Source organism: Streptomyces altiplanensis, from assembly GCF_053591575.1.
This window is the reverse complement of record NZ_JBSFUB010000027.1, coordinates 1-57,671: the sequence shown is the minus strand read 5'-3', so window position 1 is coordinate 57,671 and position 57,671 is coordinate 1. Positions and strand designations below refer to the sequence as shown.

Sequence of the window (57,671 nt, the reverse complement as noted above, 5' to 3'; positions counted from 1 at the left end):
GCAGGCCGCGGTGGCGGTGGCGACGGTGAGGGCGGCTTTGGCAGGTCGTATGTACTGCATGGCGGGAATCCTTGCTCTTCGCAGGTCGGTGACCGCAGGGTGGTGCAAGTCCTTCAGCCGCTGCGGGGCGTGCTCCAGGGCGTTGGCGTAGGGCCGAGCACCGGAGACTTTCGGGTGGAACGACTTCATCGACGGCTGGGGCATGTCGTTGTCCGCCTCGGACCGGCCGGTCGAGACGATATCGTGGACCGATTCAAGGTCACCGTAGATCGCCTTGCGCCCCGGAAGTCCGGCGCGGGGTCCGCCGTCGGAGTTCCGCAAGGCCCTCGACGGCCTCCTCGCAGACCTGAAGCAGCCCGGGCAAAGGGCTCGCACCCCAAGCCCTCGGTGAGTTGACCGCGGGCCCGCGGATCCATTCCCCCAGAAGCAGGGCAACCCACCCTCGGGGTCGGGCTGAACAGTTGTCGGCTCCCGCGAACTCACGGACCTCACCGACCTCGCACTGGTTGGCAGTAGCAACAGCTCCGCTTCTGACCTCTCACAAACGGTCCTTCGCCGAGCAAGACCGACAACGAGCCGCCGGACCCCTGTCGATCTCGGCTCGACTCCCAGAACCCGTTCTCGCTCAAGAGCGGGGCGAGCCCTCCTCTGAGACTTGCATCGTGCGAAAGCCCGGGCTCGTGGCGGACCTTCACCAGCCTTCCCGGATACGCCGATCGGTCGGCCGCCGCCGACGTCGAACAGCAGGCATCTCCGAAGTGTGTCGTCCAGCCCGGCTCGCCCTGCCGCTCGCGCGGCGGGTGTGGTCGCCTCCGCCTACCGCACCCGCCCCTTCGCGGCGAGAGGTGCGTCTTTGTGCGTCACGCGGGGGAGCCGGGTGCAGAGGCTCGTGGTGCGTGGTCCCGCCCGGCGATGGCCTCGGCGACCTCCTGGATGGCGCCACGAAGAAGGTCACCGTAGGGATTCCGAGGAAGGTGGGGGGCGTGCGCTTTGGCCGCATTGATGTGCTCGGCGGCGGCTTCGAAGGAGCCGAGTCGGCGGTAGTTGTCGGCAAGGTTGAGGTGCAGGGAGGGGTAGAAGCCGGCGATGTGCAGGCCGGCGTGGTGCTCCTGGACGCGCTGTTGGGTCACGGCGTCGGCAGCGTCCAGAGCCCGGATGTCCCAGACGAGGGCCTGGGCGGGATCTTCGTAGAGATCTGCCAGGTAGTGAGCGAGGGAGCAGCGGTGCAGCGGGTCGCCGGTGACGCCGACCGCGGACCACAGGTCCAGGAGTCCGCGGCGGGCGGCAGCGATGTCACCGGCTCGGCCTTCGGTGACGGCTTGGCCGATGGCTTCCATGGTCGGGTCGGTGCCGGCGGGCGCGGTGGTCATGGAGTGTTCCTCGTCGTCCTTCTCAGGTTTCTCAGGCGGGGCGGCCGGACTTGACGGGCATGGCCAGGGTGGTGAGATCGCCTCGGTCGGCGGAGCGGATCGTGACGGGCTGGTCGTATCCCCTCAGGTCGAGCATCACGTCGGGGCCGATCGCGGTACTCACGGCGGGGTAGAGCGTGGTCAGTTCGAACCAGATCCGGAGGGTCCGCCCCGTCGCGGTGGCCGGGAGCGGGAGGCCGGGGTGTTCGTCGTCCGCTGACCGAACGTGTATGCGGTGGTCGGTGATGTGCAACGCGATGCGCTCGCCGGGGTGTTCTTCCAGGGCTCGCAGGAACAACTCCTTCGGGACCGTCACACGGGTGGTGACCTCGCCCAGTGACCCGAGCACCAGCCGACAGTCGGGGAATTCCTCGGACAGCAACCGGCAATACCGGTCCTCCCGGCCTGCCACGCGGAGCCAGATGCCGTGCGGCACGGCTTCGAGCCGCACCAGCGCGCTGCGGCGGATCTCGGCGACCGCGGCCCGCAGCTCGTCGCCATCGACCGTGCCGGCCCACGTCTGCCTCGGTGGTTCAGCCGGCACCAGTGTTCGGGTGGAGAGCCGGTACCGGTCAGTCGCGGTCAGGGTGACCGCCTCATGACTCGCCTCGATGCGCAGGCCGGCGAGCACCGGCATCCCCGGCTCACGTGCGGACGCGGTCAGGATCTGCTCGACCGCGTCCGCCAGCACAGGGCCCTTCAGTACCGCAATCGGAAGCCCCGGCCCGTCGCCGAGCACGGACTTGATGACAGCAGCCTTGTGCTGCGCCGCCGCTGCGTCGCCAACCACCTTCGCGACATGTTCGTCAAGCAGCCGGGCCCCCTCGTCAGCCCCGGCGTCAAGGACAGCCTGGACAGCAGCGAGGGGCATGGCAATCTCACGAAGCTGACGCAGCACGGTCGCCCGCGCCACCTGGTCGGCGCCGTAGTAGCGGTATCCCGAGACCGGGTCGACTTCGGCAGGGGGCAGCAGCCCGGAGTCGGCGTAGAACCGCAACGCGCTGGAGGTCAGACCACTGCGTTGGGCGAAGACCCCGATCGGCATCAGCTCAGAATTTGGCACCTCGCCATCATCGAGCTTCGACCAACTCGAAGGTCAACACCGACGAGCGGCGCCACCAGCCTCATGGCCCGCAACACCTGGACGAGTCATTCCGAACGCCGGCGGTGTGTCCGGGGAGGTCGCTTCAGCCGGCCCGTCAACGCTTCAGTCGGCACGCGAGCGAGAGGGTGTCGGCGTACACCTGAATGCGGCCAGTCAGGTACAGCCGTACGGCCCCTGCTGAAGGCAGTCGAGTGCAGGGGAGGGCCGGGGCCACCGGGTGTCTCAGAGGGCGGGACATGTCGGGCCGGCAAGGGCGCGTTACGCTTCAGCGCGTCGCAGAGAGGCAGGCGTGCGCCCGATGAAGTCCCGCGCGGTACGGGTGAGGTGGGCCTGGTCGGCGAAGCCTGCGGTGGCTGCGGCGAGGGCGGCGGTCGAATCCGGCAGGTCGGCGATCGCGGTGCGGAGCCGGCCCCACCGGCGCAGGCGGGCAAGCGCAATGCCCACGTCCTGCCGGACCAGGGCGCGCAGCCGTGGGGCCGACAGGCCGACCTCGTTGGCGATGGCGGTGATGGGCACATCCGGATCGCGCAACGTGCACAGGTCGACGGCGTGGGCGACTCTCGGATCGAGCCGGGCCGGGCACCCGGCGAGTGCCCGCAGCTCGGTGTATCCGGCGGCCAGGTCCACACCGGTGCCGGGGCCGTCGGAATCGGTGGTGCCGAGCGCGGCGAGCAGGCGGCGGACCTCGCCGGCATCGAGCCGTACCGGTGCTGGGCAGGAGGGCAGCAGCCAGGAGTCGACGAACAGGGCGATGTAGGGCGAGGTCGCCGTACAGCTGTGGGCCAGCTGGGGCGGAACGATCAGCCCGGGCGCCGTCTCCAGTGGCCGTCCCGACTGGAGGAGTTCGGCGTGACCGCCGATCGGCAGCACGGTCTTCCACGCGGGCAGCCGGTGTGGGGTGACACGGAACGGGCGGGATTCGGCGAACATCGTCGCCTCGGTGCCGGAGACGAAGACGATGCGGCGATCGTTTTGTTCAAGCGCCCAGGCGCGAGGTGAACGGATCATCGTGCCATGCACGCTATCGCTTCCATCGGGTTGGCGGTGTTCCTGGTCGGAACGGGGGTCATGCACTTCGTGGTTCCCGGCTACTTCCGCAGGCTGGTGCCCGCATGGCTGCGCCGGGAACAGCTCCTCGTGGCCGTCACGGGGGCGGCGGAGGCCGTATTGGGTGCGCTGGTGCTGGTTCCGCGCACCCGGTCGGCCGGCAGCTGGGCCGCCGCCGTCCTGATCACCTGCTACCTGGTGTCCCACGTGGACGCGCTGCGCCGCGCGCGCCCACACCGGCCCCGGCTTCTGGATCGGCCGGCCGGCGCGGTGGCTCGGCTGGTGGTGAACGTCCTGTACATCGCCTGGGCGGTCGCCGTGGCCGGATCGGCAGCCTGACACCGATGTGCGGTCCATTGTCCGAGGTGGCACCGAAGCCGCCCGTACTCCCAGAGGAAGTCATGCCATGAGCCATCGCCTCGTCGTCGTGGGTGCCGGTTACGCCGGTCTGCTTGCGGCCAAGCGCCTTGCCCGCAAGCTGCGCCGCAGCGATGTCACCATCACGCTGGTCAATGCCTCGGACCGGTTCGTGGAACGGGTCCGGCTCCATCAGCTTGCCGCCGGGCAACGATGGGCGGCGCCGTCGTTGCGTCAACAGCTCAGAGGCACACCGGTCCAGCTGGTCGTCGCACGTGTGACCGCGATCGACGCCACTGGCCGGACCGTGTGCACGGACGTCGCGCCCGGAGCGATCGGCTACGACACCCTGGTGTACGCGGTGGGCAGCCGGGGGCGGCTCGACGAGGTCCCCGGAGCGGTCGAGCACGCCTACACCGTCGCCGACCTTGAGCAGGCGACGCGGCTGCGGTACAGGACTGCCGAGATTGCGTCCGGAGGCACGGTGGCGGTGGTCGGCGGCGGGCTGACCGGCCTGGAAACCGCCTCGGAGCTGGCCGAGAGCTATCCCGAGCTGCGAGTCCGGCTGTACACCGGTACCGATGGCGTCGGGTCCGGGCTCGCGCCGCGAGCCCGGACCCACCTGCGGTGCGCTCTGGACCGGCTGGGCGTCTCGGTTCATCCGAAGAGTGTCGTCGCGACGGTGCGGGAGAACGGCTTGGACACCCGCGATGGCACGTCGTTCGACGCTGACGCCGTTGTGTGGACCACCGGGTTCCGTGCGCCGGAGCTGGCCCGCGCGGGAGGCTTCGCCACGGATGAGAGCGGCCGGATGCTCGTCGACGCCACCCTGCGCTCGGTCTCGCACCCTGAGGTGTACGCCGTCGGCGACGCAGCCGCAGCGGTGTCGGTGAGCGGGGCACCGAGCCGCATGTCCTGTCAGTCGGCCCTGCCCATGGGCCGGGGTGTGGCCGACGCCGTCTCGGCTCGGCTGACGGGCCGGGAACCAGGACCCGTTCGGATCGGGTACATGTTCACCAACATCAGCCTTGGCCGGCGTGACGGTGTGGTCCAGTTCACCCACGCCGACGACCGCCCGCGCAGGTTTGTCCTGACAGGACGCGCCGCGGCGGCTTTCAAGGAGACTGTCGTGCGAAGCACGATACGTTCCGGGCCACGCGGCGAGTCGGGCAGGGACGAGTCGGATTCCTGAGCCGGCCCGCCTACCGCAGACGATCGTGTGACCACACGAGGACCGCTCCCGAACGCGTACCAGCACCTGGGGACGTTCACCTGTACGCGACCGGGGAGCCGAGGCCGTACGCCGACAGAGAGAGCCGGCCTGCTGTGCTCTGGGCTTTCGCGCGGCGGACTGCCTCTCGCGACCTGTCGTAGCCGGCGGCCGGTCCCGGGTGGGGGACCGGCAGGTCATCAACAGCACGGTCTGCACCATCCGGACCGGGGTCTCCTGGCGTGACCTGCCGGAATGCCACGGCCCGTGGAAGACGGTCCGCCCCCGCTTCCGGCGTTACGCGCTCGACGGCGTGTTGTGTTCACCCGCGCCCTCCAGCAGGTCCAGGTCCGCGCCGACAGGACCGGAGACATCGACTGGCCGGTCCAGATCGATTCCACCGTCGTCCGAGCCCACCAGCACGCCGCGGCCACCAGCCGAAAGGGGGAAGCACCGGCGGGACGAACCGGACGACCACACCCTCGGCCGGTTCCGAGCGGGGTGCCCACCAAGGTGCATCCCGCGTGCGGACGGACGGCCTCAGTCGCCTTTCGTCCACGGCACTCGCGCAAGGCTGCCCGCGCCGCCGCCCCTGCCGGGGGGTGTGCGCAGCGCGATCATGGCGACGTCGTCGTCGTTGTCGTGGGGACGGACCTCGTCCAGCAGGGAGTCGCAGAAGGAGTCCAGGGGGCGGTGCGCGAGGGAGGCCGCGTGTCGGCGCAGCCGGTTCAGCCCATGGTCTATGGAGTGTTTCGGGGACTCGACCAGTCCGTCGGTGTAGAGCAGGAGCGTGGCCCGAGGTGGCAGGACAGTGACGGCGTCGGGGCGCGGTCTGGTCACTCCGGTCCCGAGCAGTATGCCGTGAGCTTCGTCGAGGTAGTGGGTCTGACCGTCGTGGGTGACGAGCAGGGGCGGCGGGTGGCCGGCGTTCGTCCAGCGCAGGCGCCACAGCGCGTCGTCACCGAGTGTGAGCCTGGCGAGGACCATGGTCGCCATGGGCACCTCGGCAATGTGCATCACGGCCTCGTCGAGCCGTGTGACGACGGCACTGGGGGCAGCCTCCGGATGGGACCAGGCGAAGGCGCGCAGCATGTTGCGGACCTGCGCCATACCGGCTGCGGCGTCGAGATCGTGCCCGACGACATCGCCGATGGCCAGGGCATGGGCATGGGCATGGGAGGGCAGAGCGAAGGCGTCGTACCAGTCACCCCCCACGGAGGAGGCGTCCGGAGCGGGTACGTACCGCGCGGTCATCTCGAGCTCGGGCAGGACGGGGAGCTGGGGCAGCAGGTGGCGTTGCATGGTCTCGGCGACTTTGCGCTGGCGCTGGTACAGGCGCGCGTTGTCCAGCGCCAGGCCTGCCCGGCGGGTGAGGTCCTCCAGCAGCGGCAGGTCGGCAGGGGTGAAGGCGTCATGACGCTGGGCGCGGCCCAGGGTCAGGGCGCCGAGTACGTCGCGCAGACCTCGGATGGGCGCGATAACAGCGGAGTGCATGCCCGTCTCGGTGAACAAGCGCTGCTGCTCGACCGCGATGCCCGAATCGGGCGGGCCCTGGTAGGTGGCGAGGTCGACGAGGGTGGAGGCGGCGCCGCGCAGAGCCCGCGACAGAGGCATCGGGGACTCTTCCGGTACGGGAGGCATCGGGCCTTGCAGGTCATCGCGCTCGACCCGAATGCCGTCTTTGTGCTGCATCACCAGGACACGCCGTACTTCGTCGCGTTCGGTGAGAAGGTCGAACACCGCCCAGTCCGCCAGCCGGGGCACGGTCAGGGCCGCCAGCCGGTGCAGTGCCTCGTCGACGTCCAGGGTGGACGTGAGCTGCGTGGTCGTTTCGGCCAGCAGGGCCAGGCGATCCAGTTCCGTCAGCGGTGCGGAGCACTCGTCCTCGCCCTGGTGCACGTCCTCCTGGTGCAGCTCGTACAACAGAACCAGCGCACCCGTCACGCCCAGATCGGAGGTGTAGGGCGTGACCAGCCAGGACAACTGGACGAGAGGGCCGTCCCCGCGGGCGAACCACTCGGCATCGCCGTGCCTGGTGTCCCTTGTGAGGAGTGCCTTCCTTATCGGGCAGCGGGAGCGCGGCATGGAGTGTCCGTGCTTGTCCCGGTGCAGCAGGTCGTGGAAGTCCTGACCGACGAGTTCCGCGGCACCTCTGCCCAGCAAGCTCTGGGCTGTGCTGTTGGCCGCGAGGATGAGGCCGTCGTCATCGACCACGATGGCGGACGCCGCCATGTTTTCCAGAGTTTTGTCCGACAGGGTGTCCGACAGCGCCGGGTGCCCGGGCATGGGGATATCTGCCGCGCCGGGATCGGCGGTGTCGTCCATGTCTCTCCTTCATCCGGACACGAAATAATTCGATTACCCCAGTCGGACCGTTACAAGCAGAAGGGCCCGCAGTCCCGGAAACGCCGCCAGGCCGACACTCCGCTGCAGCCAACCTGTTCAGCCGGAACAGCCCGTCGACTCACGCTCTTGCACAGCACGTAAACGATGCTCCGCAACGCAGCACGGTCATCCACGGGCAACCGCCCGGGGTACCCACGCCGCCGAGGCGGACGAGCAGGCAACAGCGGGGTCACATATTCCCACAGATCATCAGGTACAAGGTCAGCAGAACCGGTCAGAAGCCGAGAAGATGAGTAGGACGACTCATGTCCGGTCGACGCCTGTCCTCGACGATGAACTCAGCATCGTCGAGACCAGGAGCCCGTTCATGCTCAGCCGCATCGCCGACATCCTGGTGCCTGCCGTCGGCCGCCTGTCGGTGACCACCGACCCCGGCACCGAACTCGCGCCGGGCAGCATCATCGCCGCCAACCACACTTCCCTCGCCGACCCCGCCGTCGTGGTCGCCGCCCTCCACCGCCTGGGCGCCGAGCCGGTCGTCATGGCTGCGGCAGGACTATGGCGCGTCCCGCTGCTGGGACGCGCGCTCGCCCGCGAAGGACACATTCCCGTCTTCCGCGGAGACCGGCGCGCCGCGGCCGCGCTGGACGCCGCGGCAGAAGCCCTGGGGCAGGGGCGGCTGGTCCTCATCTACGCCGAAGGCGGTCTGCCCCGCCGCAAGGACGTCGCGGAAGCGGCCCCCGGGACCTTCCGCAGTGGCCTGGCCCGGCTCGCCGAGCGCACCGGCGCCCCCGTCGTACCCGTGGGCCAGGCCGGCGCCCGCCGGGTCACCTCGGGCAGCACCGCCAAGCAGCTCGCCGGCCTGGTCACAGCGCCTCTGCGCCGACCGGACCTTCACGTGCACGTGGGCGCGCCGCTTGAACTGACCGGCGGCCGCGCCGCCCAGACAGCGCGGGCCCGCACCGCGGTGACCACCGCGTGGCGGACAGCCGCCTCCCATCTGGGCGAGCCCGCCGCGCTCGCCGCGTAGGCCCCGCTCGCCCGCTGTCTCCGGCACCGGCACGGGATCGTCTGGCCCGCCTGCTCGCCAGACCAGTCACCCACGACGGAGAGCAACTGCTGCCGAACTCCCAGAGCTCCCAGAGCTCCCAGAGCGCCCGTGCGGCGTGTCGCCCCTGGCACTTGGTCGCGGTGACGGGGGATGCGGTTCACGGGGTCCGTCGGCGCGGAAGCGGAAGTCGTACTCCGCCATGGACTGTCCCGCGGAAGGCTGTCAGTCCTCGTGCACAGGATCACGGCATGTCTGATGCCTTCACCGCCTTGTGGACCCATGACACGTGCCGTGCCCCGCGCAAGGCGGGCCGTGTGGGCGGGCGGCCGCCCGGTCGCCTTCAGCGGCGTCCATTCCTCCCTGACCGCCTGGGCCCGGTGCCGCACCGGTCCTCGGTGCCGTGGACGACCGTGGGGACGCCGGAGGCGCCCTTGCGCGGGCCCGGTCGGCCGGGAGCCGGTCCTGCCGGGCAGGGGACGCTTCCTTGAGCCGTTCGACGGTCCGCCGCCTGCCCCGCTCCAGCCGTCACCTTCGGCGGGAGCGATCCGAGGGGGGACGCCCTCGCAGGCGGGTCCGACCGCAGGGCTCGACAACCCACCGCGCAGACAGGCCTGTTGCAGGTTTCGCCGGGCGCCGCTCCCCGGCCCGGCAGGCCGGTCGTCTATCGTGACAACCGGCAACTCCCGCCCCCATAGGAAGTGTTCGTCCTGGTGACAACGCACATGGCCGCCCTCCGTCCTCTGCCGGATCTGCTCCGGGAGCATGCCCGGCGTCTCGGTACCAAGACCGCCTTCCAGGACGGCCGTTCCCGTGTCACCTATGAGGAGCTGGAACTGCGGACAGGCCGGCTGGCGGGGCACCTCGTCAGCCTCGCTCTGCGGCACGGGGAGCGAGCGGCGATCCTCCTGGGCAGTCGTGTGGAGGCCGTCGAGAGCGTCCTCGCCGTGGTCAGGGCGGGTGCGGTCGGTGTGCTGATGGACCCGCGGAGCACCACCGCCGAGTTGGCACACCTGCTGGACGACAGCGAGGCCCGGGTCGTCTTCACCGACCGGTCCTCCCTGGGCCGGTTGCTGCCGTTGCTGCCGGAGCGCCCCCGGCTGAGCGTGGTGCTCGTCGAGGACCAGGACCAGGAGCAGGACCAGGATGCCGGGACGCGAGGCGGATCCCCTGCGGGGGCGAGCGGCGACCCGGCCGACGAAGCGGGCATGTTCCGTTACGCGACCCTGGCCGCCACCGAGCCGCCCGTGCCGGCTCCGGACGATCTCGGGCTCGACGAGGTGGCCTGGCTCCTCTACACCTCCGGGTCGACCGGCCTGCCCAAGGGGGTGCTGTCCACCCAGCGCAGCCGGCTGTCGTCGGTGGCGTCCGGTTTCGTCACCGTCCTCGGCCTGTCGGCGGACGACCGCCTGCTCTGGCCCCTCCCACTCCACCATGCCATGGGGCAGCTCCTGTGCGTCCTCGGAGTGACCGTGACCGGAGCGTCCGCCATGCTCCTGCCGCGGTTCTCCGTGGCGGACGTGCTGGGTGAATTACGCCGGACCGACGAGCCCTTCACGCTGCTGGCCGGTGTACCGGCGACGTACGGCAAACTCCTCGACGCCGTGGGGGCCGACGGGCTGGGGGCACCCGCGCTGCGTGGCTGCGTCAGCGGAGGCGCGGCCGCGTCTCCCGCTTTCCAGCGGGCCTTCGAAGAAGCCTGCCGGGTCCCGTTCCTCGATCATTACGGAAGCACCGAGGCGGGGCCCGTCACCATGACGGCACCGGGTACCGCCCGGGTGGCCGGCTCCTGCGGCCGTGTGCTGCCGGGCATGCGGGCGCGTATCGGTGACGGCAGCGGCACCGAAGCCTCGGACGAGGGCGAGTTGTGGGTCTCCGGGCCCGGCGTCATGACCGGGTACCACCAGCGGCCCGACGACACCACCGAGGTCCTGCGCGACGGGTGGTACCGCACCGGTGACCTGGCCCGGATCGGCACCGACGGTGAACTCACCCTCACGGGCCGGGTCAGCGAGCTGATCATCCGGGCCGGGGCGAACGTCCATCCCTCCGAGGTGGAGGCGGTGCTGCTGGCGCTGCCGGGAATCAGGGACGCCGCCGTGGCCGGCTTCCCGGACGGCGTACTCGGTGAGGTCCCGGTCGCCTACCTGGTCCCGGCGAACGCCGGTGTCCTCGACAGGAGGGACATTCTCGCCGCCTGCCGGAAACACCTCTCACCCTTCAAGGTGCCCGCCGCCCTCTACGAGGTGGACGGGATCCCGCGTACCGCTTCGGGCAAGATCAAGCGGTACGCGCTCGCCGACCTGCCCGCGCGCCCTCTGCCGACCGGGGCCCTCTCGCCGACGGAGGCGGAGACGGCGGACCTGACGGCTCTGGTGCGGGCCGAGGTCGCCGCCGTGCTCGGCTGCGCCGTGGACGAGGTGGAGCAGGGCACCGCCTTCCGTGACCTGGGGCTGGACTCGCTGACGTCGACGGTGCTGTGCAACCACCTGTCGGCGGCGACCGGTCTCCCGCTGTCGGAGGCCGCGCCCTTCGACTTCCCCACCACGGACGAGCTCGCCGCACACCTTCGGGCGCGGCTCACCGGCGGGACGGCGACTGCCACGCCCAGCCGTCCGGAAGGGACCGGTACGGACGAGGACCCCGTGGTCGTCGTGGGAATGGCGTGCCGCTTCCCCGGCGGCGTGGAGTCCCCCGAGGACCTGTGGCGGCTGGTCGACGACGGTGTCGACGCCATCACCCCCTTCCCCACCGACCGGGGGTGGGACGTGGACGGGCTGTACGACCCGGATCCCGGACGGGCCGGCCGCACCTACGTACGTGAGGGAGGCTTCCTGTCCGGTGTCGACCGCTTCGACCCGGCCTTCTTCGGGATCTCGCCCCGCGAGGCCCTGGCCATGGACCCGCAGCACCGGTTGCTGCTGGAAGTCGCCTGGGAGGCTTTCGAACACGCGGGGATCGATCCCGGTACGGTGCGCTCCACGCCCACCGGTGTGTACGCCGGACTCATGTACAGCGACTACGCCGGCCGTCTGGCCCGCACACCGGAACGTGTGGAGGGCTACCTCGGCATCGGCAACGCGGGCAGCGTCGCCTCCGGCCGTATCGCCTACACCCTGGGCCTGGAGGGGCCGGCGGTCACCGTGGACACGGCGTGCTCGTCGTCGCTGGTGGCCCTGCACCTGGCGGCTCAGGCCCTGCGCAGGGGCGAGTGCTCGCTGGCGCTCGCCGGAGGCGCCACAGTGATGTCGGCACCTCACTCCTTCGTCGAGTTCAGCAGGCAGCGCGCGCTGGCCCCCGACGGCCGCTGCAAGGCGTTCGGGGCGGCGGCGGACGGCACCGGGTGGGCCGAGGGTGCGGGAATGCTGCTGATGACACGGCTGTCGGAGGCCCGGCGGGCCGGCTACCCGGTCCTGGCCGTGGTGCGCGGTTCAGCGGTGAACCAGGACGGCGCGAGCAACGGCCTGACCGCGCCGCACGGACCGGCGCAGCAACGGGTGATCCACCAGGCTCTGGCCGACGCGCGGCTGGGACCCGCGGAGATCGACGCGGTGGAGGCACACGGCACGGGCACCCGGCTCGGCGACGTCATCGAGGCGGAGGCGTTCCTGGAGGCATACGGGCAGGCCGGAGCACGGGAACACCCACTGTGGCTGGGCTCGGTCAAGTCGAACATCGGGCATACGCAGGCGGCGGCGGGTATGGCCGCCGTGATGAAAATGGTCCAGGCGATGGCGCACGGCGTACTGCCGCGTACGCTCCACGCCGAGGAGCCGAACCCCGGCGTGGACTGGTCGTCGGGCGCGGTGTCGCTGCTGACCCGGCCGGTGCCCTGGCCCCGGACCGGGCGGCCCCGGCGGGCGGGTGTGTCGTCCTTCGGGATCAGCGGAACCAACGCGCATGTGGTGATCGAGCAGGCGCCCGTGGAGGAGCCGGGTGCCCCGGGCCGCCCGGAAAGCGGACCCCCGGTCGCCCAGGCGGCCGTGGCCCCGGTGGCGGCCGTGCCGTTCCCGGTGTCGGCGAGGAGCGCCTCGGGGCTGCGGGCGCAGGCCCGGCGACTGCGTGCCCACGTGAGCGAACGCCCCGGAACGGACCTGCTGGACCTCGGTTTCTCCCTGGCCACGACCCGCTCCCATTTCGAGCATCGCGCGGTGGTGGTGGCCGGTGACCGCGACGAACTGCTCGCCTCGCTCGAAGCGGTGGCGGAAGGCCGCTGCCGGCCGGGCCTGAGCACGAGCGGTCCCCGCCCGGCGGGCCCGGTCGTCTTCATGTTCACCGGGCAGGGCAGCCAGCGGGCCGGGATGGGCCGGGAGCTGTACGGGACCCACCCCGTCTACGCCCGTTCCTTCGACGAGATCTGCGCACTGCTGGACCCGCTTCTGCCGACGCCACTGCGGGACGTGGTGTTCGCCGCCGGGGGCGCCGAGGACGTCGAGGGAGCCGAGGGTTCGCGAGCGGGCGGGACCCTGCACACGACGCGCTTCGCGCAGCCCGCCCTCTTCGCTCTGGAGGTCTCGCTGTTCCGGCTGCTGGAGTCCTGGGGCGTACGCCCCGACATGGTGGCCGGGCACTCGGTCGGTGAACTGGCGGCGGCGCACGTCGCCGGCGTGCTGTCCCTCACGGACGCCTGCACCCTGGTCGCGGCACGGGGCCGACTGATGGACGCGCTGCCCGCCGGCGGGGCGATGGCCTCGGTACAGGCCGACGAGAGCGAGGTCACCGCGTATCTGGCAGGCGGAGCGGACCGGGTGCGGGGGGTGGACATCGCAGCCGTGAACGGTCGCTCCGTGGTCGTCTCCGGGGACGAACCCGCGGTGCTGGAGGTCGTCGCGCACTGGCGCGAACAGGGACGCGAGACCACCCGTCTGCGGGTGAGCCATGCGTTCCACTCGGCGCACATGGAACCCATGCTCGACGCCTTCGGCCTGGTCGCGCGGGGGATCACCTACTCCCCGCCGGAACTCCCCCTCGTCACCGCGGTGGCGGACCGGCCCGCCACCGCCGAGGAGATCTGCTCGCCCCGGTACTGGGTGGACCATGTGCGCCGGCCGGTCCGCTTCGCCGACACGGTGCGGTACCTGCGGGAGCAGGGGGCCACGCACTTCGTGGAACTCGGCCCGGACAGTGTGCTCACGGGCCTGGCACGTGACGGCTTCTCCGGCCGCCCGGCGGCCATGGCGAACACGGCGACGACCACGTCCGGTGGCCGTGCGGACGGCTCCGCGCCTCTGGCCGTCCCGACGCTGCGCGGCCCGCGGCCGGAGGCCGGGGCGCTGCTCGCCACGGTGGCCGCGCTCCACGCCCACGGCGTGGACGTGGACTGGCACGCGGTCTTCGCCGGGCGTGGCGCACGGCGTACGGCACTGCCCACCTACGCGTTCCAGCGTGAGCGGTACTGGCTGGAGGCCGACCCGCCGGCATCCGCGGCGGAGCCCGACGCCGCGTCGCACCCGTTCCTGCGAGCGGCGACGCCGACGGCGGACGACGACGGCCTGCTGCTGAGCGGCCGGCTGTCCCTGCGCGACCAGCCCTGGCTCGCCGACCACGCGGTGCTGGACACGGTGCTCCTGCCGGCGACGGCCTTCGTCGACATGGCGATCCACGCCGGGGACCGGGCGGGCGCCTCCGTACTGGAGGAACTGACGCTGACGGCACCGCTTGCGCTGTCCCCCGACGAGGTGGTCGAACTCCAGGTCAAGGTGGCGCGAGCGGACACGGACGGGCGCCGGGCCGTGGTGTTCCACGCACGGACGCACGCCCCCGGACACGACGACGGCCCCTGGAACCGCCATGCCTCCGGAGTCCTGGCCCCTGCGGACTCCGGCCCTCCGGAACCGCGGACTTCCGGGGACGCGCCGTCCCCGTGGCCACCGGCGGGCGCCGTCCCGCTACCGCTCGGCACCGAGGCGGGTATCGGCCTCTACGAGGAACTCGCGCACGGCGGGCTCCGTTACGGACCGGCCTTCCAGGGCCTGCGGGCGGCCTGGCGCCTGGGCGACGACCTCCTCGCCGAGGTCGGACTCCCGGAGGGGGAACACGGAAACGCCCGCCTGTTCACCCTGCATCCGGCCCTGCTGGACTCGGCACTGCACACCCTGACGCTGGATCAGGCCGCCCCGGGCGGCGACGACGGCAGCGGAACCGGGGCGCTGTTGTCGCTCCCGTTCGCCTGGAGCGGTGTACGGCTGTACGCGTCCGGCGCCCGCACCCTGCGGGTGCGGGTGTCCCGGACGGAGGGGAACAGGGCCCGGCTGGAGCTGACCGACGGGGCCGGAGCCCCCGTGGCCACGGTGCGCTCACTCGTCCTGCGGCCGCTCTCCCGCGAGCAGTTGAGCGGCGTACGCGCGCACAGCGACTGTCTGTTCCGCCCGGACTGGACGCGTCTGCCGGATTCCCCCGTCCCGACGTCGGCGAAGTCACCCCTGTACGGGCTCCTGGGAGAGCCCGGCCCGTGGCTGAACGACATGCTCCTGCAGGCGGGCATCCGGCCGACGGTCTACCCGGATCCGGCCTCGGCGGCCGCCGACGCACCGGCCGTCGTGATCGCCTGCCCTCCGCTCACCGGGGCGGACGGAACGGACCGCGCGCCGGCCGCACACCGTGCGGCCGGCTGGGCGCTGCGGCTCGTACAGGACTGGCTCGCCGAGGAACGGCTCGCCGGCTCACGTCTCGTCGTCCTCACCTCGGGCGCCGTGGCCACCGGAGCGGAGCCGGACAAAAGCATCCGCAACGACGATGCCGCCCTCGTCCACGCACCGGTGTGGGGGCTGCTCCGCTCGGCACAGACCGAGAACCCGGGCCGCTTCTCGCTGATCGACGTCGACGGCCGTCCCGCGTCCGCAGGGGCCTTGGCGCGGGCCCTGACGAGTCCCGAGCCGCAGACGGCCGTACGCCACGGTGTCGCGTACGTACCGAGACTGGTCCGCGCGTCCCACACGGCAACGGCGACGGCCAACGGGGCGACGCGCCGGCTGCGCCCGGACGGCACCGTCCTGGTCACCGGGGGCTCCGGTTCGCTGGGCATGGAGTTCGCCCGTCACCTCGTGGTCGCGCACGGGGTGCGCCACCTGCTGCTCGCGGGACGGCGCGGAGCCGATGCGCCCGGCACCGCCGAACTGTGCGCGGAACTCACCGGACTGGGCGCGGAGGTCACGGTGACGGCCTGCGACGTCGCCGACCGCACGGCACTCGCCGCCCTGCTCGCGAGCGTGCCGGAGGCACACCCGCTGACCGGCGTGGTGCACACCGCGGGGGTCCTGGACGACGGCGTGATCCCGGCACTCACACAGGAGCGGCTGGACCGCGTGCTGCGACCGAAGGTGGACGCGGCCCTGGCCCTGCACGAGCTGACCCGGGGCGGCGACCTGGCGGTGTTCGCCCTGTTCTCCTCGGTGGCCGGGGTGTTCGGCTCCGGTGGCCAGGGCAACTACGCGGCGGCGAACTCGTTCCTGGACGCGCTGGCACAGCACCGCAGGGCGCTCGGGCTGCCCGGCACTTCTCTCGCCTGGGGGCCGTGGCAGCAGAGCGGTGGGATGACGGCCGCGCTCCGGGACGCGGACCTGCGCCGGATGGCCCGTTCCGGTTTCGTCCCGCTGCGGACCGAGGAGGGCCTCTCGCTCTTCGACACCGCCGTCGAAGGACAGGACGCCGTCCTGGTCGCAGCTCGTCTCGACCCGGCGGCACCCGGGGCCCCCGGGGCGCCTGGGGTGCCGCTCTCCCGGGTGCCGGGCCGAGGGCCCGTACGGAGGGCCTCCGCATCGCTCACCGGGCCCGGCACCGACGGCGAGGACTCCCTGCGCCGACGGCTGGCCGCCACGCCCCCGGGTGAACGCGGTGCTCTGCTCCTCTCGCAGGTCCGAGCGGAGGCCGCCCTGGCACTCGGTCACGGCGCGGGGGATTCCGCGGTCGAGGCGGACCGCGCGCTGGCGGAGCTGGGCCTCGACTCACTGGCCGCAGTCGAGTTGCGCAACCGGCTCGCAGCGCTGACGGGACTCGCCTTGCCCGCCACGCTCCTGTTCGACTACCCGACGCCGCGTGGGGTCGCCGCCCACCTGGAGGAACGCTGGTCCCAAGAGGTCCCTGAAGCACCCGGGCCCATGGCCGTTCCCGGTGCCACCGGCCCCCGTGCGGCCGGTGGCACCCAGGGCGGGGCCTCCCCCCGGTGGCAGGACGGTGCCACGGAAAGGGCTCCGGCCGCGAAGGGCACGGACGGCGACTCCTTGTCCGCGCTCTTCCGTACGGCGTGCGCCCGTGGCAAGGCGTGGGACGGGATGGTCCTCCTGACGATCGCAGCACGTTTCCGTGAGGTGTTCGAGGGCGCCGAGGCCCTCGGCTCACCCCCTTCGGCCGTCACTCTCGCGACAGGGGGGCCCGGGCCCCGCCTGATCTGCTTCCCCGCCCTCAGCGCGCTGTCGGGGCCACACGAGTACGCCCGTTTCGGGCCGGCCCTCCAGGGCCGGCGTCCGGTTTCGGTACTGCCGAACCCGGGGTTCCTGCCGCAGGAACTGCTGCCCGCCACACTGGGCGCCTTCGTGGCGGCGCAGGCTGCCGCCGTGCGCGCGTGTGCGGGCGACGAGCCATTCGTCCTGCTGGGGCGCTCGGCCGGCGGATGGGTGGCACACGCGGTCGCCGAAGAGCTCGAGAGTACGGGCCTGATGCCGTCCGCCGTCGTCCTGATCGACACCTACCCGAGCGAGGACAGCGGCCTCGGCGACAGCGGCGGCGCCAGGCCCGCGCTCTCTGCGATGACCGCGGGCATGCTGGACAACTCCGCGCAGTTCGCCTCGGCCGAAACCGACCGGCTCACTGCGATGGCCGGCTACCTGGAGCTCTACGCCGGCTGGAAGCCGACGGAACTGACGGCCCCCACCCTCTTCGTCCGGGCCGGAGACCGCCTGCCCGGCATCGGGGCGGCCGAGCCATGGAGCCTGCCGCACTCCGAGATCACCGTGCCCGGTGACCACTTCACCGTTCTGGAGGATCATTCCCGCACGACCGCCCTCGCCGTCCACACGTGGCTCTCCGAACACCTCCGAGTGGACACGTCCGGAGGCGAGTCCCAGGACCACGGCCGGGAAGCCTGACGACAGCCGAGCTCCCGGCCGCCACCCGCCGACGGCGGTGGACCCACGCATGACCTCTGATCCACCCGTCGCACGGTCCCGGGGAAGGCCGGCCGGTTCCGCAGTCGCAGGAAGGGCGGCTCCCGCGGCGGCCGGCCGCCGAAGTTCGGCAGAACCGACTGCAAGGAGCGCCACGCGGCGGAGTGCGGGACCAATCGCCTCAAGCGCCACCGGGCTGTGGCTACACCGGGCTGTGGCTACACCGGGCTGTGGCTACACCGGGCTGTGGTTACGAGATATGACGAACTCGCCGTCCGATACGAGGAACCGTGCCGGTCACAGCCGTCGACGAGTGGCCGTGACCACTGGCACGGCACGCTCCACGCACACCAGTCGGCCCCGTTCCTCCCATGACTCGGCGAGGGTGAAGCCGAGCCGCCCGTACGGGGCGATGGCACCTGCCCGCCACTTCCGCCTGCCGTTCTCGGTGCGGCAGTGAGGCGGGTCCGGGCATCGACGTGAGTGTTCGGCGATGGTTGGCGATGGGGTTCGTGCGGGATGTCCCGTTATTCAATCGACTGGTGCTGAGGCATTACCCGCCCGGGCCTGGAGGCGGCTCAGGCGAGGAGCGAGGGCCGCGGCGCCCAGCCCCGCCACCACGACGACGGACAGGGCCACCTGGAAAGTGGTGACCCCCACCAGGCCTCCCACCAGTAACGGCGCCGCCAGGAAACCGAGGCGTGATACGAGGGACACCGTGGCGATCCCGGCGCCGGGGAGGACTCCGGGCAGCCGGCCGACCATGCTGAAGGCCACCGGGAACATCGGGCTCGCGCCGAGGCCCGCCAGCGCGAATCCGATGATCGTCGCGAGCGGCGAGGCCACGAGGAGACCGACCCCGAAGGCGAGCGCGACGAGCAGTCCTCCGCCCGTCACCACCGCTGACGGGCCGAGGCGTTCGACCAGCCGGTCACCGGCGAGGCGGCCTGCGGTCATGAAGACCGAGAAGGCCACGAAGGCCAGGCCGGCCGTTCCGGGGCCTGCCCCGAGGCCGGAGAGATACACGGCGCTCCAGGACTGCGGTACGTCTTCGATCTGGGCGGCGAACACGACGATCAGGCCCAGTAACAGGAGTGCGGGCGCGGGCCGTCGGATCCCGCCCCGGCGCTTCGTTCCCGTCACGGCAGCGCCCGGCCTCTCCTCGTCATCGATCAGCCGCTGTCGTACGACGAGCGCCGCCGCCCCCAGGACCGCACCGGTCGCGAGGAAGTGCACGGCCGGGGGCACGCGCAGGGCCGCAGTCGCCGTACCCACCAGTCCGCCCGCCACCGCCCCGACGCTCCATGAGGCGTGGAAGCCGTTGAGCAGTGGCCGCCCGGACCGCTGCTCCACCAGGACGCCCTGGGCGTTCATCGAGACGTCCATCGCGGCGTCGGCAGCTCCCAGAACGACCAGCGCGAGGCACAGGGCCCACCACGTGGGTGCCAGGGCGGGCAGTACGAGTCCGGCGCACAGGGCGGCGGTGGAGGCCAGGAGTACGCGTCGGCTTCCGATCCGGTCGACGAGGGTCCCGGCGGTCAGGGTGAAGAGGAGACCGCCCACTCCCAGGCCGGTCAACGCCACGCCCAGCATCGTGGCGTTGACCGCCAGGCCGTCCTGGACCGAGGGGATGCGGGGTGCCCAGTTGGCGAACAGCGCCCCGTTGGTGAAGAAGAGGGCGAGGACGGCGACGCGGGTACGGGTGAGGTCCGTCGTGGTTTTCGCCGGCAGGTTCACAGGAGCTCCCCCGGCAGGCCGGCAGGGGCGCCGCGTTCGCCGCCCGTCGCAGCGCGGACCTGCGCGTGCAAGCTCCGCGACGCTGCCGCGACGACGCTGGCGGAGCGTGAGGTGACCGGCTTGCCGGCGTAATCGGTGAGTGTCCCGCCGGCCTCCTGGACGATGAGCGCGCCTGCCGCGTAGTCCCACATCTCCCCGTCGACCTCGGCGAAGACGTCCGCGGATCCTTCCGCCACCTGGCAGAGCGCCGCCGCGCCGCATCCGGTGATCCTGATGTCCAGAACCGATCCCCACAGCCCGTCGAGGATGCGGCGGGCTGTGTCCTTCCACGGCGGAGGGGAGGCCGAGCAGATGGCCAGGGACTGGGTGAGGTGCGGTGCGGGCCGCACCTGGAGGCGGTGCCCGTCGCGGTGTGCGCCGCGGCCGCGGACCGCGGTGTACAGGGCGCCCGTGGTCGGGGCGTGGAACACCCCGGTCATCACCGTTCCACGGTAGGCGTAGGCGATACTGACGCCCCAGTCCGGGCGGCCGCGCAGATAGTTGTGGGTGCCGTCGAGCGGGTCGACGATCCACGTGTGGTCCGACTCGGGTCCGGTCGCCCCGGACTCCTCCGCGACGATCCGGTGCCCGGGCAGGGCTGTTCGGATCGTGTCGACGATGTACCGGTCCGCCTCGACGTCCGCCGCGCTGCTGCGTTGGCCGGGGCTCTTGGTGACGGGCCGGATTCCGCCGTCCGTGAAGAGGTGGAGCAGCCGGGCACCGGCCGTCCTGGCCAGGTCGACCGCGAGGGAGAGTGATACGTCCGCGCCGACGGGGCCGGGCCCGGCACGGCGTGGATGCCGTCGGGCGGCGGCGCGGGGCTCGTTCATGGCAGGCCTCCGGTGTCGAGGTCGTGGAAGAAGGCGCGCAGTACCTCGTGGTCCTCGTACCCCAGCGTCAGTCCCCACAGAGAGGTCCGGGGGTACAGCCGGACGGCTTGGCCTTCTGTGAGCCTGATCTGTCCGGCATCCACGTCCCTGCGGATCCAGAAGGTGTGCTCGAAGCCGTACGTCCGCTGTCGTGAGAACAGGTGCTTCACGTCGCCCGGGGCCACGGACAGCTGCATCTCCTCCTGCAGTTCGCGGATGACGCAGTCCTTCGGTCCCTCGCCGGGCTCGAGGTGTCCGCCGGGGATGCACCAGGTGCCGGGGAAGGCGATGAGCGGGTCGTTGTCGCGCAGTTGCAGGAGCACTTCTTCGGCAGGGGTCAGGATGATGATCTGCGCCCCGATGGTGCCGTGCGACCACTGCTGCCCCTCCATCGGATCAGGCCTCCGTCTTCCGCAGGGCGTCGAGGACGTCCTCGACATCGCGGTCGTTCATGGTGGGGAAGAGCGGGAGCGAGAGGATCCGCCGGGAGAGGGAGGTGGCCACGGGGAGGTCCCGGTACGCGTACGGGAGGGAGTCCCGGTAGAACGGCTGGAGGTGCATGCCGCGGAAGTGGACGCCGGTGCCGATGCCTTCGGAGCGGAGGTGGTCCAGCAGCCGGTCCCGTTCGGTTTCGGGGGTGCCTTCCGCCAGGGCGACGATGAACAGGTGCCGTGCGTGCCGGTCGTCGGGCCGTGCCGTCTCCAGTGGTGTGAGGCGTTCGAAGCCGGACAGACCCGCCGAGTAGAGCGCGCAGAGGTGTTGGCGGCGGTCGATGTAGGCGTCGAGTTTGGGCAGTTGGTGCAGTCCGAGGGATGCCTGGACGTCCGTCATGTTGTATTTGAAGCCCGGCATGTGTAATTGCCAGTGCGGTGAGCCCGTGGCGCTGTTCCTCTTCCACGCGTCGCTGGAGATGCCGTGGAGGGTCAGCATCCGTGCGGTACGGGCGAGGTCGTCGTCGTCCAGTACGAGCATGCCTCCCTCGGCGGTCGTCATGTTCTTCGTCGGGTAGAAGCTGAATGCGGTCGGGTTGCCGCGCGAGCCGATGCGGGTGCCCCGGTGGGTGGCGCCGATCGCATGGGCGGCGTCCTCGACGACGGCCAGGCCGTGCCGGGCCGCGATGCTCTCGATGGCCTCCATGTCGCAGGCCTGCCCCGCCATGTGCACTGGCATGACCGCCTTGGTGCGTGGAGTTATGGCCCCCTCGATCAGTGCCGCGTCGATGTTCAGGGTTCCGGGTTCGACGTCGACGAACACCGGGCGTGCGCCCAGGTGCCAGATCACGTTGGCTGTGGAGGGCCAGGAGATCGGGGTGGTGATGACCTCGTCTCCCGTGGTGACGCCGATCGCGGCGAGGGCGACGTGGAGGGCGCCGGTGCAGCTGTTGGTGGCGATGGCGTGCCGGCTTCCGACGTACTCGGCCACCATCGACTCGAACCTGGCTGTTTTCGGGCCGGTGGTGAGCCAGCCCGACCGCAGGGTGTCGAGCACCTCCGCTTCCTCCTGGGGGCCGATGTCGGCCTTCGCCAGCGGCAGGAAGTCGCGACGGACCGGTTCGCCCCCGTACGCGGCCGGCCTCTTGGCCTGTTCCAGCAGTGTCCGCACGGTGCTGGCGCTCTCGACTTCCTCAGGGGTGAGCCGGCCGGCGACAGCCGAGTCCCGGACCTCGCGTATGCCGTCCGCCGGTTTGCGGTGCGGGGCGATCCCGGCGTCGCGCCCGAGTGCCGAGGGGTCGGCCGCGTAGTCGCGCGCGTCGAGGCCTTTCGCGGTCGTGGCCAGGTCCGCTTCGGGGACGGCGGCCACGACCTCCTCGGCGACGTCGCGAACCGACGCGTTGACGCTGACGAGGTTGTAGACGGCCGATGCCGTCGGCAATCGCTCGGCGTCCGTCACCAGGCGGACGTACGCGTCCGCCGCGTCCGCGACGTGCAGGAGCGGCCGGCGCTGGTGTCCGTCCCCGTCGACGCCGACCTTCTTGTGCAGCACGGCGGAGGCGGTCATGGCATTGACCATCAGGTCGTACCGCATGCGGGGCGAGACGCCGAAGAGTGTGCCCATGCGCAGCGACACCGTGGTGAAGCCGGGGCCGGACTCGGCAGCCACGGCCCGTTCGGCTGCGACCTTCGAGCGTGCGTAGGCGGTGAGGGGGCGGACCTCGGCGTCCTCCCGGAGTGACGCTTCGTCGCTGGCGCCGTAGACGCTGCAGGACGAGGCGAGGAGGAATGCCCTGGCTCCGGCCGCCTTCGCGATCCGGGCGAAGTGGACCGTGGCGTCCACGTTGATGGACTCGGTCCACGACTCGTCGATGTCGCCCGCCGGGTCGTTGCTCAGCGCCGCGAGGCAGATCGCCGTGTCGATTCCCCGCGCCACGTCGGGCGACAGGTTCCGCACGTCCTGCACCACCACTCGCAGACGGGGGTGGTCTTCACTCCCCTCCAGGGTCTGCCTGCCGAAGTAGAAGGTGTCCACGGCGGTGACGCAGTGCCCTGCCGCGAGCAGTTTCGGTACGAGTACGGAGCCGAGGTAGCCGCCGGCTCCGGTCACCACCACACGTCGGCGAAGGCGGTGCGCGGGTGCTGTCGTCATGTCTGGGGCCGAGCCCCACGATGCGGCCATGGAGTGCTCCTGACGGTCGAGGTGCCGGTGCCGGTGCCGGTGCCGGACGCGCGGGGCCTCGACGGTCCGCGCGTCCGGCACTGCGGACGGGCCATGAGGGGGTGCCCGCGCGGGCGGCCGAGTCGGTGATGAGTTCACACAGGTGCGGGTCGGGAACCGCGTCCTCGGGAGGGTTCGGCACGGTGTCCTGCACCCTGACGGCGCCCACGAAGGCTCGGGCCTGCTCGTGGAACGCGGTGTCGTTCTCGAAGGGGTGGGGGCGCGGGGCGCCCTGCCGGGGGAAGCGCGGCAGATGCCCGGGGCCGTCATCGCCCGGCATCATGTCGAGGCTCCCCGCCGAGCCGGGGATGCGTACACTCCAGGCCGGAAGGGCGGCGGGTTCGACGTAGCCGGCCGTCGCGGCGTCCGCGGCGAGGCAACCGCCCACCCGTACGTGCAGGCCGTTCTCCAGGGCCCACCGCACCACGTCGTCCTGGACCCGGTGGGGTGCCTCTACGCGTACGGCGTCAGGAGCGGTCGCCCTCAGCTCCTGGCAGCGGTCGGAACCGGACCCGGCATCGAATCGCGCGGCGAACACCTTCGCGCGCTCCGGGCGGCGCGAAGCGACGCCGCAGATCTCGGCCCCCTCGTCACCGGCGAGGGCCTGCGTACGGACGGCGGCCATCCGTCCGGCGCCCACGGCAGCCACCCGCATACTCACCCTCCCGCCAGGGGCGAAGCCGGCCACCGTGCCCCTGGTCGGCCGCATCGGCTCGCAGCCGCCGAGGCGGCCGCCCGGGCGCGGGTCCGCCGGGCCGTCACGTCGACGGCCCGTCACCGGCCAGTCGTTTGTAGAGATCGCGGGATCTGTCGTAGTTGAGGCTCTGGTCGAAGTCCCGGACGACCGCGGCGCGCGCGGCCGCGGAGATGCGCGCCGCCAGCCTCGGTTCCGCGAGGAGCCCGATGACACGCTCCGCCGCCGCGGCGGCGTCTCCAGGGGCGGCCAGCAGCCCCGTCTCCCCATCCCGGACGATCTCGCCCAGCCCACCGGTGTCCGCCGCGACGAGTGGGGCTCCACACGCCATCGCCTCGATGGCGACCAGCCCGAAGGGTTCGAGGCGCGAGGGCATGAGGACCACCGAGGCCCTTTGGTACAGGGCGCGTACCGTGTCCAGGGCCGAGAACGGGTGCCAGGTGACACGGTCATGGAGGTCCAGCTCCCGTAGCCGCCGGCGCACGGGGGCCTCCAGCTCGCCCACGCCCATGATCTCGAAACGGACCCCGGGCCGGCCCGTCCGTACGGCGGCGAAGATCTCGGGCAGCAGGTCGAAGCCCTTCTGCTCGTAGAAGCGTCCGATGTACGCGACGGTCTCGGGTTCGCGCACCGAGCGGCCGGCCGGCGGGCGGAAGAAGCCGGTGTCCGTACCGTGGTGAATCACGTGCGTTTTCCCGGCGGTGAAGGGGAAACGCGTGGTGAGGTCCCCGGCCACCGAGGCGCTCACCGCGACCACCGCGTCGGCGTGCGCCAGGGCGGAGAACTCCATCTCCCGCGAGAACGCGCACGGGACATCGTCGAATTCACCGATGTCCCACGTCAGGGGCAGGTGGCAGGTGTAAACCAACGGCACACCCTTCTTCCACAGCTCCTGTGAGACGACGATTCCGGGCCAGTCATGGCACACGACGACGTCGTAGCGGCGCCCACCCGAGCGGCGCGCAAGTTCCCCGGAGGCATAGGTCCGCAGTTGGTCCCCGTCGAAGGCAGGCAGGTGCACGGATCTCGTCCTCAGCGGTGACGGGCCGAGGTAGAAGAGGTCGACGTCGTCCCCCTGGTCCCGCTGATGGGTGATCAGGGCCTCCATGTACGTCCCGAGACCACCTGTGGTCTCGGGCGGGTATTCGTTGGAGAAGTGCGCGACGAGCATGTGTACCTACCCCGCGGTGGTCACGGTGTCCGGTGCGTACGGCCCCTCGGAGGAGGACCGTACGCACCAGGCAAACACTCGTTCGTCCCACCGTCAACGCCGCCCCGGTGGGGGATGGCCGGAACGCAACGGGCCGGCGTACGAGGCGAACCGGGCGGACTGCTTCGGCGAGGAGGCGGCGCGTGGTGCGGGTGCCACGTAAGGGTCCGGGCCGACTGGCGGGATTCCACCGCCGGGCTCAGCCACAGCCAGACCGGCTTCGGTGCGGCGCCGCTGGGCAGGTGCTCGACAGCCGGCAGGTGACATCAGCGGCCGGCACCAGCCGGCCGAAACGTGGCCAGGCGCGGGTGGGTGGAGCCGCGCCCCACTGGCGACGGCTCCACCCGTCCGCACGTCAGGCGGTGTGCAGGGTGAGTCCGTATCGGCTCAGCACGGGGTTGATGGGCTGGTAGAAGGACTGGCCTCCGGTGGTGCAGTTGCCGGATCCACCGGAGGTGATGCCCTGGGCCTGGTCACCGCTGATGTAGGCGCCTCCGGAGTCGCCGCCCTCGACGCAGACGCTCGTCCCGGTCATCGCGTAGACCGCGCCCTGGGCATAGTTCACCGTGATGTTCTTGCCCTGGACGACGCCGCAGTGCCAGCGCGTGGTGGAGCCGGACCGGCAGACGGACGCTCCCACGGGCGCCTCGTTGGACCCGCGGACCAGGCGGTCGGGGACGGTGCCCCAGCCGAGGACCACCGGCACGGTCCACCAGCCGCTGCCGACGTTGACCCAGGCGTAGTCGTTGCCCGGGAAGCTCGACCCCTGGAAGTTGCCGATGTAGGACCGGTCCCAGCCGTACACCGCGGCTCCCGTCCTGCCGCAGTGGCCCGCGGTGACGAAGCCCCCGTGGACGGAGAACCCGATGGAGCACCGCACGTTGCCGGTGTAGTACGGGTCGCCGCCGACGGTTCCGGCCGCGGTGGTGCGGGGAGCCTCGGCGATCTTCCGCACGGCCACCGGGCCGGCCTCACGGGCCCGGTCGACGAAGGCGCGGACATCGTTGTCCGCCGCACGGCCGGCGATCACGTCGACAACGACACGGTTGTCGGCGGGGTCGACCCGCCAGCTGGCCACGCCCGCCGGGGCGGAGAGGGCGTCGATCCTCTTCTTGGCGGCGTCGAGCCGGCTCGCGCTGTACGTCACGACCTTCGCCGTCGCGCCGGTCGCGCGTACGGCCTCGGCGGACCGGGCGCCGGTGACGGCCACGGTCAACTTCCCGGCGTCGGCGTCGAACCACGCACCCGCGTACGCCTGGCCCGCCGCGCGCCGGGCCCTGCTCTCGAGGGCGGTGGCCTTCTTCTCGGCGTCGAGCCTGGCGACGGCCTGGCTCCTGCTCAGGCCGAGGTCGCGCTGGAGGGCGGAGAGCAGCGCGGGTGAGGCGGGGGCCTCGGAGAGCGCGGCCGGGGGCGTGGGGGGCGCGGCCGTGGCCGGGCTGCCGTTCGTCGTGGCAGAGGTGCCGATGAGGAGCAGGGTGGTGAGTCCGGTACGTATGGCTGTCGATCGTCTCAAGGCTGTTGGCCCTTCTGGGATCCAGCGATGTGAGGGACTGCGGAACAGAGAGCTGAGAGCGCTCTCACGGCCTGCGGACAGGACCCTAACGGAGGATCATGAGCAGGTCCATGCCAATGCGCCCGCCGTGCGGTGACCAGGCCGCGTCAGCGATTGCGGGCGGCGCCCGGCGTCGTCCCTGACCGGGCCGACGCTGACGCGATGGCGTTCCGAGGTGATGTCAGACCTGCGGCCCAGCACTGCAACGGCCTTTGTGGTGAGGGTCTGTTGTCCTGCGGTGGTATGTGTCCGCGTCGTCTGGAGTGGCTGAGGCGGGCTTGGTGTGGCGTCCGCATCGCCATGCCGACCAGTGGGGGATGTGGTCGACCGGGGCGGCACACGGGGCTGGACGGACGGCCGAGGCCGGAGTCGGCCACCGCCCTGCGCCGGGCCCGTGGAGAGCGCACCGGCCCCGCCATGGTCGTCCCGCGGTGGGAGCGGACCGCGTGATTCGCGAAGCAGCCGGTTCAGGATGTCCGTACTCGGGCGGGCGCACCGGCCGGTGTTGCGCCCGCAGTGGTCGAGCAGGATCTTCAGGGCGACCTCGGGTTCGTGGCGGGAGAGGATCCCATCGGCTGCGGGGGAGTCGAGCCAGGACTGCAGGACGGCCGCCGGGTCCGACAACCTGGATGCACTGCGGGCCGAAGGCGTCGATCGCGTCCTTGCCCTGTCCTCGGACCGGGCCGACTGCCAGCAGGCGCTCGTGGACCGCCTGCATCTGTCCTACCCGATGCTCTCCGACCCCGACTCACGCTCGCAGACGCGCTGATGCTCCCGGCGTTCGAGGCCAACGGCCAGACGATGTACCGGCGCCTGACCCTCGTACTGCGCGGCGCCGCCATCGAGCACGTCTTCTGTCCGGTCTTCCCACCGGACACCCACACCGACGAAGTGACCCAGTGGTTCCGCGGCCATCGTGACGCATGACCGCATCGATCGAAGGCCGTCACCCGGCCCATGGCCGCGCCGAACGGCCGGTGACAAACGCTCAGTCACACGACCACATGAGCCGAAGCACGTGAGCCGGCACGTGGGCAGGCTCGTTGTCACCGGCTGGGCGGCATGCCCAGTCGGTGCGACTTTTCGAGACAGGCGACGGCTGATCTTGGCGGTTGAGGCCACCTGCGCTCCATACGGCGCTAGCGTCGGGTCCCATGATCGTATGGCTCAACGGCACCCATGGCGCAGGCAAGACGACGGCCAGTGCACTCGTGCAGCAGCTGATCCCGGATTCACGGGTGTTCGATGCCGAAAAGGTCGGCGAGACACTCATGGACATCAAGCCGGGGCTGCCCTGGACGGGCAACTTCCAGGACTGGCCGCCGTGGCGGCCGCTCGTGGTCGAGACCACCCGCCGCGTACTCGACTACACCGGTGGCACTCTGGTGATGCCCATGACGGTCCTGGTCGAGCAGTACTGGCGCGAGATCAGCTCGGGCCTTGCCCAGCATGCGATTCCGGTACGGCACTTCGTTCTCCACGACGACCAGGACACTCTCCGCGGGCGCATCGAGGGGGACACGGTTCTTGGTCCCTCCCCGTTCCGTCTCACCTACCTCGAGCCCTACGCCGAGGCGGCCCGCACATGGCTGCACAGTGAGGCCGAGGTCATCGACACCACGCACCTCACGCCCGCCCAGGCCGCCCTGCAGATCGCGGAGGCCGTCAAGAACTGAGGTCCGCCCGTCGGTCTTCAACGCCGGCCCTGTGCAGTTCCCCGTCTCCCTGACGGAGCGCTGCCCCTGCCGGCGTTTCCGGCTCTCAGTTGAAGATGTCCAGAAGGTCCAGCCAGGAGCCTGGGTCGTCGGCGGGGCGGGGCCGCATCGGGCGCGGCTCCGGGCAGGTCTCCGCTGCGGCCCTCGCGCGGACGATGCCGGGCCCGCCGCACGCCTCGACCGCGAAGGCGCCGAAAACCTTGGCGAAGGCGGCCGGGTCGCGGAACCCCACGCCGAACGCTCGGCCGTCCCGCAGCGGCGCCCACACCACCCGGTCGAACCGTGTCCATTCGAGCACCGGCTGGTCGTCCGCGGTTGACCGCCCCTCCAGCCACAACCGCGCCACGTGCAGCAGGTTCACCTTCTCCATCGGCAGCCGTTTGCGCCGTACACGCAGTTCACGCGCCGTCAGCTCGACGCGCTGGTCCTTTTTCGGGTACCAGACGACGCCTATCCCGAACGGCACCCACAGCAGGATCCCGATCATCGGCCAGACCAGAGCGTCGCCCCACGACCGGAACAGCCCGCCGTCCAGCAGGTACAGGGCCCCGAAGACCAGGACCCACTTCGCCGTCATCCGCCGGAATCCGCCGCCCTGCCGGTACAGCACCCGCCGCTTCCCCGTCATCGTCACGCCCGCACGCTGTCCGCCGCCCCGCAGCTCACCGTAGGCGCCCTTCGCCACTGCGGGGGTGAACCGTTCCGGTTCGGCGGGTGGGACGTGGCCGACCTCACCATGAACGTCATCGGCATGCAGAGGTTCTGGTACTCCTGCCCTCCGCGCGTAGGACCGGCGCTGTGCGGTCGGGCGGACCTACGGCTGGAGCTTGTCCAGTTGCCCGTGCACGAGAAAGGATCGTGGCATGTCCAGCGAGCGTCTCATGCGTATCCACAGTGCGGAGTTCCAGGCCATGGCCGAGAGGGTCCTGCGGGTCACCGAGCTCACCTCCCGCCTGAACGTCCTGCCCTTCGAGGACGAAGCGGGCAAGGCCGAACTGCTGGAACAGATCCTCGGCAGGCCGCTGCCGCCGAGAGTCACGGTCTATCCGCCCTTCTACACGGACCACGGTCTCCACCTCGACCTCGCCGAGCGCGTGTTCATCAACCAGAACTGCACGTTCCTGGACTACGCAGGCATCCGGCTCGGCGAGCGCGTGATGGTCGGCCCGAAGGTCACGTTCATCACCAGCGGCCACCCGGTCGATCCCGAGGAGCGGCGGCTGTACCTCACCGGCGCGCCCATCGACGTGGCGGAGAACGTGTGGATCGGTGCCGGTGCCACGATCCTGCCCGGGGTCAGCATCGGCCGTGACGCCGTGATTGCCGCCGGCGCGGTCGTGGCCGACGACGTTCCACCGGCAAGCCTGGTGACCGGTACAAAAGCCACCGTGCGCCGACGGTGGTGACGACCTCTCCGAAGCCCCGCCAACTGCAGATCCTGGGGCGAGGGTCTTGTCATGGGGGAGGGGCAGGGGCATGCCCGGTGCCCGCGATGGCGGCCCATCGGTGCACGAGGCGTCGGCATGCCTGGGCGAGTTCACGTGGGCTGGAGCACTGTGTGATCGGGCGGGGGCGGAGCCGGCCGACGCGGAGCACTCGCCACTGCCGGTCTTCGAGGTCGTAGGCGACCAGGCACCACCGGCCGGCCCGGACGACCAGGTGGTACGGCTCGACGCGGCGGACGGGCAGAAAACCGTCCTCTCCGGGGGCGGGGCGTGAGCCGTCGGCGCGCGGGGTCTCGATGACGAGTACGTGACGGTGGCGCGCCGCGGTTCCCACGGCGGTGAGCGCCGACGGGGCGATGGGCGGTGCCAGGGACTCCCCGTGGTTGTGCGGCCTGGTCAGGCGAACCGCCCCCATGGCTGCGCGCGGCGCGGCGGGCGCAGCCTGTTCCAGGGTGACCAGTGCCCGGGACGCGTCTTCGCTCAGGCCGAGCACCGTGACGGGCGCCGTCTGCAGGGCGACCGCGACCGCGAGATGTTCCTGCGGCCGACGGCCGACGGCCGACGGCCGACGGCCGACGGGGCGGGTCTGGCCCGGTGCCGAGCCGGTTCCGGCGTCCGGGCTGGCTGAAATCGGTGGCCGACTTCTGAAAAGTTTCTGCGGACTGGACCACAGGAGAGTGCCGGCCGGTGCGGCAGACGCTTTCAACACCTCTGAGCTGTGGCGGAGAAGCGGAACCTCTGCCGCTGGGGGCTCTGCGCGCGTTGCCGGAAGGGCGGTCGATCGGGCCGGAAGGTATGCGGGACGGGTTTGTTTCTCGCCAGGTTTCACGACGCCCTCACGGAACCTCCATGCCTGGCCCCACTATGTGATCCGACAGAGCGGGACACAGGCGGCGGCTGGCCGAACGCCCGTCTCGCCGGGGGGGGCAGGGCATGCCGGTCGCACCACCGGCATGCCCTTCTGGGGGAGGGACCCATGTACTTCACAAGCCGTACGGTCCGATGGGCCGCGAGATCCACGCTGTCCGCCGCGCTCGTACTGACGCTCTTCGCGCCGGCGAACGCGGCTGAGGCGGCCCCGGCGGCGCCCCGCATTGACCTGAGTGTCCTCGTGGTCGGCGACGGAGGTCCTGCCACCGCCGCGATTGCCGCCGAACTCGACGGCGCGGGAACTCCGTACACGATCGTCGACCTGACTCGCCAGGACCGCCCGACGATCGACAACGGCTTCCTCTCCGACACGCTCGACGGCCGGCCACGCGCCAAATACCAGGCGGTGGTGCTTCCCAACGACAATCCGTTCGGGGCCGGTTCGGCGGAAATGGAGGCGCTCGTCTCGTACGAGAAGGCCTTCGCCGTTCCGCAGGTCAACGCCTACACCTACGCCCGGCCCGAGGTCGGACTCGACTACCCGGCCAACGGCGGCTACAGCGGTTCGCTGGACGGCGTGCGCGCCGAGGTGACCGCGGCCGGCGCCGCGGGTCCCTTCGGTTACCTCGACGGCGGCATCCCCTTCGAGGACAACTCGCCGTCGGTCAGCGAGAGTTACGGGTATGTCGCGAAGCCCCTGCCGGGGGCGGACTTCACCAGTTACGTCGAGGCGCCACTGCCCGGCACATCGGAGCGGGGTTCGATCGTCGGTGAGTACCGCCACGACGGCCGCCGCGAACTGGTCGTCGGCTTCGTCTACAACCAGTACCAGCAGCAGTTCCGACTGCTCGCCCGCGGCATTGTGGACTGGATGACCCAGGGCGTGCGGCTGGGCGCGTCCCGCAACTACTTCGCGGTCCACGTCGACGACGTCTTCGCCGCGGACGACCGCTGGGACACCGAGCTCAACTGCACCCCGGGCGACGTGGACTGCGCCCCCGGGCAGGGCGGTGAGCCCGACCCGATCCGTATGACGGCCGCCGACGCGCAGTACGCGGCCGAGTGGTCCGCAGCCAAGGGTTTCACCCTGGACATGGCGTACAACGGCGGCGGCAGCGAGCTCTACAAGGAGGAGCACGGCGGCACCGACCCGCTGGCGCAGCGGCTGACCGCCGACAAGAACGCCTACCGGTGGATCAACCACACCTACAACCACCCCTTCCTCGGCTGCGTCCAGGACGTCACGGTCGTCCCCTGGGTCTGTGCCAAGAACCCCGACGGAAGCACCAAGTACGTCACCCGTGCGGAGATCTCCTCCCAGATCAGTGAAAACCGCGCCTGGGGGCAGCGCGCCGGACTGCCCCTGGAGAACAGCGAGCTGGTGACCGGGGAGCACTCGGGACTGAAGGTCCTGCCGCAACAGCCCGACGACAACCCCCACCTCGGCCCCGCCCTCGCCGACAACGCCGTCACCTGGCTCGGATCCGACAACTCCCGTGACCGCGCCCAGCGGAAGGTCGGCCGGGCCCTCACCGTGCCCCGCCACCCCATGAACGTGTTCTACAACGCGGGCCGCGCCACCGAGCAGATCGACGAGTACAACTGGATCTACACCCGGGCCTCCGACGGCGGCAGCGGCATCTGCGAGAGCGCCGCCGGCACCACGTGCCTGGAGGAGCCGCTCGACACGGTCACCGGTTACACCGACTACATCGTGCCGCTGGAGGTCCGCATCGGCCTCGGCCACGCCCTCGCCAACGACCCCCGGCCGCACTTCATCCACCAGTCCAACCTCGCCGAGGACCGCATCGCCTACCCGGTGCTCAACCGCATCATCGACGACTACGCCGGGCTGTACGCCGCCAACACCCCGCTGGTCAACCTGCGTCAGCAGCAGATCGGCGCGGAACTGCGCGACCGGGCCGCCTGGAACACCGCCGTCAGGGCCGGGCAGGTGACGGCGTACCGCGTCGGCGACACCGTCACCGTTCGCGCGCCCGCCGGTGTCCGCGCGAGCGCCACGATGCCCGCCGGCACCCGGCGGAACATGCTGCTCGGCACCGAGGCGTTCGGCAGCCCGTACGCCGGGTCGCTCTCCGGCTGGGCCTCGCCCGGACTCCTCCAGGACCGGGTGACGCTCACCCTGCCCGCCGGCGCCACCGCCACGGCCGCCTCGGCGGACCGGGCCGACCCGGTGGGGGCCGCCGCCCCGCGCCTGCCGGTGCCGGCCGGGGTGCGCAAGCGAGTCCCGTACGGCGTCACGGGCTGACCCGCGCCCGTCCGCCGCACCACTCCGGCCGGCCTGGCCGGCACAACGCCGCATCTCCACGGGGGAACGTCTCGTCATGCCCGATTTACTCCGCGTGCCGCCGTCCGGCGGGGCCCGGGTCACCCTCCTCACCGAAGGCACCTACCCGCACAGCCACGGCGGCGTCAGCGTGTGGTGCGACCAGCTCGTCCAGGGCATGCCCGACTTCGACTTCCGGGTGATCGCGGTGACCGGCACCGGCCGGGAACCGCTCGCCTGGGAGCTGCCGTCCCATGTCGCGCCGCCCGTCACCGTCCCGATGTGGGGCCCGGACCCGGTCGGCAGGGCCCCGCGCGGCCGTCGCCGCAGGCAGCTGATGGCAACGTACGAACGCTTCCTGACGGCGCTCCTCGACCCCGCCGCCGAGGACCAGTTCGGGCCCGCGCTGCACGAACTGGCCCGTTCGGCCAGGGACGGGGAGCTCGCGCCCGCCCTGCGCACGGACCAGGCCGTCGGCGTCCTGGCCGCCGTCTGGGGCCGGCCCGGCCTGCCGGTGCACGCGGCCCGGCCGACCCTGCACGACGCCCTGACCGCCACCGACCTGCTGGAACACGCGCTGCGCCCGCTCACCGCCGCGCCGCCCGAGCACGGCGTGTCCCACGCGGTGAGCGGAGGGCTCGCGGTACTGCCCGGGCTCGTCGGGCGGAGGCTGCACGGCGTACCGCTGCTGCTCACCGAGCACGGCGTCTACCTGCGCGAGCGCTACCTCGGCTACCGCACGGGCCCCTACCGGTGGCCGGTCAAGGCACTGCTCCTCGGCTTCTTCCGGCTGCTCGCCGAGGAGACGTACCGCACGGCGGACCTGATCACGCCGGGCAACCGTTACAACCGGCTGTGGGAGGAACAGGGCGGCGCCGCCCCGGAGTTGATACGCACCGTCTACAACGGCGTCGACCCGGCCGCCTTCCCGGCCGCCGGGCCGGAGCCGGAGACCCCCACCCTCAGCTGGGCCGGGCGGGTCGACCCGATCAAGGACCTGGAGACGCTCATCAGGGCCTTCGCCCTGGTCAGGGCCGAGATGCCGGACGCCCGGCTGCGGCTCTTCGGCGGCACTCCGCGCGGCGGCGAGGCGTACCGGGAACGCTGCGAAGCGCTCGCGGCGGAGCTGGGGCACGCGGACGCCGTCGTCTTCGAGGGCCGGGTCGAGGACATACGCGACGCCTACGCGGCGGGCAACGCCGTGATGCTGTCCAGCATCAGCGAGGGTTTCCCGTTCACGCTCATCGAGGCCATGTCGTGCGGCCGGGCCACCGTCTCCACCGATGTCGGCGGCGTACGGGAGGCCGTCGGCGACACCGGTCTCGTCGTGCCGCCGAGGGAACCGGAGGCCATGGCCCGCGCGGCCCTGGAACTGCTCCGCGACCCGGAGCGCAGGGCCGCCATGGGGCAGGGCGCGCGGCTGCGGGTCATCGAGCAGTTCACGCTCCGGCAGACCATCGACACCTTCCGCTCCGTCTACACCGAACTGGCGGCCGGGCGGGCGGCCGACGGCGCGGATCTGCCCGGGTGGCGGGACGACCGGCCTGCCGGGGCCTTCGGGTGAGCGGCCCGCTGCGCCTGCTGCCGGGCGAGGGCGGCAGCCTGCCCGCCCTGCCCCGGCAGCGGAAGGGGAACCGGGGGCGGCCGAGCTGGGCCGCCGATCCGATCGACGAACTCGCCGAGCGGCTGATGGAGCCGGTGTCCGCCGCCGTCCATCCGTACGAGGTCGCCGCGCTGCTGGAGTCGGACGGACTGACGGGGGATCAGATCAGTACGCGCTACGGCCGTCCCGGTCTGTTCACGCTGGCCGCCGACCTGTACGCGCGGGTGCCCCGGCACTACCCGGAACCGCCGCCGGCCGCCGACCCCTGGCGCCCCGACCCCCTGCGGTGCGCCGTGCGCGGGCTGGTCTTCGCGCTCCCCGGACTCGCCTACGTGCTGGGCTCCGGGCTGCTGGAGGGCGCGCGGGCCGTCACCGGGCTGGTCGCCGCCGGTCTCGTGGCCTGGGCGTGGAACCAGGCGCTCAGTCACCGCGCCCATCTGCGGCTCGCCGCCGGCGCGGGCGCGGCGCACCGCACGCTGCGGCTCGGCGCTCCCGCAGGGGCGCTGGCGGCCTCGGCGACGGGCCTGGTCCTGGCCGGGCCGGGGGAGGCCGGGGCCTTCGCCGCCGGGCAGTCCTGCTACCTGGGCGCGGCCACCGTGCTGCTGGTCCTCGGCCGCGAACGGACGCTGCTGCTGGCGCTGCTGCCCGTCGCCGCGGGCGCCGCCGCCACGCTGTGGTGGCGGCCGCCGGCCGCCGTGGCGGTGGCCGCGCTGCTCGCCACCGTGTTCCTGGCGATGCTCGCGGCCGCCCACGGGGTACGGGCGCCGGGCCCCGTTCCGGCGGGCGCCGCGCCGGGGCTGTCGGCGTCCCTGCCGTACGGGCTGTTCGGCCTCGCCGCCGGGGTGCTCGCGATGCTCACGGGGGCGGCGGACCCGTACGCGGTGGTCGTCCTGACCCTCAGCATGGGCTTCGCCGAGTGGCTGCTCTACCGCTACCGAGGGCTCGCCGTCGCCGCCCTGCGCGCCAGCACCGAGCCGCGGGGCTTCGCCCTGCGGGCCGGCCGGGCCCTCGTGCTGTGCCTGGGCGCGTACGTCGCCGTGCTGGCGGCCGGCGCCCTGCTCACCGGGACGGGCGCCGCCCCGCTGCTCGGGCTCGGGGCGGTCCTGTGGACCGCGCTGCTGCTCCAGGCGTTCGGCGTGGCCTGGCCGCCGGCGGCGGTCTGCCTGACGACGGCCGCCGCGGAGGCCGCCGCCCCCGCCGCCGGGTTCACCGCCGGGCTCGCCCAGCCGCTCTGCCGGACCGTCGCGGCCCTCGTCCTCCTGTACCTGGCCTGCCGGATCCTAGGCAGGCCCACCGCCCACCGCTGAACCGCTCGCCTTCCCACCCCTCCACCTCATGAGGAGCGTCCCCGTGACCGCACCAGCACCGTCTCTCGTCGCCGTCACCGGCGCCGAGGGCTTCATCGGCTCCCATCTCACCGAGGCGCTCGTGGCGGCCGGCCACCGGGTCCGCGCGATGGCGCAGTACAACTCCTTCTCCTCCTACGGATGGCTGGAGACCCTGTCCGCCGAGACCCTCGACCAGGTCGAGATCGTCCTCGGCGACGTCCGCGACCCGGGCTCGGTCAACCAGCTGATCGAAGGCGCCGAGGCCGTCTACCACCTGGCCGCCCTCATCGCGATCCCGTACTCCTACCAGGCCCCGCACAGTTACGTGGACACCAATGTGACGGGCACCCTCAACGTCCTCGAAGCGGTGCGCAGGCAGGGCACCCCGCGCCTGGTGCACACCTCGACGAGCGAGACGTACGGCACCGCGCAGACCGTGCCGATCACCGAGGACCACCCCATCAGCACCCAGTCCCCGTACGCCGCGTCGAAGGCCGGCGGCGACCGGCTCGCCGACAGCTACCACGCGAGCTTCGGCACCCCGGTCGTCACCCTGCGCCCCTTCAACACCTTCGGCCCGCGCCAGTCGATGCGCGCGGTCATCCCGACCGTCATCGGCCAGGTCGCGGCCGGGGAGCGGACCATCACCCTCGGGGACCTCCGTCCCACCCGCGACTTCCTGTACGTCAAGGACACCGCCCGCGCCTTCCTCGCCGTCGGCACCGCGCCCGCCGAGGCGGTCGTGGGGCGGACCTTCAACGCCGGCACCGGCGGCGAGATCTCGGTGGGCGAACTCACCCGGCTCATCGGCAAGCTGATGGACGCCGACCTCGACGTACGCGAGGACGAACAGCGCATCCGGCCGGCCAACTCGGAGGTGATGCGCCTGGTCGCGGACGCCACGCGGCTGCGCGCCGCCACCGGCTGGCGGCCGGAGCACGACCTGGAGCAGGGGCTCGGCCACACCATCGACTTCTTCCGCGACCCCGGCAACCTCTCCCGCTACAAGACCGGCATCTACAACATCTGACCCGACCGCACGCGACGTACAGGGGACTTCCATGCATGCAGTGATCCTCGCCGGTGGCAAGGGCGTTCGGCTGCGGCCGTACACGACGGCGCTTCCCAAGCCGCTCGTGCCCATCGGCGACCAGCACGCCATCCTGGAGATCGTGCTCCGCCAGCTGGCCGCGAGCGGCTTCACCAGCTGCACCATAGCCATCGGCCATCTGGGCCACATCATCCGCGCGTACGTCGGCAACGGCTCCCAGTGGGGCCTGCGCGTGGGCTACTCGACCGAGGACAGCCCGCTCGGCACGATGGGCCCGCTGCTCACCATGATGGACAGACTGCCGGACGACTTCCTGGTGATGAACGGCGACATCCTGACCGACCTCGACTACGGCGAGGTCGTCCGCTCGCACCGCGCCTCGGGAGCCCCGCTCACGGTCGCCACGTACGCCCGCAAGGTCGCCATCGACTTCGGCGTCCTGACGACCGAGGCCGGGCGGGTCACCGGCTTCGCGGAGAAGCCGAGCATGGACTACCGGGTCTCCATGGGCGTCTACGGACTCTCCCGGGAGACCCTCGCCGGGTACACGCCGGGCCTGCCGCTCGGCTTCGACGAACTGGTGCTCGACCTGCTCGCCACCGAACACCCCCCGCACGCCTACGAGTTCGACGGCTACTGGCTCGACATCGGCCGCCCCGACGACTACGACCGGGCCAACGCGGAGTTCACCACCCACCGCGGCCTGCTCCTCAAGGGGGCGTGAGCGGGACATGCGCGTTCTCGTCCTGGGCTCCACCGGATTCCTGGGCGGGCACACCGCCGAGCGGCTGCGCGCCCTGCCGGGCGTGCGGCTGCTCGACGGCGGCCGGTACCCGGCCGCCGGTGTGCCGCTCGATCTGACCTCCGACCCCGAGATCCTCGCGGACGCACTGCGCTGCGCGGCGCCCGATGCCGTCGTCAACTGCGCGGGCCTGGTGTCCGGCAGCGCCGTGCGGCTCACCGACGTCAACGCCCGCGGGCCGGCCGCGCTCTGCGAGGCGATGGCCGCGGCGGCGCCCGGCGCGCGCCTCGTCCATCTCGGCTCGGCGGCCGAGTACGGCCCCACCGCGCCCGGTGAAGCCGTCGCGGAGGACGCCGCCACCCGGCCGCAGGGCCCGTACGGGGCGACGAAGCTGGCGGGCACCGCGGCGGTGACCGCCGCCGGTCTGGACGCCGTCGTGCTGCGCGTCTTCAACCCGGTCGGGCCGGGAGCACCGGCCGCCGGGCTGCCCGGACGCCTCGCCGGGGAACTGCGCCGGGCCGGGGCGTCGGGCACCGTACGGGTCGGCGACCTGTCGGCGTACCGCGACTTCGTCGACGCACGGGACGTGGCGGAGGCCGCCGTCCTGGCGGCGACGGCTCCCGGACCGCTGCCCCCGGTACTCAACATCGGCAGCGGCCGGGCCACCGTCGTCCGTGAGATCGTCCACGGGCTGGTCCGGGCCGCCGGATTCCGCGGCACCGTCGAGGAGACCGGCGGCGGATCCGCCCGTTCGTCCGCGGTCTCCTGGCAGTGCGCGGACATCGGGGCGGCGCGGTCCGCCCTCGGCTGGCAGCCGACGCGGGGACTCGCCGGATCGCTGTCGGACCTGTGGCAGGCGCTGCCGGGGGCCGCTGTCCCGGCAGCCCGGTGAAGCCGGAGCCGGAACCCCTGCCGCCGGCGAAGCTGCTCGTCCCCATGTACGTCCACCCGGCCGTCGACCCCGGCGCCTGGTGGACGCTCGTGGAGTCCGCGCCCCGGTTGTACGGCGTGGTGCTCAACATCGCGGACGGCCCGGGCACCGCGCCCGAGCCGTCGTTCGCCGCCGCCGCCCGCGCTCTGCGGGCGGCGGGGATCCGGCTGCTCGGGTACGTCGACACCGACTACGGCCACCGGCCGCCGCGGGCCGTCACCGCCGACTTCGACCGCTACCGCGACTGGTACGCCACCGACGGCTTCTTCCTGGACCAGGCCGCCGCCGAACCGGGCGCCGTGCGCCACTACCGGCGCCTCGCCCGGGCGGCGCGCTCCCGTGGCGGCCGTACGGTCGTTCTGAACCCGGGGGTGCACCCGGCCCCGGCGTACGCGGGGGTCGCCGATCTGCTGGTCACCTTCGAAGGCGACTGGACTGCCTATTCGGCGGCGCCGGCAGCGCCGGCATGGACGGCGGCACACCCGCCGGAACGCTTCTGCCACCTCGTCCACGGCGTGCCTGCCGGACTGTGCGCGCTCGCCGCCCGCACGGCGGCGCTGCGCCGCGCCGCCGTGCACTGCGCGGTCCCCGGGCATGGACCCAACCCCTGGTCGCTCCTGCCGCCCGTACTGCACCGGAAGGCCCCATGACCCGTTCGCGCCCACTCTGCCTGCTGTTCCTCGTCGCCCTGCTGGCAGCGTGCTCGGCCCCCGTGCCCGAACCGGCACCGGACCCCCGGCCGCCGCACCCCGGCCGGTGGCGGCCGGCCGTCGGTACGGCCTGGCAGTGGCAGCTGGAGGGGCGGGTCGACCACCGGGTCGACGTACCCGTCTACGACATCGACGGATTCGAGAACGACGCCGCAGCGGTGCGCCGGCTGCACCGGGACGGCCGCAAGGTCATCTGCTACATCAACGCGGGCGCGTGGGAGTCGTTCCGCCCCGACCGCCGGGACTTCCCCGCCGCCGTTCTGGGCCGGGGCAACGGGTGGGCCGGCGAACGCTGGCTCGACATCCGCCGGCTGGACGTCCTGCGCCCGCTGATGGCCAAGCGCTTCGACATGTGCCGCGAGAAGGGCTTCGACGCGGTGGAGCCGGACCTGATGGACGGCTACCTCAACGACACCGGCTTTCCCCTGACCGCCGGCCACCAGTTGACGTACAACCGCATGCTCGCCGGCCTCGCCCACGCTCGCGGCATGTCGGTGGGCCTGAAGAACGACTTGCCGCACATCCCCGAGCTGGTCGCGGACTTCGACTTCGCGGTGAACGAGGAGTGCGCGCAGTACGACGACTGCGCGGCACTCACTCCCTTCGTCCAGGCCGGGAAGGCGGTCCTGCACGTCGAGTACGCCGTCCCGGTCGGCGACTTCTGTGAACGCTCCAGAGAGCTCGGCCTCAGTTCGATGCGCAAGAGACTGGACCTCGGAGCGTGGCGCCAGCCGTGCTGACGGGCACCGCCCTGGCGTCCGCTCGGAGAACGGTTCGGTCGTATGCAGCCGGACACCGTCCCTTCGCGTTTCATTCCCTGCCGTTGGGCGTGCCGTCCTGGCGTACGCATTCGATGAGGTAGTCGCCGGTGTCCGGGTCGATGGTGACGCCGTGAGCTTCGCTGTGGAAGCCGGGGAAGGCCCGGTCGAAGGCTTCCAGAGCGCCGAGGTAGCGCAGGACGGGTCCGTCGGGTGTGCCCAGGGCTTCTCCGGGCATCAAAACGGGGATGCCGGGCGGGGTGACGGTGACCATCGCCGCGGCGATCCGCCCTGCGGCCTGAGCGAGCGGGAGGCGCTCGGTGCCGCCCCTGATCAGTTGCTGGTAGCAGTGCTGGGGCGGGTGGACGGGCTCGGGCAGTTCCTGGAAGGCGGTGTCCAGGGCGGTGATCAGTTCGGCGCGGGTGAGGTGTTCGTGCATGTCCTGACACAGGCCGCGCAACGTCATGTGGCCGTAGCGCTGCGGGTACTGCTCGACCAGCTGCGGCAGGACCTGCCGCAGCGGGGTGTCGGTGTCGTGGAGCGCCTTGAAGTCCATCAGGGCGTCCATCAGCGTCCCCCACTTCCCCTTGGTGATCCCCATGGAGAACAGGACGAGGGTGGTGTAGGTGTCGGTCTTCTCCACCACGATGCCGCGCCGGCCGAGGTAGGAGGTCAGGACGCGGGCGGGAATGCCCCACGGCTCGGTCTCACCCGTGGCCACGACGCCGGGGCAGGTCAGGGTCACCTTGATGGGGTCCAGCATGCACTGGCCCCGGCTCAGCCCGCGGAAACCGTGCCACGAGGCCTCGGGCTCGAGCAGCCAGCAGCTCGGGTCGGAGGCCAGCAGCGCCGGTGAGGCATCCGCGAAGGCCGACTGCGTACCGGTGACCGGGTCGGTGACCGTCTCGGGCTGCCAGATGCCGAAGAACCACGGCGGCCGGTCACCGGCCTGTACGATCCTGCGCCCGGTCCGGACGACCGCCTGCCGGAACCGGATCGCCTCGGTCACCGCCTCATTGACCAGCCACTCGCCCTGAGGCCCGTCCATCATGGCCCCGGCCACGTCGAGCGAGGCGATCGCCGGATACAGGGCCGAGGTGGTGCCGTGCATCATGAACGCCTCGTTGAACCGCTCGTGCTCGACCGGCGCCCGCGGCGAGGACTTCACATGCACCATCGCGGTCTGGGACAGCGCGGCCAGCAGCTTGTGCGTGGACTGGGTGGCGAAGACGGTGGGACGGTCGTTCTCCTCGAACGTGTCCGGTCCGACGGCCATGCCGTACCGGCCGGAGTAGAGCGGATGGAAACGCGCGTAGGCGAACCACGCCTCGTCGAAGTGGAGCCGCGGAGTGCTGGGCGCGAGCGCGTGGGCGGTCTGGAGGGTGTCGTAACACAGGCCGTCGTAGGTGGAGTTGGTGATCACGGCGTACTGGGCCTGCACCGAGACTGCGCCCGGCGTCAGCGGGTGCGCGGCGATCCGGGCAGCGACCGCCTGCGCCTCGATCTCACGGGTGGGCAGCGGGCCCGCCAGCCCGTACCCGTTGCGCGTGGGGATCAGGTAGACCGGTCGGGCGCCGGAGATCACCAGCCCGTGCAGGACCGACTTGTGGCAGTTGCGGTCCACCAGGGCGATCTCGTCGGAGGTGACGCAGTAATGGCCGACCATGCGGTCCGCGGTGGAATCCCCGTGCAGGACGAAATACGTGCGGTCGGCGCCGAAGATCCGCGCGGCGTTGCGCTCGGCCTCGCCGATCGGACCGCTGTGCTCGAAGAGGGAGCCGAGTTCTCCCACCGAGATCGACAAGTCGGTACGGAAGAGCCGCTCACCGTAGTAGTCGAAGAACGCCCGGCCCACCGGCGACTTCAGGAACGCGACCCCTCCCGAGTGCGCGGGAGTGTGCCAGGAGTACTCATGGGCGTCGTCGAATCGCCGCAACGCCTTGAAGAACGGCGGCAGGACGGAGTCCCCGTAGGCCCGGGCCGCACCGGCCACGCGACCCGCGATGAAGGACGGGGTGTCCTCCAGCGGCCAGATGTACCCCACGGCGATCTCTGCCACCCACAAGGGAAGCCGGTCCAGGCCGTGATCGGACTCCTCCGACATCACGATGAACGCGGGCAGGTCCTTGAAGCGCCGGGAAATCTGCCGCAGCACCGCAGCGCCGCCACCCTCGGCACTCCCGCCGGCTTCGGACGGGAGATCCCAGCCCACCACAACCGCGGTCAGCCCGGCCTCCGTGCGCAACGCCGCGCAGGCCCCCTCGGTCGTGCCGGCCCACCGCACCTCCAGGCCCCGGTTCTCCAGCTCCTTGCCGATACGCCGAAGCTGCTCACCACCCACCCCGCCGCCCAAGGGGTCTTCGCGCAAAGCCAGCAGGACAGTTCCGTTCGCCATGACACTCTCCACCGGGTCGCACGGGCTTCATTTCCCACCCGAGTGTTCCGGCTGTTGTCCGGAGACCGGGCGACTACCGCACGGACCACTCGAAAGAAATGCTGGGGTGCGATGGCCAGGGCCGGGGAACGGCGAACTGGTTCGGACATCGCACAGCCCGTACGGCAGCAGCTTGCCGGACTGCGCAACCGCAAGCCCGGCTCGCACCCGCGCGAAGAACGAGCCCACGCCCGATTCAGCCTTCCGCGAGCTCTCTCCGGCCCTGTGGTCTCACCGTGCCTCCGTGCCCGGTGACGGTTCCAGCTGTTGATGTGGACGGCGTAGAAGGCGATCTCGATCCCGCCCGTCGGAACAGGAGCCACAGGTGAACCGCGCCCGACTGGTGGCGCCGCCACCTCACCCAGTCTGTGGAACGGGGGGAGCAGGCCGCGTATCCGGTTGGACGTGCGGGTGGCCTCGGCGGCGAGGTCCTGAATCGAAACCGACGAGTACGGCCAGCTCGGCGGTGATCTCGTCCGTCAGTTGCGGGGTGCGCAGGGCGAGATGGAGTCGACGACCCTGCGCATGACCGGGTCAGGCAGGCGGGCGACCTCGCAGCCGGCATCCCGGGCGACGGCCGGCGGTAGGCACCGCTGGAGGCGGGCTGGTCCTGAGCACGCACGACGGGAGTCCGGTGTCGTACGCGCACACGGGCGGCCGTCCCCGCCGGAGCGCGGCGAGGACGGTTGCCGCGCTCCGGCGGGGACGGCCCCTTCTCATGCCGTGTGGACCTCCCAGGCGGCGCGCACCGCGGACTCCAGCGCTCCCTCGATCCAGGCCGGTTTGACGGAGGTGTGGTCGCCGGCGAAGTGCAGCGGCCCCTCGGGCGTGGGGATGACGGGCAGCAACTCGGTGTGCTGGCCGGGCAGGAGTACCGATGCCTCCCCGTAGGCGTAGGGGTCGCGCAGCCAGCTCTGTGTCCGGCCGGCGCCGGTGTAGAAGACCTCGATCCGCTGGCCGTAGACCTGCTGCATGCCGCACAGGGCGTGAGGGTAGCGGGCGTCGTCGTCCAGCGAGTCCCAGCGTCGGGCGTCGTCCGCCCAGCTGTAGGAGGCCAGGACCACACCGCCGTCGCTGCCCGCCACCGGGTGGGAGGGGTGGAACATGAACCGGTTGGCGTTGTCGGACATGGAGCCGCCGCCCAGGACCTCGACCGCCTCGGGCTGGTCCCGTGTGATCGCGCGGTTGGCCGCGTAGTGCGTGCGCTGGCCCTCGGTGATGTGACCGGCGGGTACGGAGGGATGGGCGCCGAGCAGGCTGCCGTCGGTGGCGGCGTGTCCCGTGCGGTAGGCCTCGTACAGCCCCGGGCGGATACGCCGCAGCTCCCGCTTCCAGTCGGCTTCGTCGAACTCCCACCAGCGGCGGCTGAATTCCAGCAGCACCTTGGTCGCGCTGTCGTAGTGGAGCTCGCAGACGGCGCGGCGTTTGCCGTACGACAGGGGCGGGTCGATCTGGACGTGCCGCAGCCCGGAGAACGGTACGGTCACCACCGCGGCGTCCGCGGTGAACTGCTGGCGCACGACAGGGCCGCCGCGCCCTTCGGACACGGTGTCCACCCACACGTGGGGTTTCTTGCCGCCGACGTGTTCGGCGCCGGCAGTGGGGCGGTCGGGGTGGTGGTACTGGATGCGGGTCACCCGGCGGTCGAAGCGCACCTCTTCGCGCACGCGTTCCAGCAGGGCGTCCGGCAGCACGGCGGTGCCCCCTTCCAGCTCGTAGAAGGGGGTGTCGGGGCTGATGAGCGAGGAGCCGATGAAGCTGTGGATGAAGGACAGGGGCAGACGCGAAGTGAGGTTCTCGAGGGTTCCGATCAGGTCGATGGTCCGCTCGTCGAGGCCCGCGTGCTCGGTGAGGAACCGGAACATCGACCAGTCACCGAACCGCTGCACCACCCGGGCCCAGCCCTGCAGCCGCTCCGGCAGCGGTTTGTCGACGCGCTTGCCGTCGCTGCCGACGCGGCTGAACTCGTCGCGCACGGGATCCAGCACACCGCGCAGGATGACCGCGGCGGGGGTGTCCCAGAGGGCACGGGGCACGCCGAAGGACTGGTTGATGCGCCGGGGTGAGCGGGCGTAGTCGGCGCGGCGCACGCGGATGCCGTTGACGTGGATCCAGGTGCGGTTGGCGGGACGGCCCTCGCTGTCGACGTCGATGTAGTGGAAGCGTCGCTTGGGCAGGTCGAACCGGTCGATCAGCCCCATCACCAGGGGGTGGCTGCCGGGGATGCGCATCGCGCCCGCCTCGGCGTACTGGCGGGGGTCGGCGAAGGGTTGTTCGGCCTGTTCGTGACCGCCGCGGCGGAAGGTCTTGACGCGTCCGCCCGCACGGTTGCCGTTGGCTTCCAGGACCGTCACGCGGTGGCCCGCCCGCTTCAGCAGCCAGGCGGCCACCAGACCGGCCGGGCCGGCGCCGACGACCAGCACGTGCTTGGGGCGGGTCCCGCGGCGGGCGGGCAGGCCCTTGTCGAGGATGCGCTCGTAGCGCGGGACGAGCGGTTGGCCGTCGGAGTCCAGTACGAGCAGTGCGCGAGCGACGGCCAGGGACCGGTCGTCGGTACGACGGCCGTCCCCCGGGCCGGCCGGAGCGGCTGGAGCGGCTGGAGCGGCTGGAGCGGGCAGGGCCGCGGAGGGGGCGCCGGTCAGAGCTGTCACCGCCGTGGCCGTGCCGACCACTGCGGCGAAGCCGCGCCGGGACAAGGTGCCTCCTGGGCGCGCCACTGCATGATCTTCAGTCATGGAGGGTTTTCTACGGCAGCCTGGATACGGTGTCCGGGTTTCGCGCGGGCGTTGCCCCCAAGGGGTTATAGCGGTTGCAAACTTGACGCCGTGCCGGTGGCACGCCACCGGCACGGACCGGGAAGCCGCAGTTCCTCGAAAGGGTGACCTGCGGTGAAACCCGCCCGCCGCGGAAGCCGGTGGAGCACACTGCAGACCCGGTACGTCCACCTCCGGATCCAGAGGTGTGAAAGAAGCGAACCGGTGTGCAAACCGGTGTGAGTGCAGTCGGGCCCGCCGGAGCACGGGGTGAGGGAGGGGGCGGACAGGGTGGCACAGCAGCGCGGTCCACGCGGTGGGGCCGGTGGGCTCAGGGAGTTCGGCGAACGGACCCGTTACTGGTTCGACAGCACGCTGGCCCGCGGCGCCTCCGCTCTCGTCGGCTGGCTGGCCCTGCTGTGCCTGGCCGTCGTCGTGCCGGTGAGCGCCGTACTGGTGTGGACCGACCCGGCCATTCCGGCGTCCGCGCCGGACAGGCTGGCGGAGGTCTGGCGTCTCACCGGTGAGACCCTGCGCCTGGGCGGCGTGACGGGCACACCGCTGCGGGTGGCGATGTCGGTGCTGCTCGCGCTGATCGCCCTCCTGTACGTCTCCCTCCTCGTCGGACTGATCACGGCCGCCCTCACCGAACGGCTCACCGCGCTGCGGCGGGGCCGGTCCACCGTGCTGGAGCACGGGCACGTGGTGGTGCTGGGGTGGTCGGAGCAGGTCTTCACCGTGGTGAGCGAGCTGGTGGCGGCCAACGCCAATCAGCGGCGGGCGGTCGTGGTCGTGCTGGCCGACCGGGACAAGACCGCCATGGAGGAGGCGCTCGGCACCCGGGTGGGACCCGTCGGCCGGACACGGCTGATCTGCCGCAGCGGCCCCATCACCGACCCGGCCGTACTCTCCTTGACCAGCCCGGCCACGGCCGGCGCCGTACTGGTGCTGCCCCACGACGAGCCGGACGCCGATGCCGAGGTCGTCAAGACGCTGCTGGCCCTGCGGGCCACCCTGTCCCGGCGGGGAGACGGCCCGGAGGCCCGTCCCTGCGTGGTCGCCGCGGTCCGCGACGACCGGTTCCACCTGGCCGCCACCCTGGCGGCAGGGCCGGGCGGGGTCGTCCTGGAAAGCGACACGATCACCGCCCGGATGATCGTCCAGGCCGCTCGCCGCCCCGGGCTCTCCCTCGTCCACAGGGAGCTGCTCGACTTCGCCAGGGACGAGTTCTACCTCGTCGCGGAACCCGCGCTGACGGGCCGCCCGTTCGGCCAGGCGCTGCTGGCCTACACGACGTCGAGCGTCGTCGGGCTGATGCGCGCGGAAGGAGTCCTGCTCGCTCCCTCGCCGGACACGACGATCCGTGCGGACGACAAGATTCTCGTCATCTCCCGCGACGACGACACCGTCCGGCTGGAGGACTGCGCGTCCTCGGTCGAGGAAGCGGCCATGGCGTCCGAGCGGCCGGCATCCACACGACCGGAACGGGTGCTGCTGCTGGGCTGGAACCGCCGGGCACCGCTCATGATCGACCAGCTGCGGCGCTGCGTGCTGCCCGGATCGGCCGTCGACGTGGTGACGGTGGACGACGGAACCACCGTCCACCAGGTCGACGACGCCGACGCACAGGCCGGTGCCGGACTGGCCTTCACGTTGCACCGGGGAGACGTCACCCGCCCCGAGGTCCTGCGCCGCCTGGACATCGGTTCCTACGACAGCGTCATCGTGCTCGGCCGGGATCCCGGGCCCAACGGCTCCACGGACGAGCCGGACAATCACACACTCGTCACCCTGCTGCTGCTCCAGCAGTTGGAGGAGGCCACCGGACGCGAACTGCCGGTGGTCACGGAACTGGTCGACGACCGCAACCGGGTACTGGCGCCCATCAGTCCCAGTGCCGACGTGATCATCAGCGGCAAGATCATCGGTCTGCTGATGGCACAGATCTCCCAGAACCGGCAGCTGACGGGAGTGTTCGAGGAGCTGTTCCGTGCCGAGGGGAACGGGATCCGTCTGCGGCCGGCCGCCGACTACGTCCGGCTGGGCCAGGAGACCCCCTTCGCCACGGTGGTGGCCGCGGCACGCCGCCGGGGCGAGTGCGCGATCGGATACCGGAACCACGGCACAGCGCGCCAGGGCCCGCCGTACGGCCTGCGCGTGAATCCGCCCAAGACCGAGCGGCGACGCTGGGCCGCTCATGACGAAGTGGTCGTGATCGGCAAGGACTGAGGTGCGGCGGTAACGGGGTGGGTGACCGCATCCGGTGACGCCACACCCTCGCCGCCGGAGCACCGCGACCGGACTCGTTCCGCGACAGCGGGGCAAGCCGGTAGCCCATGTGCGCGCCCTGACTGGTCGGTGCTGGTGATCGCGCTGAGGCTGGTGGCGGTGCCCTGGACCGCAGGGGCGTGAGCTTGGAAGGATTCGAATGTCAGAACGCAATACGGTCATGCGCAGCCTGCACGACATCGGGCTGGCGGCCTGGTTCGGTGGCTCCCTGATGGGTGCCGTCGGCCTCAACGGAGCGGCGAACAGGTCTGGGGACGATGAAATGTCCACCGCGCGTATCGCCAGTGCCGGCTGGGCAGTCTGGACACCGGTGAACGCGGCAGCGATCGGTGCTCACCTGGTGGGCGGGGCCGGCCTGCTGGGTGCGAACAGCGCCCGGGTGGCCTACCAGCAGGGGGTGGGCGCCTCCACCGTGGCCAAGCTGGTGCTCACGGGAGCGGCCCTGGCTGCGACCGCCTACGCCCGTGTGGTGGGAAAGAAGGTCGAACTTGCCTCGTCCCTGGATCCCAAGGACGCCGAGACGGCCGCGGAGCACCCGATCAAGCTCGACCAGGCACAGCGTCAGCTCGTCCTGCTGCAGTGGGCCGTACCCGCGTTGACCGCGGGCGTGCTGGTCCTCAACGCCCTGCACGGTGAGCAGCAGCGCCCCGAGCAGCAGCGGCAGGGCATGATGCGCCGTGCCGCTTCACCCCTCGTCACAGCCGGGGGCACCGGATGGGCTGCCGTTCGGCGGACGCGTGAGCACGGCCTGCCGCGGCGGCACTGCGAAGCATGAGTACCCGTCCCCGGCCGCCGGGATCCGGTCCTGCCGCCCGAGCCGGAACCTGCCTTCGCGGCCCAGCGTGTGGGCGGGCCGCGCCGGGGCGCCACAAGATCATCCAGTAGTCGTGAACCCACCCCGCCCAGCTCCGCAACCGCTAGGAGAAAGCTCATGGCCAAGGTCACGCAGCCTGTCACGGACGACAGCATCAAGGTGCGTCAGCTCAGCCACTACCAGTTCACCTGGGTCGCCGGCGGCCCAGGGGCCCGGGGGACCATCACCTTGCAGCTGGTGCTCGACGAAGGCGCGTGGGAAGAAGTGCTGACCGTTGACGTCGACGACGCGGACGTCCTCCAGGACCTGCTCTCCGAGACATCGACCGTGCACTACGACATCAGCCGCCGCACCCTGATGTTCGGTGTCACACCTGTCGGCAGCTGACACGCCCCTGCGTCAAAGACTCGTGCGGCCGGCATGCAGGTCGCCCAGTCTGTGCAGCGAATGCGGCCGGCCCGGGCCTTGTGGCACCGGGCCGGCCCACACGGCTCTCGTCACCCGACGCGGTCCCACCGCCCGGACGCGACGGGCCGACGCCTGCCGCCGCACGCCGCTGGACGCGGGCAGCGGCAGGCGTTGAGCCAGTCGCCCGGGATCGGGGTCGCGAACGCGGTCGAGTTTTCTACGGTTTTTCTACGGCCCGGACACGGGCCGAGAGGGTCATGCCCGGTACTCGGACGAGGCGGGCCCCTCCGGTACCGACCGGCGGGGCCGGGGCGCGCCGATGCCGTGTGGTCACCGGGTGGCGCGGTGTCCGCGGAAGGCGTGCTGTGGGCATGCCGGGCATCATCCCCGGCATGCCCGTGAGTGACGACGTGATGGAACTTGCCCCGCGCGAGTCGGGTGCCGAGCTGCTGATGGGACGACGGCATGCAAACCTTCTTGCCTTATCCCGACTTCAGGGCCTCGGCCCTGACCCTGGACCGTCGCCGACTGGGCAAACAGCGTGTCGAGGCGTTGCAAGTCCTTCGCGGCCTTGTTGTCCCGGGTTACGGGTGGCGCCACCATCCAGCAGTGCGGATGTGGGCCGGATACGAGGAAGCGCTGGTCCGGTATGGCCTGGAAGTCTGCAAGGTGTGGCGTGAGCACGGTCATCAGGACAGCTGTGCGGCCACACTCGTCGCCGATTTGCTCGCGTTCCGCCCGGGTGCACCGGTACGTGACCAGGCGCTGCTGGCGGTTGCGGGGGAACTGCCTCCGTGGCTCGGTGACGACGCCTTTCACCGCAGCCACCGGTCGGCACTGGTACGCAAGGATTCGACCACGTACGCACCGCTCTTCCCCGGCGTTCCGGAGGATTTGCCCTACATCTGGCCGACGTCGGACCGGGCAGGCCCAGTCTCCCCGTGAGTTCCTGACGATCAACAGATTCCGTTCGAGGCTGCCATCGGTGAAGCGTGTCCGGCAGCGCCGTACGGCGGTTGGCCGTGCGGAGGTGCAGGTCGACGGTATGCGGTCGGCGCTGGTGGGAACACGCCGTCGGGCGCGTAACGCCGGAAGGGGGCAGGGCGTCTCCCACGGGCCGTAATGTTCCGGCAGGTCACGCAGGGAGGCCCCGGTTCACCCAGGGAGGCCCCGGTCCGGATCGTGCAGACCATGCCGTCGACGACCTGCCGTCCCTCCGCCCGGGGCCGGCCTGTCACAGCCCGGGGTGTCAACGGAGTGAGTAACTTCCGCGCGTGAGAGGTGAGTTCGCGTCGGCGTATCGCTCCGCCGTCATCCACGACCTGGACGATCTTTGAAAACGGCCCCCGGTAGTGGGCGGCGCGGCGGGTGACGGCCCGGGGCGCGGCGGCCACGCCACCCGCGACGGTGAAGGCGGCGACGTGCGCGGCCGTCGGCGTGGTGGCTGCGCGCGGGCCGGCCCGGCGGTTCCACTCGTACACGGCGAGGTACCCGGCGGCGAGCGCGACCCCGTCGAGCGGCCGCTTCCTGGCCCACCGGGCGATGCCGTACCCCCGACGAACCCGCTCGCCGCCACTGCCGCTGCCGGAACCTTCGCCATCGCCGCCACCCTCACCTTCGTGTCCGTACCCGTGTCCGTACCGGTGTCCGCGCCCGGCGCGGGCGGTGTGTCCGGGGTGTCGAGCACGTCCGTCTCATCGGCTCGTGGACCGAGGCCGACTGTCTGGCCGGACCCCACGGGCGGCCGGCCGGGCGGGTCTGCGGGGAGACCCGACGGCGGCATGTGATCCCCTTCACACCCCCCGTCGTTCGCTGTTTCCCCTGGTCCGGATGGCGAGAAATCAGCTTTGAGGGGCCCGTGTGAGTGCCGAAGTGCGGACCTCGTACGCACCCGGCGAGGCGGTTCAGGCCGTTCATCTCCCGGACATCTGGCGCCGTAGAGCCAGCTCACACAGGGGGACCGGCAGTACCAACCCGCTCTACGCCCCTTACCGCGCGAGATGGATTGTGACGCTTCCTCCCCATGGGAGCTGTAAGTGACAGGTGTACGAAATGCCGGACCTGTTAACCGGGGGCGTCACTGTCCGAAACCGATTGTTGACGGAAATAATGCGCCCGGGATACGTTTTTGCCGCAATAGTCACGCGCTGCAGACGGAAATCGGTGAGGAATTATGAGAATGATTTCCCAGACTCTCAATGAATACCGATTAAGTGAGTCGGAGGCAGAGAAGGTGGGCGAGTTGTCCGCGCTTGCCGCACACTTGTCGGACTCGCCCCCCATCGTCGCATCGGGGCTCCTCATGGATCTTCCCGAGGGGATGCGCAAAACGGTTCTCGATTTCGGTGCGGATGAGGGATCCGGCGGATACTTCCTACTCCGTGGCGTCCCGGTGGGTGAGCTGCCGAAGACTCCGCAGGCTCATGAAGCTCACATCCTCGACGGTCATCCCACCAACGGAACCCTCATGCTCGTCGCGGATCTCCTCGGTTCGCTGACCGGGTATCAGGACGAGAAGTCGGGGGCTCTCTTCCACGACGTCCATCCCGTACGTGGGGAGGAGCGCCGGATCGAGAACAGCGGATCGGTCGCCTTCGACTTCCACACGGAGAACGTGCACCACCCCCTGCGCCCCGACTACCTGGGCCTGCTCTGCCTGCGCCAGGACCACGAGCAGATCGCCGCGACGCGCGTCTCGTCCGTACGGGACGCGCTGCCCCTGCTGACGGACGAAGAGGTGGCGGAACTGAGGAAGCCGCAGTTCCACAGCCTGTATCCGACCTCGTTCACGCGGGACATCGCGGGGCCACGCCCCTCCGCGGGCCCCCACCCGGTGGTCTTCGGTCCGGCGGACCGCCCGTTCATGCGCTTCAACTCGCACAACACCCGGGGCGCCGGACCGGAGGCGCAGGCGGCGCTGCGGGCCCTCGCCGGGGCACTGGAGAAGGTCTGCCGCGACCTGGTGCTCGCGCCGGGCGATCTCGTCGTCCTGGACAACCACGTCGTGGTGCACGGTCGCACCGCTTTCACGCCCCGCTACGACGGGCGCGACCGATGGCTGCGACGCTTCTACTCCCTGCGCACCACCCCTTTGTGGATCCAGCGCATGATGTGGCACCCGCGCGTGCTGCCCGCGATGACGGAGATCCGCGGGGTCCTCTGACCCGGTGGACGGCGCCCCGCCCGCCGGGAACCGGGGCCGCTCGATGTGAATGAGGAAGAGTGGAACTGTACGAGGTGCTCGGCCTGCTCCTTGCCGCTACGGCAGCCGGCTGGGTGGATGCTGTTGTCGGCGGAGGCGGGGTCCTGCTCATCCCGGTACTCCTGCTGGTCTTCCCCCAGTACTCGCCGGCGGTGGCGCTGGGCACGAACAAGATCGCGGCGATCATGGGCACCACGACCGCCGCGTACATGTACCAGCGGCGCACCGAGCTGGATCGTTCGGTGCTGTTGCCGGCCGCCGGGCTCGCGGTTCCCTTCGGTGCCCTCGGGGCCCTGTCCGCATCGAGTGTTCCCGCGAGCTATTTCCGGCCCGTCATCATGGGCCTGCTCATCACGGTGGCGCTCTTCGTGGCTTTCCGGCCCAGTTTCGGGGTGCAGCAGCGGAACATCGTCGTGACCCCGCGCCGCCGCAATGCGGCGATCCTCATCGCGGGCGTCGGGATCGGTTTCTACGACGGGGTCTTCGGACCCGGAGTGGGCACCTTTCTCATCATTTCCTTCACCACGCTTCTCGCGACGCAATTCCTGGAAAGCGCGGCCATGGCGAAGGTGATCAACGCCTCTTCCAATCTGGGGGCCCTCGCGGTCTTCGCCTGGCAGGGAAATGTCCTGTGGGCCCTCGGGCTGGGAATGGCCGTGGGAAACATTGCCGGCGCGATGATCGGATCGCGTACAGCGATGAAAAGGGGATCCGGATTCGTCCGGGTCGTCCTGGTCCTCGTGGTCACCGGAATGGTGACCAAGATGGCTTTCGATCAGTTCGCCTGACGAAAATTCATCCGACGACGGAAGAGGTCTCATGGCAAGGGAATTATCCGGGTTATTGACCCTGGCCGACTTCGAGCACGCCGCCGAGTCCGTTCTCGACGCCGCCTCCTGGGCGTACGTGGCGGGCGGAGCCGACACCCAGCTCACCGTCCGTGCCAACACGGACGCCTTCGACCAGGTCTGGCTGCGCCCACGTGTCCTCGGCGGTTCGGGCGAGAAACCCGACACCACGGTGACCGTACTCGGGCACCGGCTCGCGCTGCCGGTCCTGCTCGCCCCGACCAGTCCCCAGCGGCTCCTCCACGAGGATGCCGAGATCGCGACCGCCCGCGCCGCCGAGTCCACCGGCACCCTGTCGATCGTCAGCACCGACAGCCACCACGTGTTCGCCGACGTGGCCGGCTCCGTCGGAAGCGACTGCTGGTTCCAGCTCTACGCCTACCGGTCCCGGGACGACGTCGCCGCGACGATCGCCCTGGCGGAGGACGCCGGCGCGACCGCGCTCGTAGTCACGGTCGATGCCAGCTACGCCGCGCGCCGCATCAGCACCCGGCGCGCGGGCTTCCGCACCCCGGCGCACGTCGACTTCGGCAACTTGCGCGCGCTGGGTGTGCTCATGGGGGAGATCCCGGACGGCGCCCGCATCGAACGGCTTCCCCTGACCTGGGACGACCTGGAGTGGATCCGGGCCCGTACACACCTTCCGATCGTGGTCAAAGGTGTTCTGCGGGCCGAGGACGCCGAGCGGTGCGTCGGCCTCGGCGTGGACGGCGTCATCGTCTCCAACCACGGTGGCCGCCAACTCGACGGAGCGGTACCCAGCCTGATCGCCCTGGAGCAGGTGGCGGCCGCGGTCTCCGACCGCGCTCTGGTACTCCTGGACGGCGGCATCCGCTCCGGCGTCCACGTCGTCAAGGCCCTCGCACTCGGTGCGGACGCGGTGTGCATCGGCCGCCCCTACCTCTGGGGCCTCGGACTGGCCGGCCAGCAGGGCGTCGAGGCGGTCCTCGACCTCCTCCGGAGCGAGATCGAGGACACGCTGCTCCAGCTCGGCGCGGACTCCGTCGCCGACATCGACGCCGACTTCGCCGTCAGTGCCCACTGAGCCCGTGCCCCGGGCCGTCCCACTGATGGCCCCGGGCAGCCCCGCTGAGCCCTTCCCCAGGCAAGGAGACACCCTGTGACCGTCCACTTCTCGCGCGGCATCCCCCCGCTCGAAGCGATTCCGTCCGCCGCCATCGCCGAGCTGACCGGGGCGATCCTCTCCTCGGAGCCGGACCGGGTCTTCCAGTACGCACCCATCGGCCACCACACCGGCGACCGCGAACTCCGCGACCAGATCGGCGCGTTCCACTCCGTCGACCCCGACCGGATCTTCGTCACCAACGGCTCGCTCCAGGCCCTCGACCTGCTCGCCGCCCACCTCCTCAAGGACGCACCCGGCAAGCAGGTCCTGGTCGAAGCCCCGACGTACGATCGCGCCGTCCAGATATTCGAGCGGCACGGCGGACGGGTCTCCGGGGTGCCGCTGCGGCACGACGGACTCGACCTGGACATCCTGCGGGAGCGCCTGCGTACCGAGGTGCCCGCGTTCGTCTATGTGATCCCCGACTTCCAGAACCCCAGCGGCGTGACGACGAGCGAGGAGAAGCGGCGCGAACTGGTCGGACTGTCCGCCGAGTTCGGCTTCACGATCCTGGAGGACATCCCCTACCGGGAACTCCGCTTCGACGGTGCGGCCCCCACGCTCCTCGGGGAACTCGCGGACCTGGTCGACGGCGCCCGAGTACTGACCATGGGATCGCTCAGCAAGGTCCTCAGCCCGGGGCTCCGGGTCGGTTACGTCATCGCTCCCCCCGGCGTCCCGCGCGCCCTGGCGGCGCTGGCGGAGAGCACGTACCTGTCCCCGGCCCCGCTGCTCCAGGCGGTGGCCGCACGGGCCTTCGCGAGCGGGCTGGTGCGGCAGAACATCGAGGAGGTCCGGAAACTGCTGCGCCCGCGGCACGACGCCGCGGTCGAGGCGGTGCGCAAGATCCTCGGCGACGTCGCGCTGTGCGTGCCCGAGGGCGGCTACTACATCAGCGTGCACCTGCCGGTCCGGACCACCGAGGAGAAGCTGCTCGCCGCGGCGTCCGCCGAGAGCATCGCCCTCACACGCGGCTCGGCCTTCTACCCCGCGGACTCGGCGCCCCCTGCCGGAACCGTGTTCCTCCGGCTGCCGTTCCAGGCTCTCGGTGGCGAGGAGTTCGCCGAGGGCGTCGCGCGGCTCGCCGAGGTGGCGCAGCAGACGCGGTAGCGGGCGGGGACGGCGGGCCGGCGCGAGGTACGCGGTACGAGGGAGCGGCGGGAGTCACGAGGTGGGGGAAAGGGCACGATGACCACGGCCGGGCAGAGCACCGAGGGCGGTACCGGGAAGGAGTCCGGGGAGGAAACCGGGGAGGAAACCGGGGAGGCAGGACGCCGCGGGGTCCTGCGGGACGCCTCGCTCTCCGCCGTCCTCGCGGGCCTCATCACCGTCATGGTCTCGTGCTCCGGCCCCCTCCTCGTGGTCCTGGCGGCAGCGGCCGCCGGTCACCTCAGCGACGAGCAGACCGCGTCCTGGGTGTGGGCGGCGTGCGTGGGCAGTGGCGTGACCTGCGCCGTGCTCAGCTGGTGGACCCGCATGCCGGTGATCACCGCCTTCTCGACACCGGGCGCCGCGGTCCTCGTCGGCAGTCTCGGGAACTACTCCTATCCCGAGGCTGTCGGAGCCTTCCTGGTCAGCGGCCTTTTTATGGCTGTGGCCGGCCTGACCGGCGTCTTCGGGCGGATCATGCGGCGCATACCGCCCGGAATCGTGGCGGGCATGCTCGCCGGGGTGCTGTTCTCCTTCGGGGCCGGTCTGTTCTCGGCCCTGGACAGCGCCCCTCTCCCGGTGCTCGCGGCCCTCGCCACCTACCTGGCCGTCAAACAGAGGTCACCGAGATACGCGGTTGCCGGGGCGCTGCTCGCCGCTGTGCTCGCCACCGCCGTCGTACCGGGCATCCACACCGCGTCCATCGACATCAGGTGGACCCTTCCCGTGTTCACGGCACCGGAGTTCAGCGGCTCGGCGCTCGTGGGGATCGCCGTTCCGCTGGCCGTGGTCACGATGGCCTCGCAGAACGCCCCTGGGCTCGGCGTACTGGCCGCCTGCGGATACCGGCCGAACGACCGGCTGCTCATCACCGCCACCGGGCTCACCTCCTCGGCGCTCGCCCCGCTCGGCGGGCACGCGGTGAACCTGGCGGCGATCACGGCCGCGATCAGCACGGGCGAGGAGGCTCACCCAGACCCTCGGCGCCGCTACGTGGCCGGCCTGGCGAGCGGCTTCTTCTACCTGCTGACCGGTGTCTGCGGAGCCGCCCTGGTGGGCCTCTTCGCCGCGCTGCCCGCCGAACTCATCGCCGTCATCGCCGGGGTGGCACTCCTCGGCACGATCTCCACGAGCCTCGCTCGGACGGTCGCCGACGAGCGGGGCCGGGACGCCTCAGTGGTCACCTTCCTCACCACGGCGTCCGGCGTCACCCTCGGCGGCATCGGGTCGGCGTGCTGGGGCCTCGTCCTGGGACTGGTGACGCACGCGGCACTCACCGGACGAAGGCGCCGCCGCAGCCCGGGGGCGGCCCCCACCGCTACCGCGGCAGCTCGGTCCGCCGCACCGTCCCGCAGACCGGAGCAATGACCACGCCCAGGCTGCCGCAGCCACTCCCGTTTCTTCCGGGGACACCGGCTCTACCCGCCCGCCACCGCCGAGGGCATGCCGGTCACCTGGTGTCCGGCCGGCCCGAAGACCGGTGAGCGAGAGGTGACGGCCGCGCTGCCGGAACGCGGCCACCACCTCGTGCGGGCCGGGCAGGCGATCCTGGCGGACAGGGGCTTCGCGGGCAAAGAGTTCGAGGCGTTCGTCGCCGAACGGCTCGTCGCCCAACTGGTGCGGCCCGACCGCAAGGACGAACCGGTCCGGCACGGGGAGGACCGCCCGGGCCCGCCAGTGGACCGAGGCCGTCATCGGCACCCTCAAAACCCGGCTCAGCCTGCGACCTCATAGGCGACTGCCTCGCCGAAACCGGCCTGACCATCAGATCCACCTGAGCAACAACACGACACCACGAGTTCGACCTCGGTGGAGGGCCCGCCTCTCGTGGTCATCGATACCCAGTCCGTGCGCGCGGCCGCAGGTGTCCCGAAGACTACGACGGGACTGGGCGCGGACAAGAGGACACCGGGACGCAAGCGCGGACCGGGTATCGATCTCACCACGGGTGGTCACCGACGGCCCGGACCGCCCCCGCGGGCATGGGGAGGCGAGAGTCCAGAGGCTGGTGATGGTGATGGTGAGGATGAGCACGCCGCCGCGTCCGTCCGTGCGTACGCGGCCGACCAGCACGCGAAGGCCGTCGTCCTCGCCTCCGGCGGCCGGCCTCTACGCCCCGGACAGCGGAGCAGGTTGGCACAGGGTGAGGTTGGTGCGCCAGTACGCGGCGATCCGCAGGGCCCGGTCCTCCAGGGGCAGGCTCCACGGCCGGCCCCTGCGGACCGGAACCGCACCTTCCCGGCGCAGCGCGGTGATCGGCTTGCCGAACCGCCGCGGGCTCGGCCCGGAGAAGGGGGCTGTCCGACCTGCCTCCCCGTAGCCGCGAGTTCCTCACGATCTCCGTCCGGCCCGTCGCCCCGCACTTTCGGCGTCCTGTACCGGCCAAGGGTGTTGGCCAGGGCCTGTCGCCGCGTTGTGGCTGACATGATGTTCCCGTTGTCTGGGCAGAGCCCCGAGGGCGGTTTCGTACGGGCTGCCGCCTCAAGGTGTCCTGAGGATGAGGAGTGAGAGTGCCGGTGGAGAGACTGGTGATTACACCGGCGGTGGTGGAGCGGGACGCGGTGCTGGCGTTGGCCGGTGAGCTGGACCTGGGGGGTGAAGCGGTGCTGGCCCGGGCGGTCAGCGAGATGCTTGACGCCGGTTACCGGCGGGTGGTGCTGGACTGCGCGGACGTCTCGTTCTGCGATTCACGCGGTTTCAACGCGCTGCTCGCGGCTCGTCAGGCCGTTCAGGACGTCGGCGCGGTTCTGGCCCTGGCCGCGGTCCCGGAGCGCCTTCAGCACCTGCTGACGCTGGTGGGGGCAGAGGAGATCTTCACCATCGCCTCCACCG

At 71.4% G+C, this 57,671-nt stretch carries 42 protein-coding genes and 6 pseudogenes (1 of these 48 running past the window's edge); 28 read left to right on the top strand and 20 right to left on the bottom strand.

Features of this window, described 5'->3' with window-relative positions; genetic code table 11:
• The 4 genes from ACWD0Y_RS15155 to ACWD0Y_RS15140 form a co-directional block, all read right to left on the bottom strand.
• Positions 1 to 321, bottom strand: partial view of a hypothetical protein gene (locus tag ACWD0Y_RS15155; RefSeq protein WP_450260789.1) — the beginning only. It extends 327 nt beyond the left edge of the window; 321 of the gene's 648 nt are visible here — the first part of the coding sequence; the start codon lies at positions 319 to 321; its stop codon lies beyond the left edge, outside the window.
• 539 nt (positions 322 to 860) lie between these two features.
• Complete coding sequence (locus ACWD0Y_RS15150; RefSeq protein WP_450260788.1) at positions 861 to 1,370, bottom strand: hypothetical protein; 510 nt, start codon at positions 1,368 to 1,370, stop codon at positions 861 to 863.
• 31 nt (positions 1,371 to 1,401) lie between these two features.
• Positions 1,402 to 2,472, bottom strand: a complete 1,071-nt coding sequence (locus ACWD0Y_RS15145; RefSeq protein WP_450260787.1) for a DNA polymerase III subunit beta family protein — start codon at positions 2,470 to 2,472, stop codon at positions 1,402 to 1,404.
• Positions 2,473 to 2,772: 300 nt separating this feature from the next.
• The gene (locus ACWD0Y_RS15140) at positions 2,773 to 3,522 is read right to left on the bottom strand and encodes a helix-turn-helix domain-containing protein (RefSeq protein ID WP_450260786.1); all 750 of its coding nucleotides are present in this window, start codon (positions 3,520 to 3,522) and stop codon (positions 2,773 to 2,775) included.
• A gap of 6 nt (positions 3,523 to 3,528) precedes the next feature.
• Here ACWD0Y_RS15140 and ACWD0Y_RS15135 point away from each other — a divergent pair, with 6 nt between their 5' ends.
• From ACWD0Y_RS15135 to ACWD0Y_RS15125, 3 genes and pseudogenes are all read left to right on the top strand, one after another.
• Complete coding sequence (locus ACWD0Y_RS15135) at positions 3,529 to 3,900, top strand: hypothetical protein (protein WP_450260785.1); 372 nt, start codon at positions 3,529 to 3,531, stop codon at positions 3,898 to 3,900.
• Between the two features lie 67 nt (positions 3,901 to 3,967).
• Positions 3,968 to 5,110, top strand: a complete 1,143-nt coding sequence (locus ACWD0Y_RS15130) for an NAD(P)/FAD-dependent oxidoreductase (protein ID WP_450260784.1) — start codon at positions 3,968 to 3,970, stop codon at positions 5,108 to 5,110.
• A 139-nt stretch (positions 5,111 to 5,249) separates the two neighbouring features.
• A pseudogene (locus tag ACWD0Y_RS15125) lies at positions 5,250 to 5,435 on the top strand (transposase); the annotation flags it as partial.
• Positions 5,436 to 5,668: 233 nt separating this feature from the next.
• Here ACWD0Y_RS15125 and ACWD0Y_RS15120 read toward each other — a convergent pair.
• Together ACWD0Y_RS15120 and ACWD0Y_RS15115 are read right to left on the bottom strand one after the other, a co-directional pair.
• On the bottom strand, positions 5,669 to 7,453 hold the full coding sequence (locus ACWD0Y_RS15120) for a SpoIIE family protein phosphatase (protein WP_450260783.1): 1,785 nt from the start codon (positions 7,451 to 7,453) through the stop codon (positions 5,669 to 5,671).
• Between the two features lie 50 nt (positions 7,454 to 7,503).
• The gene (locus ACWD0Y_RS15115; RefSeq protein WP_450260806.1) at positions 7,504 to 7,719 is read right to left on the bottom strand and encodes a transposase; all 216 of its coding nucleotides are present in this window, start codon (positions 7,717 to 7,719) and stop codon (positions 7,504 to 7,506) included.
• Positions 7,720 to 7,841: 122 nt separating this feature from the next.
• On the opposite strand from ACWD0Y_RS15115, the gene ACWD0Y_RS15110 reads away from it, so the two are divergent.
• Together ACWD0Y_RS15110 and ACWD0Y_RS15105 are read left to right on the top strand one after the other, a co-directional pair.
• Positions 7,842 to 8,504, top strand: coding sequence for a lysophospholipid acyltransferase family protein (locus tag ACWD0Y_RS15110; RefSeq protein WP_450260805.1), 663 nt, complete (start codon positions 7,842 to 7,844; stop codon positions 8,502 to 8,504).
• 743 nt (positions 8,505 to 9,247) lie between these two features.
• On the top strand, positions 9,248 to 17,605 hold the full coding sequence (locus tag ACWD0Y_RS15105; protein ID WP_450260782.1) for a type I polyketide synthase: 8,358 nt from the start codon (positions 9,248 to 9,250) through the stop codon (positions 17,603 to 17,605).
• Between the two features lie 549 nt (positions 17,606 to 18,154).
• On the opposite strand, the gene ACWD0Y_RS15100 is transcribed toward ACWD0Y_RS15105, so the two are convergent.
• The 7 genes and pseudogenes from ACWD0Y_RS15100 to ACWD0Y_RS15070 all read right to left on the bottom strand — a co-directional run bounded on the left by ACWD0Y_RS15100 (position 18,155) and on the right by ACWD0Y_RS15070 (position 26,337).
• Positions 18,155 to 19,360 carry an MFS transporter gene (locus tag ACWD0Y_RS15100; protein ID WP_450260781.1) on the bottom strand — a complete coding sequence of 402 codons (1,206 nt, stop codon included), beginning with the start codon at positions 19,358 to 19,360 and terminating at the stop codon, positions 18,155 to 18,157.
• Positions 19,357 to 20,229, bottom strand: a complete 873-nt coding sequence (locus ACWD0Y_RS15095; RefSeq protein WP_450260780.1) for an inositol monophosphatase family protein — start codon at positions 20,227 to 20,229, stop codon at positions 19,357 to 19,359. Before ACWD0Y_RS15095 ends, ACWD0Y_RS15100 begins: the two co-directional genes overlap by 4 nt.
• Positions 20,226 to 20,660, bottom strand: coding sequence for an NUDIX hydrolase (locus ACWD0Y_RS15090; protein WP_450260779.1), 435 nt, complete (start codon positions 20,658 to 20,660; stop codon positions 20,226 to 20,228). The genes ACWD0Y_RS15095 and ACWD0Y_RS15090 overlap by 4 nt, the downstream gene beginning before the upstream one ends.
• A 4-nt stretch (positions 20,661 to 20,664) precedes the next feature.
• The gene (locus tag ACWD0Y_RS15085; protein ID WP_450260778.1) at positions 20,665 to 22,851 is read right to left on the bottom strand and encodes an aminotransferase class I/II-fold pyridoxal phosphate-dependent enzyme; all 2,187 of its coding nucleotides are present in this window, start codon (positions 22,849 to 22,851) and stop codon (positions 20,665 to 20,667) included.
• Positions 22,852 to 23,323: 472 nt separating this feature from the next.
• Positions 23,324 to 23,575, bottom strand: a pseudogene (locus ACWD0Y_RS15080) (Gfo/Idh/MocA family oxidoreductase); the annotation flags it as partial.
• Between the two features lie 103 nt (positions 23,576 to 23,678).
• Complete coding sequence (locus tag ACWD0Y_RS15075) at positions 23,679 to 24,785, bottom strand: glycosyltransferase family 4 protein (RefSeq protein ID WP_450260777.1); 1,107 nt, start codon at positions 24,783 to 24,785, stop codon at positions 23,679 to 23,681.
• Between the two features lie 394 nt (positions 24,786 to 25,179).
• On the bottom strand, positions 25,180 to 26,337 hold the full coding sequence (locus tag ACWD0Y_RS15070) for a S1 family peptidase (RefSeq protein ID WP_450260776.1): 1,158 nt from the start codon (positions 26,335 to 26,337) through the stop codon (positions 25,180 to 25,182).
• Positions 26,338 to 26,848: 511 nt separating this feature from the next.
• Between ACWD0Y_RS15070 and ACWD0Y_RS15065 the strand changes: the two genes are divergently transcribed.
• The 3 genes from ACWD0Y_RS15065 to ACWD0Y_RS15055 all read left to right on the top strand — a co-directional run bounded on the left by ACWD0Y_RS15065 (position 26,849) and on the right by ACWD0Y_RS15055 (position 28,052).
• Positions 26,849 to 27,145 carry a peroxiredoxin family protein gene (locus tag ACWD0Y_RS15065; RefSeq protein ID WP_450260775.1) on the top strand — a complete coding sequence of 99 codons (297 nt, stop codon included), beginning with the start codon at positions 26,849 to 26,851 and terminating at the stop codon, positions 27,143 to 27,145.
• A complete protein-coding gene (locus ACWD0Y_RS15060; protein ID WP_450260774.1) occupies positions 27,145 to 27,303 on the top strand; it encodes a hypothetical protein in 159 nt (52 codons plus the stop codon). Before ACWD0Y_RS15065 ends, ACWD0Y_RS15060 begins: the two co-directional genes overlap by 1 nt.
• Positions 27,304 to 27,530: 227 nt before the next feature.
• Positions 27,531 to 28,052: an ATP-binding protein gene (locus tag ACWD0Y_RS15055; protein ID WP_450260773.1), complete on the top strand. Its 522-nt coding sequence runs from the start codon at positions 27,531 to 27,533 to the stop codon at positions 28,050 to 28,052.
• Positions 28,053 to 28,137: 85 nt separating this feature from the next.
• Here the strand turns inward: ACWD0Y_RS15055 and ACWD0Y_RS15050 are convergent, their stop codons facing one another.
• Entirely contained in the window at positions 28,138 to 28,719 is a 582-nt protein-coding gene (locus ACWD0Y_RS15050) for a hypothetical protein (RefSeq protein ID WP_450260804.1), read from the bottom strand.
• Positions 28,720 to 28,954: 235 nt separating this feature from the next.
• Between ACWD0Y_RS15050 and ACWD0Y_RS15045 the strand changes: the two genes are divergently transcribed.
• The gene (locus ACWD0Y_RS15045) at positions 28,955 to 29,497 is read left to right on the top strand and encodes a DapH/DapD/GlmU-related protein (RefSeq protein ID WP_450260772.1); all 543 of its coding nucleotides are present in this window, start codon (positions 28,955 to 28,957) and stop codon (positions 29,495 to 29,497) included.
• Positions 29,498 to 29,546: 49 nt separating this feature from the next.
• Here ACWD0Y_RS15045 and ACWD0Y_RS15040 read toward each other — a convergent pair whose 3' ends face one another.
• On the bottom strand, positions 29,547 to 30,029 hold the full coding sequence (locus tag ACWD0Y_RS15040) for a WYL domain-containing protein (protein WP_450260771.1): 483 nt from the start codon (positions 30,027 to 30,029) through the stop codon (positions 29,547 to 29,549).
• 483 nt (positions 30,030 to 30,512) lie between these two features.
• Between ACWD0Y_RS15040 and ACWD0Y_RS15035 the strand changes: the two genes are divergently transcribed.
• The 8 genes from ACWD0Y_RS15035 to ACWD0Y_RS15000 all read left to right on the top strand — a co-directional run bounded on the left by ACWD0Y_RS15035 (position 30,513) and on the right by ACWD0Y_RS15000 (position 39,798).
• Positions 30,513 to 32,675, top strand: a complete 2,163-nt coding sequence (locus ACWD0Y_RS15035) for a hypothetical protein (RefSeq protein ID WP_450260770.1) — start codon at positions 30,513 to 30,515, stop codon at positions 32,673 to 32,675.
• 76 nt (positions 32,676 to 32,751) lie between these two features.
• Positions 32,752 to 34,257 (top strand): GT4 family glycosyltransferase PelF, encoded by a 1,506-nt coding sequence (gene pelF / locus ACWD0Y_RS15030; protein WP_450260769.1) that lies wholly within the window; start codon positions 32,752 to 32,754, stop codon positions 34,255 to 34,257.
• On the top strand, positions 34,254 to 35,603 hold the full coding sequence (locus ACWD0Y_RS15025; RefSeq protein ID WP_450260768.1) for a hypothetical protein: 1,350 nt from the start codon (positions 34,254 to 34,256) through the stop codon (positions 35,601 to 35,603). Before pelF ends, ACWD0Y_RS15025 begins: the two co-directional genes overlap by 4 nt.
• A 43-nt stretch (positions 35,604 to 35,646) precedes the next feature.
• Positions 35,647 to 36,654, top strand: a complete 1,008-nt coding sequence (locus tag ACWD0Y_RS15020) for an SDR family NAD(P)-dependent oxidoreductase (protein ID WP_450260767.1) — start codon at positions 35,647 to 35,649, stop codon at positions 36,652 to 36,654.
• A 31-nt stretch (positions 36,655 to 36,685) separates the two neighbouring features.
• Entirely contained in the window at positions 36,686 to 37,399 is a 714-nt protein-coding gene (locus ACWD0Y_RS15015) for a nucleotidyltransferase family protein (RefSeq protein WP_450260766.1), read from the top strand.
• Between the two features lie 7 nt (positions 37,400 to 37,406).
• On the top strand, positions 37,407 to 38,309 hold the full coding sequence (locus ACWD0Y_RS15010; RefSeq protein ID WP_450260765.1) for an NAD-dependent epimerase/dehydratase family protein: 903 nt from the start codon (positions 37,407 to 37,409) through the stop codon (positions 38,307 to 38,309).
• A 44-nt stretch (positions 38,310 to 38,353) separates the two neighbouring features.
• The gene (locus ACWD0Y_RS15005; protein WP_450260803.1) at positions 38,354 to 38,998 is read left to right on the top strand and encodes a spherulation-specific family 4 protein; all 645 of its coding nucleotides are present in this window, start codon (positions 38,354 to 38,356) and stop codon (positions 38,996 to 38,998) included.
• Entirely contained in the window at positions 38,995 to 39,798 is an 804-nt protein-coding gene (locus ACWD0Y_RS15000) for an endo alpha-1,4 polygalactosaminidase (protein WP_450260764.1), read from the top strand. Before ACWD0Y_RS15005 ends, ACWD0Y_RS15000 begins: the two co-directional genes overlap by 4 nt.
• Before the next feature lie 70 nt (positions 39,799 to 39,868).
• Here the strand turns inward: ACWD0Y_RS15000 and ACWD0Y_RS14995 are convergent, their stop codons facing one another.
• The 3 genes and pseudogenes from ACWD0Y_RS14995 to ACWD0Y_RS14985 all read right to left on the bottom strand — a co-directional run bounded on the left by ACWD0Y_RS14995 (position 39,869) and on the right by ACWD0Y_RS14985 (position 44,985).
• Positions 39,869 to 42,211, bottom strand: a complete 2,343-nt coding sequence (locus ACWD0Y_RS14995; RefSeq protein ID WP_450260763.1) for an Orn/Lys/Arg family decarboxylase — start codon at positions 42,209 to 42,211, stop codon at positions 39,869 to 39,871.
• Positions 42,212 to 42,618: 407 nt separating this feature from the next.
• Positions 42,619 to 42,860: pseudogene (locus tag ACWD0Y_RS14990) on the bottom strand (IS110 family transposase); the annotation flags it as partial.
• A 106-nt stretch (positions 42,861 to 42,966) separates the two neighbouring features.
• A complete protein-coding gene (locus ACWD0Y_RS14985) occupies positions 42,967 to 44,985 on the bottom strand; it encodes a flavin monoamine oxidase family protein (RefSeq protein WP_450260762.1) in 2,019 nt (672 codons plus the stop codon).
• 309 nt (positions 44,986 to 45,294) lie between these two features.
• On the opposite strand from ACWD0Y_RS14985, the gene ACWD0Y_RS14980 reads away from it, so the two are divergent.
• The 4 genes from ACWD0Y_RS14980 to ACWD0Y_RS14965 all read left to right on the top strand — a co-directional run bounded on the left by ACWD0Y_RS14980 (position 45,295) and on the right by ACWD0Y_RS14965 (position 49,459).
• Positions 45,295 to 47,232 carry a CASTOR/POLLUX-related putative ion channel gene (locus tag ACWD0Y_RS14980; RefSeq protein WP_450260761.1) on the top strand — a complete coding sequence of 646 codons (1,938 nt, stop codon included), beginning with the start codon at positions 45,295 to 45,297 and terminating at the stop codon, positions 47,230 to 47,232.
• A gap of 199 nt (positions 47,233 to 47,431) precedes the next feature.
• Positions 47,432 to 48,067 (top strand): hypothetical protein, encoded by a 636-nt coding sequence (locus ACWD0Y_RS14975; RefSeq protein WP_450260760.1) that lies wholly within the window; start codon positions 47,432 to 47,434, stop codon positions 48,065 to 48,067.
• A 156-nt stretch (positions 48,068 to 48,223) separates the two neighbouring features.
• The gene (locus ACWD0Y_RS14970) at positions 48,224 to 48,493 is read left to right on the top strand and encodes a hypothetical protein (RefSeq protein WP_450260759.1); all 270 of its coding nucleotides are present in this window, start codon (positions 48,224 to 48,226) and stop codon (positions 48,491 to 48,493) included.
• Positions 48,494 to 48,979: 486 nt separating this feature from the next.
• Positions 48,980 to 49,459, top strand: coding sequence for an MSMEG_6728 family protein (locus ACWD0Y_RS14965; RefSeq protein ID WP_450260758.1), 480 nt, complete (start codon positions 48,980 to 48,982; stop codon positions 49,457 to 49,459).
• 410 nt (positions 49,460 to 49,869) lie between these two features.
• On the opposite strand, the pseudogene ACWD0Y_RS14960 reads toward ACWD0Y_RS14965, so the two are convergent.
• Positions 49,870 to 50,114, bottom strand: a pseudogene (locus ACWD0Y_RS14960) (hypothetical protein); the annotation flags it as partial.
• A gap of 573 nt (positions 50,115 to 50,687) precedes the next feature.
• Between ACWD0Y_RS14960 and ACWD0Y_RS14955 the strand changes: the two are divergent.
• From ACWD0Y_RS14955 to ACWD0Y_RS14930, 6 genes and pseudogenes are all read left to right on the top strand, one after another.
• Positions 50,688 to 51,677 (top strand): TauD/TfdA family dioxygenase, encoded by a 990-nt coding sequence (locus ACWD0Y_RS14955; protein ID WP_450260757.1) that lies wholly within the window; start codon positions 50,688 to 50,690, stop codon positions 51,675 to 51,677.
• 59 nt (positions 51,678 to 51,736) lie between these two features.
• Positions 51,737 to 52,504 carry a sulfite exporter TauE/SafE family protein gene (locus ACWD0Y_RS14950; RefSeq protein WP_450260756.1) on the top strand — a complete coding sequence of 256 codons (768 nt, stop codon included), beginning with the start codon at positions 51,737 to 51,739 and terminating at the stop codon, positions 52,502 to 52,504.
• 31 nt (positions 52,505 to 52,535) lie between these two features.
• Positions 52,536 to 53,609, top strand: coding sequence for an alpha-hydroxy acid oxidase (locus tag ACWD0Y_RS14945; RefSeq protein WP_450260755.1), 1,074 nt, complete (start codon positions 52,536 to 52,538; stop codon positions 53,607 to 53,609).
• Positions 53,610 to 53,684: 75 nt separating this feature from the next.
• Positions 53,685 to 54,800, top strand: coding sequence for an aminotransferase-like domain-containing protein (locus tag ACWD0Y_RS14940; protein ID WP_450260754.1), 1,116 nt, complete (start codon positions 53,685 to 53,687; stop codon positions 54,798 to 54,800).
• Between the two features lie 78 nt (positions 54,801 to 54,878).
• Positions 54,879 to 56,207, top strand: coding sequence for a benzoate/H(+) symporter BenE family transporter (locus ACWD0Y_RS14935; protein WP_450260753.1), 1,329 nt, complete (start codon positions 54,879 to 54,881; stop codon positions 56,205 to 56,207).
• 12 nt (positions 56,208 to 56,219) lie between these two features.
• A pseudogene (locus ACWD0Y_RS14930) lies at positions 56,220 to 56,571 on the top strand (IS982 family transposase); the annotation flags it as partial.
• 383 nt (positions 56,572 to 56,954) lie between these two features.
• Here ACWD0Y_RS14930 and ACWD0Y_RS14925 read toward each other — a convergent pair.
• Positions 56,955 to 57,137, bottom strand: a pseudogene (locus ACWD0Y_RS14925) (IS5/IS1182 family transposase); the annotation flags it as partial.
• Positions 57,138 to 57,349: 212 nt separating this feature from the next.
• Here ACWD0Y_RS14925 and ACWD0Y_RS14920 point away from each other — a divergent pair.
• Positions 57,350 to 57,671 (top strand): STAS domain-containing protein (locus tag ACWD0Y_RS14920; RefSeq protein ID WP_450260752.1); only part of this gene is annotated, 322 nt, incomplete at its 3' end.

Excerpts from the sequence above, each read along its gene's own strand:
- ACWD0Y_RS14975 (WP_450260760.1), top strand. The coding sequence starts at position 47,432 with ATGTCAGAACGCAATACGGTCATGCGCAGCCTGCACGACATCGGGCTG.
- ACWD0Y_RS15075 (WP_450260777.1), bottom strand. The coding sequence starts at position 24,785 with ATGCTCGTCGCGCACTTCTCCAACGAATACCCGCCCGAGACCACAGGT.
- pelF (WP_450260769.1), top strand. The coding sequence starts at position 32,752 with ATGCCCGATTTACTCCGCGTGCCGCCGTCCGGCGGGGCCCGGGTCACC.
- ACWD0Y_RS15095 (WP_450260780.1), bottom strand. The coding sequence starts at position 20,229 with ATGAACGAGCCCCGCGCCGCCGCCCGACGGCATCCACGCCGTGCCGGG.
- ACWD0Y_RS15090 (WP_450260779.1), bottom strand. The coding sequence starts at position 20,660 with ATGGAGGGGCAGCAGTGGTCGCACGGCACCATCGGGGCGCAGATCATC.
- ACWD0Y_RS15015 (WP_450260766.1), top strand. The coding sequence starts at position 36,686 with ATGCATGCAGTGATCCTCGCCGGTGGCAAGGGCGTTCGGCTGCGGCCG.
- ACWD0Y_RS15065 (WP_450260775.1), top strand. The coding sequence starts at position 26,849 with ATGTCCGTACTCGGGCGGGCGCACCGGCCGGTGTTGCGCCCGCAGTGG.
- ACWD0Y_RS14945 (WP_450260755.1), top strand. The coding sequence starts at position 52,536 with ATGGCAAGGGAATTATCCGGGTTATTGACCCTGGCCGACTTCGAGCAC.
- ACWD0Y_RS15010 (WP_450260765.1), top strand. The coding sequence starts at position 37,407 with ATGCGCGTTCTCGTCCTGGGCTCCACCGGATTCCTGGGCGGGCACACC.
- ACWD0Y_RS15085 (WP_450260778.1), bottom strand. The coding sequence starts at position 22,851 with ATGACGACAGCACCCGCGCACCGCCTTCGCCGACGTGTGGTGGTGACC.
- ACWD0Y_RS15135 (WP_450260785.1), top strand. The coding sequence starts at position 3,529 with ATGCACGCTATCGCTTCCATCGGGTTGGCGGTGTTCCTGGTCGGAACG.
- ACWD0Y_RS14935 (WP_450260753.1), top strand. The coding sequence starts at position 54,879 with ATGACCACGGCCGGGCAGAGCACCGAGGGCGGTACCGGGAAGGAGTCC.
- ACWD0Y_RS15035 (WP_450260770.1), top strand. The coding sequence starts at position 30,513 with ATGTACTTCACAAGCCGTACGGTCCGATGGGCCGCGAGATCCACGCTG.
- ACWD0Y_RS15130 (WP_450260784.1), top strand. The coding sequence starts at position 3,968 with ATGAGCCATCGCCTCGTCGTCGTGGGTGCCGGTTACGCCGGTCTGCTT.
- ACWD0Y_RS14995 (WP_450260763.1), bottom strand. The coding sequence starts at position 42,211 with ATGGCGAACGGAACTGTCCTGCTGGCTTTGCGCGAAGACCCCTTGGGC.
- ACWD0Y_RS15120 (WP_450260783.1), bottom strand. The coding sequence starts at position 7,453 with ATGGACGACACCGCCGATCCCGGCGCGGCAGATATCCCCATGCCCGGG.
- ACWD0Y_RS15150 (WP_450260788.1), bottom strand. The coding sequence starts at position 1,370 with ATGACCACCGCGCCCGCCGGCACCGACCCGACCATGGAAGCCATCGGC.
- ACWD0Y_RS15050 (WP_450260804.1), bottom strand. The coding sequence starts at position 28,719 with ATGACGGGGAAGCGGCGGGTGCTGTACCGGCAGGGCGGCGGATTCCGG.
- ACWD0Y_RS14955 (WP_450260757.1), top strand. The coding sequence starts at position 50,688 with ATGAGAATGATTTCCCAGACTCTCAATGAATACCGATTAAGTGAGTCG.
- ACWD0Y_RS15105 (WP_450260782.1), top strand. The coding sequence starts at position 9,248 with ATGGCCGCCCTCCGTCCTCTGCCGGATCTGCTCCGGGAGCATGCCCGG.
- ACWD0Y_RS15110 (WP_450260805.1), top strand. The coding sequence starts at position 7,842 with ATGCTCAGCCGCATCGCCGACATCCTGGTGCCTGCCGTCGGCCGCCTG.
- ACWD0Y_RS15005 (WP_450260803.1), top strand. The coding sequence starts at position 38,354 with ATGTACGTCCACCCGGCCGTCGACCCCGGCGCCTGGTGGACGCTCGTG.
- ACWD0Y_RS15140 (WP_450260786.1), bottom strand. The coding sequence starts at position 3,522 with ATGATCCGTTCACCTCGCGCCTGGGCGCTTGAACAAAACGATCGCCGC.
- ACWD0Y_RS14970 (WP_450260759.1), top strand. The coding sequence starts at position 48,224 with ATGGCCAAGGTCACGCAGCCTGTCACGGACGACAGCATCAAGGTGCGT.
- ACWD0Y_RS15045 (WP_450260772.1), top strand. The coding sequence starts at position 28,955 with ATGTCCAGCGAGCGTCTCATGCGTATCCACAGTGCGGAGTTCCAGGCC.
- ACWD0Y_RS15060 (WP_450260774.1), top strand. The coding sequence starts at position 27,145 with ATGCTCCCGGCGTTCGAGGCCAACGGCCAGACGATGTACCGGCGCCTG.
- ACWD0Y_RS14965 (WP_450260758.1), top strand. The coding sequence starts at position 48,980 with ATGCAAACCTTCTTGCCTTATCCCGACTTCAGGGCCTCGGCCCTGACC.
- ACWD0Y_RS15055 (WP_450260773.1), top strand. The coding sequence starts at position 27,531 with ATGATCGTATGGCTCAACGGCACCCATGGCGCAGGCAAGACGACGGCC.
- ACWD0Y_RS14985 (WP_450260762.1), bottom strand. The coding sequence starts at position 44,985 with ATGACTGAAGATCATGCAGTGGCGCGCCCAGGAGGCACCTTGTCCCGG.
- ACWD0Y_RS15000 (WP_450260764.1), top strand. The coding sequence starts at position 38,995 with ATGACCCGTTCGCGCCCACTCTGCCTGCTGTTCCTCGTCGCCCTGCTG.